The sequence below is a fragment of the Streptomyces sp. NRRL F-525 genome (assembly GCF_000716605.1).
In the GTDB taxonomy this organism is placed as follows: domain Bacteria; phylum Actinomycetota; class Actinomycetes; order Streptomycetales; family Streptomycetaceae; genus Streptomyces.
In genome coordinates this window covers 1-55,514 of sequence record NZ_JNXE01000022.1, presented here as the reverse complement: position 1 = coordinate 55,514, position 55,514 = coordinate 1, and the positions used below count along the sequence as shown (strand labels likewise).

Sequence of the window (55,514 nt, the reverse complement as noted above, 5' to 3'; positions counted from 1 at the left end):
GGGCCCCGGCAGTGCGGGGCCCCTCCGTTGCGCAGATCACATGTGTTCGGGAGCTACATCGAGGCCCGCGCCTTGCGGTACAGCACCGCGCCCGCGACCAGCGCGCCCGCGCCGACCGGCAGGGCGAGCCCGAGCGGCAGTTCGCTGCCGGTGTGCGCGAGCTGCGCGCCGCCCGGGGACCGGACGCCGGACTGCGCGCCGGGCTGGTTCACGTGCACGGAACCGATCGGCGTCTGACCGCCCTTGATCGGCGAGGTGCCCGGTGACGTGGGGTGGGTGGGCGTGCCGGGAGTGCCCGGGTGGCTCGGCGTCCCCGGCGGGGTGGTCCCGTGACCGCCGCCCGGGTGCGTGCCGTGGTGTCCGCCGTGACCGGGAGGCGTGCCGTGGTGATGACCGCCGCCAGGGTGGTGGCCGCCACCGCCCGGAGGGGTCCCGTGATCATGGCCACCCCCGTCGTGACCGCCCCCGTTGTGACCGCCCCCGTGATGTCCGCCCCCGCCCGGAGGTGTCCCGTGATGACCGCCCCCATGGTGGCCGCCACCCCCCGGAGGCGTCCCGTGGTCATGGCCGCCGCCGTGGTGCCCGCCCCCGCTCCAACTCCCGTTGTTCGCACAGTCGTTGCCGGTGACGGCGTTGCCGATGCCGATGACGTCGACGCTGTTGCCGCAGACGTTCACCGGTACGTCGACCGGTACCTGGACGTGGTTGCCGGAGCCGACGCCGGGCGAGTTCGAGGCGTGTCCGCCGGCGTGCGAGCCCCCTGAGCCGCCGTGCGCGCCGTGTCCGCCCGAGCCGCCGTAGCCCCCGGAGTCGCCGTAACCACCGGAGTCCCCGTACCCGCCCGACGAACCGTGGCCGCCACTCCCGTGACCGCTGCCCCCGCCCGGGTTGCCGCACTTGTTGCCGACCGCCGGGTTGAGGATCCCCACCACGTTCACGGTGTTGCCGCAGACGTTGACCGGCACGTGCACCGGTGCCTGCACGGTGTTGCCGGACAGTACGCCGGCCGAGTCCGAACTGGAGCCCGTGGCGCCCGAGTCGGCGTGGGCGACACCGCCCGCGGCGGCGATCACCCCGGTCGCGGCCGCCACGGTCATCAAGCTTTTTCGAGTGACCTGTCGCATTGCTGAATTCCCCCCTGCCTTTCATCCTGACTGAATTCCTCGCGCGATTTCCCGCACAAAGACCGTCGGCCCCGGAGCGCATGGCGCGCGCTCCGGGGCCGAGGACGTGGTCACCCCCTAGAGGGGCGACGTCACTTGTTGACGCAGGTGTTGCCGAAGGCGGGGTTCAGCAGACCGATCACCGAGATCGTGTTGCCGCACACGTTCACCGGGACGTGCACGGGAACCTGGATGACGTTGCCGGAAACGACACCCGGGGAGTGCACGGCGGCACCCTGAGCGCCCGAGTCGGCGACGGCCAGGCCCGCTCCCGCGAGAACCAGGCCACCGGTGGCAGCCGCAGCGGCGACGACCTTCTTGATCATTATTCCTCCTTGTTGGCAAAAGCGATCTCGTGTTGCCGATCGCATCACCTGTAACGAGGAGGGAGTAATGGAGCTACGAGCTTATGAGCACATTCACTCTTCCCGGTCACCTCCGTACGCGCGGTCGAATTCCGGCGTCAACCGACGTCGACCGGTGTTTCAGGACACGACTTCAGGGCGCGACTTCAGGACGCGTCGATGAACCGGTCCAGCACCCGCACCCCGAACTTCAGCCCGTCCACCGGCACCCGCTCGTCGACGCCGTGGAACATGCCCGCGAAGTCCAGCTCCGGCGGCAGCTTGAGCGGCGCGAAGCCGAAGCCACGGATGCCCAGGTCGTCGAAGGATTTGGCGTCCGTACCGCCGGAGAGCATGTACGGGACGGCCTTCGCGGTCGGGTCCTCGGCGAGCAGCGAGGCCTGCATGGCCTCGACGAGCGGGCCGTCGAAGGAGGTCTCCAGGGCCTTGTCCGAGTGGACGTCCTCGCGCTTGACCTTCGGGCCGAGGATCCGGTCGAGGTCGGCGAGGAACTCCTCCTCGTGGCCGGGCAGGAAGCGCCCGTCGACGTTGGCGGTGGCCTCGCCGGGGATGACGTTGACCTTGTAACCGGCGTTCAGCTGCGTCGGGTTGGCGGTGTTGCTGAGGGTCGCGCCGATGAGCTTGGCGATGCCGCCGAGCCGCTTGAGGGTCGCCTCCATGTCCTCCGGGTCGAGCGGGGTGCCGAGCGCGTCGCCGAGTTCGTCGAGGAAGGCCCGGGTCGTCTTGGTGACCCGCACCGGGAACTTGTGCCGACCCACCCGCGCGACGGCCTCGGACAGCTCGGTGATCGCGTTGTCCCGGTGGATCATCGACCCGTGCCCGGCGGTGCCGGCCACGGTCAGCTTCATCCAGTGCATGCCCTTCTCGGCCGTCTGGATCAGATAGAGCCGCCGCTCCTCGCTCACCGTGAACGAGAACCCGCCGACCTCGCTGATGCCCTCGGTGACGCCGTCGAAGAGCTCGCGGTGGTTGTCGACGAGGTGCCGCGCTCCGTACGTACCGCCCGCCTCCTCGTCCGCGAGGAAGGCGACCACGATGTCGCGCGGGGGCCTGCGCCCGCTGCGCAGCCGGTCGCGGACGACCGCCAGGGTCATCGCGTCCATGTCCTTCATGTCGACCGCGCCACGGCCCCACACGCACCCGTCGGCGACCTCGCCGGAGAAGGGGTGGTGGGTCCAGTCCGCCGCGTTCGCCGGTACGACGTCCAGGTGGCCGTGGATGAGGAGCGCGGGCCGGGAGGGGTCCGTGCCCTCGATCCGGGCCACCGTGGAGGCGCGTCCCGGGTGCGACTCGAAGATCTTGGGTTCGAGGCCCACCTCGGCGAGCTGCTCGGCGACGTACTCGGCCGCCTTGCGCTCACCCGGGCCCGAGTGGTCGCCGTAGTTGCTGGTGTCGATCCGGATCAGCTCGCGGCAGAGGTCCACGACCTCGTCCTCGCCGGTGACGCCCTTGGCCGTGTCCGTGTCGCTCACGCTGCTTCCTCCCACTGTCACTGCTGGCGGTCCTCCCCCATCCTCTCTCCCCATCCCGCCGCACCCCAAGGGCGGTCCCGGCCCGTCACACGCCGTTCACGCGGGACGCGGGCGGGAACAGGGGGTGATCGGCCACCCCTGGAAGCCTGGTAATGTTTCCTTCGTCGCCGCGGGGGAAACCACGCGCGACAGACACCTTGTCCGGGTGGCGGAATGGCAGACGCGCTAGCTTGAGGTGCTAGTGCCCTTTATCGGGCGTGGGGGTTCAAGTCCCCCCTCGGACACATACGACGGCGAGGGTCGTGACCAGTACAGGTCGCGGCCCTCGCCGCATTTGTGGGGGATGTCTCCTTCGGCCTGAAGATCACCAGGTCAGAGCGTTGTCGCGCGCTCACGGAGCGCCCCCGTTCGGCCGCCCCGAGTGGCCGTCGGCAGGCCCGGAGCCTAGCGTCGTACTAAAATTTCCGGCTTGTTACGGAACGGAGCTGGAGCTGGACAACCCCAGGCATACCTGCGGGCCCGCCAGCACCCCGGAGTTGTCCGGGTTCGAGACGCGAGGACCGATGGCAGCCATACACGAGAGCAGTGCTCTCGGGCTTGACGAAGAGATCCGCACACAGTTCGGCGATACGGCACGCTTCTCTGCGGCGCCGGCCGCCTCGGCCCGCACCCTTGTCGACATTCTCGACGCCTCGGTGCGGTCGTATCCCGACGAGCTCGCCCTGGACGACGGCACCGTCCGCCTCACCTACCGTGCGCTGGCCGTCGAGGTGGAGACCCTGCGCCGCACCCTGGCCGCGGCCGGTGTCGGCCTCGGTGACCGGGTCGGCGTGCGGGTCCCGTCCGGGACCAACGACCTCTACATCGCGATCCTCGCCGTACTCGCCGCCGGTGCCGCCTACGTCCCCGTCGACGCCGAGGACCCGGACGAGCGGGCCGAGCTGGTCTTCGGCGAGGCCGACGTCCGCGCCGTCATCGGCGCCGAGCACGCGCTGACCGTCCTCGGGCACAGTGACGCCCCGGCCGCCCGGCCCGGTGTCGAGCAGGACGCGTGGATCATCTTCACCTCCGGCTCCACCGGCAAGCCCAAGGGCGTCGCCGTCACCCACCGCAGCGCGGCGGCCTTCGTGGACGCCGAGGCGGCCCTGTTCCTCACCGAGGACCCCATCGGTCCGGGTGACAGGGTCATGGCGGGGCTGTCCGTCGCCTTCGACGCGTCCTGCGAGGAGATGTGGCTGGCCTGGCGCTACGGCGCCTGCCTGGTGCCGGTGCCGCGCTCGCAGGTCCGCAGCGGCGCCGACCTCGGCCCCTGGCTGGTCGAGCAGGACATCAGCGTCGTCTCGACCGTGCCGACCCTGGCCTCCCTCTGGGAGCCGGAGGCGCTGAACGACGTACGCCTGCTGATCTTCGGCGGTGAGGCCTGTCCGCCCGAGCTGGTGCAGCGCCTGGTCACCGAGGGCCGTGAGGTCTGGAACACGTACGGGCCCACCGAGGCGACCGTCGTGGCCTGTGCCTCCCTGATGACCGGCGACGAGCCGATCCGCATCGGACTCCCCCTGAACGGCTGGGAGTTGGCCGTCGTCGACGAGGCCGGGGTGCCCGTACCGATGGGCGGCAGTGGGCAGTTGGTGATCGGCGGTGTCGGTCTCGCCCGCTATCTCGACCCCGAGAAGGACGCGGAGAAGTACGCGCCTCTTGAGTCCCTCGGCTGGGAACGGGCGTACCGCAGCGGCGACTTGGTCAAGGCCGAGCCCGAAGGACTGATCTTCCTCGGCCGCGCCGACGAGCAGATCAAGCTCGGCGGACGCCGGATCGAGCTGGGCGAGGTCGACGCGGCGCTCCAGGCGCTGCCCGGTGTCGCCGGAGCGGCCGCCGCCGTGCGCACCGCGCGCAGCGGCAACCAGCTCCTCGTCGGCTATGTCGTCACCCAGGAGGGCTGGGACCAGGCCGCCGCCGTCGAGAAGCTCCGGGCCGAACTGCCCGCCGCCCTCGTGCCGTTGATCGCCCCGGTCGAGGACCTCCCCACCCGCACGTCGGGCAAGGTCGACCGCAACGCCCTCCCCTGGCCGCTCGAAGGCCTGGAGACCGCAGGCGCCAAGGAGCAGCTCTACGGCACGGAGGCCTGGCTCGCGGAGCAGTGGGCCGAGGTGCTCGGCATCCCCGTGAGCAGCGCGGCCGACGACTTCTTCGCGATCGGCGGAAGCAGCCTGGCCGCCGCCCAGTTGACGACGCGGCTGCGCACCCGGTACCCGAGCGCGGCCGTCCTCGACATCTACCAGCAGCCGACGCTGCGGAAGTTGGCCCGGCACCTGGAGGACTCGGCGCAGGGCGACGGCACCGCGCGCGTGATCGCGCCGGTCCCGACCCGCGCCAAGGTGATCCAACTCCTCGCGCTGGTCCCCCTGTTCACCCTGGTCGGCCTGCGCTGGACGGTGGCACTGGCCGCGCTCGGCAATGTGCTGGGCGGCTACGCATGGCTGCCGACCGCCTCCTGGTGGCTGGTCGCCGCGGGCGCACTCCTGCTCTTCAGTCCGCCCGGCCGGCTCGCGATCGCCGCGGGCGGCGCACGCCTGCTGCTGCGTGGCGTGAAACCGGGTCGCTACGACCGTGGTGGCAGCGTCCATCTGCGGCTGTGGGCGGCGGAGCGGCTGGCCGAGTTCAGCGGGGCGACCGGACTGACGGGCTCGTGGCTTGAGCGGTACGCACGCGCCCTCGGCGCCAAGATCGGCTCTGACGTCGATCTGCACTCCCTCCCGCCGGTCACCGGCATGCTCAAGATGGGCCGCGGTGCCGCGGTCGAGTCCGAGGTGGACCTGTCCGGCTACTGGCTGGACGGCGACCGTCTCGAGATCGGCCCGGTCAAGGTCGGCGCGCACGCCGTCGTCGGCACGCGCAGCATGCTGTTCCCCGGCGCCCGGGTGGGCAAGCGGGCCGAGGTGGCGCCGGGTTCGGCCGTCACCGGCACGGTCCCGACCGGCCAGCGCTGGGCGGGCGCCCCTGCGGTCAAGCTCGGCAAGGCCAAGCGCAACTGGCCCAAGGAGCGCCCGCAGCGGGGCACGTACTGGCGGGTGATGTACGGCGTGACGGGCTTCGCGCTCACCATGCTCCCGGTGGTCTCCGGCGCCGTAGCACTGCTGGTGGCGAGCGCGTTCATCGCGCCCGGTGACGGGCTCGGCGAGGCCCTGCGGGGCGCGTCGGTCGCGCTGGTCCCGGCGACGCTGGCCTTCGGGCTGACGTACGCGCTGCTGATCCTGATCGGTGTACGACTGCTCAGCCTCGGCCTGCGTGAGGGTACGCACCCGACGCACAGCCGGATCGGCTGGCAGGCGTGGACCGTGACGCAGTTGATGGACCTCTCCCGCGAGACCCTGTTCCCGCTGTACGCCGGGCTCGTCACGCCGGTGTGGCTGCGGCTGCTCGGGATGCGGATCGGGCGCGGCGCCGAGGTGTCGACCGTGCTCGCGCTGCCGAGCCTGACCACGGTCGGCGAGGGTGCCTTCCTGGCCGACGACACGCTGACCGCGCCGTACGAACTCGGTGGCGGCTGGGTGCACATCGGGCGGGCCGAGATCGGGCGGCGGGCGTTCCTCGGGAACTCCGGGATGACCGCGCCCGGGCGGAGCGTGCCGGACGGCGGGCTCGTCGGGGTGCTGTCGGCGACGCCGAAGAAGGCGAAGAAGGGCACGTCGTACCTGGGCCTGCCGCCGGTGAAGCTGCCGCGCAGCACGAGCGGCGGCGACCAGAGCCGGACGTACGACCCGCCGGCGAAGCTTCTGTGGGCGCGCGGGCTGGTGGAGCTGTGCCGGATCGTGCCGGTGTTCTGCTCGGCGGGGCTTGCCGTGCTGACGGTGGCCGCGCTGTGCGCGCTGGGGGTGTGGGCGCCGCTGCTGTCGGGGCTCGTGCTGATCGCCATGGGTGCGCTGGCCGGGCTGATCTCGATCGTGGCCAAGTGGACCCTGGTGGGTCGGCACCGCGGGAACGAGCACCCGCTGTGGAGCGGTTACGTGTGGCGCAACGAGCTGGCGGACACCTTCGTCGAGGTCGTGGCGGTGCCGTGGCTGGCCGGTTCGGTGCCGGGTACCCCGGTGCTGACGGCCTGGCTGCGCGGGCTCGGGGCGCACATCGGCAAGGGCGTCTGGGTGGAGAGCTACTGGCTGCCCGAGACCGATCTGGTGACCCTTGAGGACGCTTCCACAGTGAACCGTGGTTGTGTGCTCCAGACCCACCTCTTCCACGACCGGATCTTGCGGACGGATACTGTGGTCCTCCGTGAGGGCGCGACGCTGGGTCCTGGCGGAATCGTCCTGCCCGGCAGCGAGGTCGGGGCGCGCACCACTCTGGGGCCCGCGTCGCTCGTGATGGCGGGGGAGTCCGTCCCGGACGACACCCGCTGGCTGGGCAATCCGATCGAGTCATGGCGATCCTGAACACAGGTCACGCGGCGTCGGCTTCGGAGGGCGGTGCACGGGTACGAGATACGAGCACAGCGCAGGGAGCAGACGCAGCAGTGACCGTTCAGCAGGCGGCGGGTCCGGACCCGTATTTCCCGGCAAACGGCGATGCCCGCTACCGGGTGCACCGCTATGAGCTCGCGCTGGACTACCGTCCCGGCCCCAACCGTCTCTCCGGCACGGCGCGCATCAACGCCATAGCGGGCCGTGCGCCGCTGCCCGAATTCCAGCTGAACCTGGGCGACTTCAAGATCGGCCGGATCCGGGTGGACGGCCGTCAGCCGCACTACACGCACCGCGGCGGCCGACTCCGTGTCCGCCCTGCGAAGCCGCTGCGGGCCGGTGCCGCGTTCACTGTCGAGGTCCACTGGTCGGGCAACCCCAAGCCGGTCGCCAGCCCCTGGGGCGGCCTGGGCTGGGAGGAGTTGACGGACGGCGCGCTGGTGGCGAGCCAGCCGATCGGGGCGCCGTCCTGGTACCCGTGCAACGACCGCCCCGCGGACAAGGCGTCGTACCAGATCTCGATCACCACGCCGTCGGCGTACGCGGTGGTGGCGGGCGGCCGCCTCCTGACCCGAACTACCAAGGCTTCCACGACCACTTGGGTGTACGAGCAGTCGGCACCGACGTCGAGTTACCTCGTCGGCCTGTCGATCGGCAAGTACCAGACGGTGCTGCTGGGCGACCCGGGTCTGGGCGGGGTGCCGCAGCACGGGCACATCCCCTCCGACCTACTCCCGGAATTCTCAAGGGACTTCGCGCGGCAGCCCGCGATGATGGAGCTGTTCCAGGACATCTTCGGGCCGTACCCCTTCGACGAGTACGCGGTCGTCGTGACGGAGGAAGAGCTCGATGTCCCCGTCGAGGCACAGGGGTTGTCGCTGTTCGGCGCCAACCACGTTGACGGGGCCCGGGGTTCGGAACGGCTCGTCGCGCACGAGCTGGCCCACCAGTGGTTCGGCAACAGCGTCTCCATCGCGGACTGGCGCCACATCTGGCTGAACGAGGGCTTCGCCAAATACGCGGAGTGGCTGTGGTCCGAGCGCTCGGGCGGCCGTACGGCCCATCAACACGCCGCCGCCGCGCACCGGTTGCTCTCCACGCTCCCCCAGGATCTGCGGCTCGCCGACCCCGGCCGCAAGTCCATGTTCGACGACCGCCTCTACGAACGCGGCGGCGTCACCGTCCACGCGGTGCGCTGCGCGCTCGGCGACATCGCGTTCTTCCGCATGCTGCGCGGCTGGGCCAACCAGCACCGCAACGGCACGGTGACGACAGCGACGTTCACGGCGCATGCGTCCCGGTTCACCTCCGAGCCGTTGGACCAGCTCTTCGACGCGTGGGTGTACCGGGGGGCGTTGCCGCCGATGCCCTCGGCGGAGACGGGGATCGCGGTCTGAGGTGTCGGCTCCGTTGCGCGTGGGGAACTGACGGAGTATCAAGTGACTTCACGGGGGTGGGGTCATGGCAGCCGCATGGGGCCGGGGGTTCGCGGAGACGGGTGAGTGGCTGGAGGTCTACGGGGAGACCGAGCCGCAGTCCGTCCCGCTGGAGCAGATGTTCGCCACGGGAGCGGAGACCGCGCGCCCTTTCACCGGGTATCTCTACGTGTGGTCGCTCGGGTACTCCGGGGACGAAGCGCCGTCCGTGAAGGTCACGCTGCTGTTCCCGGCCATGAGCGGCTGGCGGGTGAAGGACGTCCAGGCCGTCGTGTACCACCTGCCGCCGGTGGCGGACGAGCGGGCGTGGCGGAACACCCTGGCCAGGGACCTGCGGGCGGCCGGACCCGTCCTGGAGGCGGCCGGGAAGATCACGGCCGACCTGGCCGGCTTCCCCGAGATCAACGCGATGACGTCCGCCGCGGCCCATCTGAGGGCGCGCAGCGCGCCGCAGATGCGGGACGAGGAGTGGTTCGTCAAGAGAGTGCACCGCAGTCCCGGCGGGATCCTGCACCAGGGAGTCGAGTGGACGCTCCCGGCGAACTTCGTACGGCAGATCGGCACCCGGGTCACCGGCGCGCTCCTCGTGGAGTTCATCGGCGCCGCACCCGCGTACGAGGACACCGACCCTCCCAGCGCCGAGCCGCTGCCGCTCCTGGCCTGCGCGACCCTCACCCGCGAGAAGGAGGTGAGGCTGCCCGAGGACGCCTACGTCCGGCTGCCCCTCCGCGTCACCCCCGAACGCCCGCGAACGTAGCCCCGGCACAATGTGCCCATGACCCCACGCACCAACTGCCCCTGCGGCCTCCCCGACCCCTACGAGAAGTGCTGCGGCCGGTACCACTCCGGCGCCGCCGCCCCCACCGCCGAGGCCTTGATGCGCTCGCGCTACACCGCCTTCGTGCGGCTGGACGCGCCCTACCTGCTGCGCACCTGGCACCCCCGGACGCGCCCCGCCGCTCCCCTGGACCTCGACCCGGGGATGCGCTGGACCGGGCTGGAGATCCTCGACACGGGTGGCGGTTCGGCGTTCCACTCCGCGGGGACCGTCACGTTCCGGGCCTCGTACCAGGGCGGCGCCATCCATGAGCGGAGCCGGTTCGAGCGGGTCGACGGCGCCTGGGTGTACCTCGACGGGGAGTTCCTCGACGACTGAGGCTCTACGGCGCCAGGATGTCCAGTTCCTGAAGCGCGCCCACCGTGATCTCGCGGGTCAGGGTCTCCGCCCGCACCGCGTCGCCCTCGCGCACCGCCTCCGCGACCTGCACGTGCAAGGTCACCGCCGCCGGGTCGGGGTCCTCGAACATGACCTCGTGGTGGGTGCGGCCGGCCAGGACCTCGGTGACCACGTCGCCGAGGCGGGCGAACATCTCGTTGCCGGAGGCGGCCAGGATCACCCGGTGGAAGGCCACGTCGTGGACGAGGTAGGCCTCCAGCTTGTGGCCGCGCGAGTTGGCGACCATGCCGATCGCGCACTCGGTGAGTTCCGCGCACTGCTCCGCCGTGGCGAACTTGGCGGCGAGGCCCGCCGCGATCGGCTCGACGGCGGAGCGCAGCACCGTGAGTGAGCGCAGCTGCTGGGGGCGGTCGGCGCCGGCCAGCCGCCAGCGGATGACCTGGGGGTCGTAGACGTTCCACTCGGCCTTGGGGCGGACCGTGACGCCGACCCGGCGGCGGGACTCGACCAGATGCATGGATTCGAGGACGCGGACCGCCTCGCGCATCACGGAGCGGGAGACCTCGAAGTCCTTGGCGAGCTCGTCCGTGCGCAGGACACTGCCCGGCGGGTACTCGCCCGCGGTGATGGCGGGGCCGAGGGAGTCGAGTACACGGCCGTGCAAGCCGCGGCCCGGAGTGGTCATGCACTCAGCGTACGGGGCGCGTCACGGAACCAAAAAGTCAGACTTATATGTCACAGACTCTTGAATTCGTCGTACCTAATCGGTTTCAGTGGGATCGACATCAGGTGTCGACGGAGACAGTGAGGCAGCGATGCGTACCCCCCATGTCGTCGTGGTCATGGGCGTAGCGGGCACCGGGAAGACCACCATCGGTCCCCTGCTCGCGGCCCGGCTCGGCGTTCCGTACGCCGAGGGCGACGACTTCCACCCGCAGGCCAACATCGCCAAGATGTCGGCCGGCGTCCCGCTGACCGACGAGGACCGGTGGCCGTGGCTGGACGCCATCGGCGACTGGGCACACGGGCGCGCGGGGCTCGGCGGGGTCGTCAGCAGCTCGGCGCTGAAGCGGTCGTACCGCGACCGGCTGCGGGCCGCGGCTCCCGGGGTCGTCTTCGTGCACCTCACCGGTGACCGCGCGCTCATCGAGGACCGGATGGCGCACCGGCACGGGCACTTCATGCCGACCGCGCTGCTCGACTCGCAGTTCGCCACGCTCCAGCCGCTGGAGGCGGACGAGGCGGGCGTCGCCGTGGACGTCACCGGCAGCCCGGAGCAGATCGCCGAGCGGGCCATGACCGCGCTCGAGCAGGTCCCCGAGCCGACCTCCTAGTACCGCCCCTCCCCCCCAACTCCCCGTATCCGCAAGGAAATCACCGTGACCAGACTCAGCGTCGAGATGCTGGCAGCGGACCCCGTCGAGCCCATCACCTCGGCCGGCCACGCTCAGCTGGGCATCGCCGTACTGGCGGGCATCGCCGTCATCGTCCTGCTCATCACCAAGTTCAAGATGCACGCCTTCCTGGCGCTGACCATCGGCTCGCTCGCGCTCGGCGCGTTCGCCGGGGCGCCGCTGGACAAGGTCATCACCAGCTTCAGCACCGGGCTCGGCTCCACCGTCGCCGGTGTGGGCGTGCTGATCGCGCTGGGCGCGATCCTCGGCAAGCTGCTCGCCGACTCCGGCGGCGCGGACCAGATCGTCGACACGATCCTCGCGAAGGCGAGCCCCCGGTCGATGCCGTGGGCGATGGTGCTCATCGCCTCCGTGATCGGGCTGCCGCTGTTCTTCGAGGTCGGCATCGTGCTGCTGATCCCCGTCGTGCTGATGGTCGCCAAGCGCGGCAGCTACTCGCTCATGCGCATCGGCGTCCCGGCGCTGGCCGGCCTGTCGGTCATGCACGCGCTGATCCCACCGCACCCCGGCCCGCTGGTCGCCGTGGACGCGGTCAAGGCCAACCTCGGTCTCACTCTCGCGCTCGGTGTGCTGGTGGCGATCCCGACGGTGATCATCGCGGGCCCGCTGTTCTCGAAGGTCGCCGCCCGCTGGGTGGACGTCCAGGCGCCCGAGCGGATGCTCCCGGCCCGCCCGTCCGAGGACGTGAAGAACCGTCCCGGCTTCGGCGCGACCCTCGCCACGATCCTGCTGCCGGTCGTGCTGATGCTCTCCAAGGCCCTGGTCGACATCATCATCGACGACCCCGAGCACACCGTGCAGCGCGTCTTCGACGTGATCGGCTCGCCGCTGATCGCGCTCCTCGCGGCCGTCATCGTCGGCATGTTCACGCTGGGCCGCCCGGCCGGGTTCACCAAGGACAGGCTCTCCACGACCGTCGAGAAGGGCCTGATGCCGATCGCGGGCATCCTGCTCATCGTCGGCGCGGGCGGCGGCTTCAAGCAGACGCTGATCGACTCCGGTGTCGGCCAGATGATCCTGGACATCTCCAAGGACTGGTCGATCCCGGCGCTGCTGCTGGCCTGGCTGATCGCGGTGGCGATCCGGCTCGCGACCGGTTCGGCGACGGTGGCCACGATCTCGGCGGCCGGTCTGGTCGCCCCGCTGGCCGCCGACATGTCGACGGCCCACACCGCCCTGCTCGTGCTGGCGATCGGCGCGGGCTCGGTCTTCTTCAGCCATGTCAACGACGCCGGTTTCTGGCTGGTGAAGGAGTACTTCGGCCTGAGCGTCGGCCAGACCCTCAAGACCTGGTCCGTCATGGAGACGATCATCTCGGTCGTCGCCGGCGGACTGGTCCTCCTCCTCTCGCTGATCATCTAGGGGTACGGGAATGAGTCATCCTCTCTTCGACATCAGTGGCCGTACGGCCCTGGTCACCGGTTCCAGCCGGGGCATCGGACTCGCCCTGGCCCAGGGCCTGTTGGAGGCCGGCTGCACGGTCGTCCTGAACGGCCGCGACGGCGAACGCCTCACCAAGGCCGCCGCCGAACTCTCCGGCGATGTCCACACCGCCGCCTTCGACGTGACCGACGGCCCGTCAGTTGCCGCCGGAATCGCGGACGTCGAGGACCGGGTCGGCCCACTCGACATCCTGGTCAACAACGCGGGCATGCAACTGCGCGCCCCGCTCCTGGAGTTCACCGACTCCGACTGGCACCGCATCATCGACACCAACCTCACCAGCGCGTTCCTGGTCGGCCGTGAGGCGGCCCGCCGGATGACGGAACGCGGCCACGGGAAGATCATCAACATCTGCTCGCTGCAGAGCGAGGTGGTCCGCCCCGGCATCGCGCCCTACGCGGCCACCAAGGGCGCCCTGAAGATGCTCACCAAGGGCATGTGCGCGGACTGGGGCCCGAGCGGCGTCCAGGTCAACGGCCTGGGCCCCGGCTACATCGAGACGGAACTCACCCAACCCCTCGTCCAGGACGAGGAGTTCAGCGCCTGGGTGCGCAAGCGGACCCCGGCCGGCCGCTGGGGCCGTACGGAGGACCTGGTGGGCGGGGTGCTGTTCCTGGCGTCGCCCGCCGCGGACTTCGTGAGCGGACAGATCTTGTACGTCGACGGCGGCATGACGAGCGTGCTCTAGAGAAAGCGGGTCCAGACATGCTGGGTTGTGTGATTCATGGTCAGGACGACCTGCGGGTCGACGAGTTGACGGTCCCGGAGCCCGGCCCCGGCCAGGCGCTGGTCGCCGTCCGCTACGGCGGCGTCTGCGGCTCCGACCTTCACTACTGGCGCCACGGCGGCGTCGGCGACTTCCGCCTCAAGGAACCGATGCTGCTCGGCCACGAGGTCGTCGGCACGGTCGTGTCCTACGGCCCCGGAGCCACAGGTCCCGTCCCCGGTACGGCGGTTGCCGTGCACCCGGCCACGCCGTGCGGGGTGTGCCCCGAGTGCGTGGACGGCCGCCGGAACGTCTGCCGGGACACCGCGTACCTGGGCAGCGCGGCCCGCTACCCGCACGTCCAGGGCGGTTTCGCGGCCCAAGTCACCGTCCCCGCCGAGCAGTTGAGGGCGATCCCGGCTGGCCTGGAGCTGCGCCGGGCCGCCCTCGCCGAACCGCTCTCCGTCGCCCTGCACGCCGTACGACGCGCCGGGGACGTGACCGGACGCCATGTGCTGGTCACCGGCGCGGGCCCGATCGGCTGCCTGGTCGTCGCGGCGGCGAAGGCGGCCGGTGCGGCCCACGTGACGGTAACGGACCTGCTCCCGGCGGCACTTGAGTACGCCACGGCGGCCGGTGCCGACACCGTCGTACGGGCGGACGATCCGGACGACTCCGGGTGGCCGTCCGAAGTGGACGTGGCCATCGAGGCGTCCGGGGTCGCGGCCGGGCTCGACACCTGTCTGCGGCTCGTGCGGCGGGGCGGGGTCGTGGTACAGCTCGGGATGCTGCCGCCGGGGCAGAGCCCGTTCGCCGGAAACCTGGTCGTCAGCAGGGAGATCGAGCTCCGGGGCGCGTTCCGCTTCGACGAGGAGTTCAACGACGCGCTTCAACTCCTCGCCGTGGAGCCCGCGTTCGACGCGCTGGTCAGTGCGGTGGTGCCGGTGCGGGAGGCGGAATCGGCGTTCGCGCTGGCGGCCGACCGGAGCCGGTCGTGCAAGGTGCTGCTGGACTTCGAGGGCTGAGCGGGGCGACCGGCACCTCACCCCAAGGGATTCAACTACGGCTTCCAGAGCGGGTGTTCGCGCTTGGCCCACTCCCGGCTCACCGACCCGGTGCGCAGGCCCGCCCTGGCCTCCGGGTCGCCGAGGGCCATGCCGATGTGTCCACCCAGCACGATGCCGATCGTCAGGGCGAGCCAGTCGTGGACGAAGGTCGCGCTGGTTCGCCACTGGATCGGGGTGAGGTGGGTGAACCACATCATCAGGCCGGTGCCGAGCATCACCAGGGTGGCGCCGGCGATCCAGTTGGCGTAGATCTTCTGGCCGGCGTTGAACTTGCCCGCCGGGCGCGCCGATCGGCGTTTGTCGCGCATCAGGGCGCCGCGCAGCCAGACGCGGTCGTGCGGGCCGAAGCGGTTGAGGAAGCCGAGGTTGACGCGGAAGCCGCGGGAGACCAGGCCGATCAGGACGGGCACGGGAAGCGCGAGTCCGACGCACTCGTGGATACGGACGACCAGGTCGCGGCGGCCGACCAGCTCGGCGAACGTTGGGATGTACAGGCAGGCTGCGGTGGCCACGCAGACGCCCATCAGTGCGGCCGTCGTCCGGTGCACCCAGCGCTCGGTGCGGCCGAAGCGGCGGACGCGGGCCGAGGGTTCCGTCTGCGGGGCGTGGGCTTCAGCTCGTAGGGTCATCGTCGCGTCCGTTCGACTTGCCGACCCAGGCGTCGACGTCGTAGCCCCGATCCTCCCAGTAGCCGGGCTTCACATGCTCGGTGACCGTGATGCCGGAGAGCCACTTCGCGGACTTGTAGAAGTACATGGGGGCGACGTACAGGCGGACCGGGCCGCCGTGGTCGTGGCCCAGGGGCTTGTCCTGCATGCGCAGCGCGACCAGGATGTCCGAGCGCCGGGCCTGGTCGAGGGTGAGGCTCTCCGTGTAGGCGCCGTCGAAGCAGGTGAAGCGCACCGCCCCGGCCTTTGCACGCACTCCCGCCGCGTCCAGGAGCCGGGACAGGCGCACCCCCTCGAAGGGGGTCCCGGGGACCCGCCAGCCGGTGACGCACTGGACGTCCTTGACCAGCCGGGTCTGCGGCAGCGCGCGCAGATCGGCAAGCGTGTAGGACGTCGGCTTGTCGACCAGGCCGTCGACGGTCAGCCGGTAGTTCTCGGCGTTCTTGTTCGGCACGGACGCGGTGACCGAGTAGTAGCGGAAGCCGCCGCCGTTCGGGAGCAGTCCGGTCAGCCCGGTCGGGTCCTTGCCGGAGACGGCACCGAGGAAGCCCTCCATGCCCTTCTGCAGCGCGGGCGCGGTGACGACTCCGAGGGCGCCCAGGCCCAGAGTGCCCAGGAGGACCCGGCGGCCGAGCGGCCGGCCCTCCGCCTTCTCCTCACCCTCGGACTCGGGTTGTTCAGGTTTCACGAAGTCATTCGAACACCCGCGACCCCAGCGCGGCCAGGGATAGCGGGTGCCCGTCAGACTTCCGTAACCACTTCTTACGTGCTTCTCAGAGATCCGCTCGAAGGACGTGGACGCGCTACGACGCCTCCCCGGCCGCCTTCTCCAGCTGGAACGCCTCGTTGCCGAGCCCGATGCGGGCGTGCGCCTCGGGGTTGCGGGCGCGCAGGAACAGGCCCTGGGCCAGGCCGACGAGCAGGGCCAGGACGACGATGCCGGGCAGGATCCAGCTCAGGGACGAGCCGGGGCCCGCGCCGACCAGGACGTCGAAGTCCTTGACCGTGTAGACGGCGATGACGATGAGCGAGATGCCGGCGAGCGCCGAGGTGACCAGCCGCCAGGCCTGGGCGCCGGCGGATCCGCGGCGGGCGAAGAAGACGATCACCGAGAGGGAGGCGGCGGCCATCAGCAGGATCACGCCGAGCGCGCCGATGTTGCCGAACCAGGTGAACAGGTGCAGCACCGGCTCGGTCGGGTCCCCGGTGGGCTTGTCGTCGGCGATCGCGAAGGCGACCACGATCACCGCGGACACGGCGGTCTGGAGCAGCGAGCCGGTGCCCGGGGCGCCGCTCGAACCCGTCGTACGACCGAACGCGGACGGGAGCAGACCCTCGCGGCCCATGGCGAAGGCGTAGCGGGCGACGACGTTGTGGAAGCTGAGCATGGCCGCGAACATGCCGGTGACGAACAGGACGTGCAGCACGTCGGTGAAGGTGCCGCCGAGCCGCGACTCGGTGAGGTAGAAGAGCAGTCCGGCGCTCTGCTTCTGGGAGACGCCGACGATCTGCGAGGGTCCGGCGGCGACGGTGAGCGCCCAGCAGCTGAGCGCGAAGAACACGGCGACACCGCCGACGGCCAGGAACATCACGCGCGGCACCAGGATGTGCGGGCGGCTGGTCTCCTCGGCGTAGACCGGGGCCTGTTCGAAGCCGAGGAACGCGGCGATGCAGAAGCACAGGGCGGTGCCGACGCCGGCGCCGCTGAGGGTGTCCGGGTTGAAGGCGTGCAGGGACAGGCCCTCCTTGGCCGGGTCGGCGACGGCGGCGATGTCGAAGATGACGACGAGCGCGACCTCGATGATCAGCAGAACGCCGAGCACGCGCGCGTTGACGTCGATCTTCAGCCAGCCGAGTCCGCCGACGACGGCCACGGCCACCAACGCCGGTATCCACCACGCCACTTGAAGATCGGCGTAGGTGGAGAACAGCCCGGAGACCTCGAAGCCGAAGATGCCGTAGATGCCGACCTGGAGGGCGTTGTACGCGACGAGCGCCACCAGGGCCGCGCTCGCGCCGGCGGTGCCGCCGAGGCCGCGGGAGATGTAGGCGTAGAAGGCGCCCGCGTTGTGGACGTGCCGGCTCATCTCGGCGTAGCCGACGCTGAAGAGGACGAGGACGGCACCGAGGAGGACGAACAGCAGCGGCTGCCCTTCGATCCCCATCACGGCAAATGTGGTGGGCATGACACCCGCAACCACCATGAGGGGTGCGGTCGCGGCGAGCACGGAGAGCAGCAGGCCCCCGGTGCCGAGGCGGTCGGCGCGCAGGGCGCGCTCCTCCCCCCTGAAGGTGCTGATACCGCTGCTGCTACCTCCGCCGTCCGAGGTGGCGCTGCTCGTACTGGAACTGCCCGTCGTCATGGCGGGAACGTCCTTTCGGGGTCGCTACGGGGGCGTTGCTACGGTTGCGTTACTTCGCTACGGCAGCGTTGCCACGGGTGCGTTTCATCGCTGCCGAATCGTTGGTACGGGGGCGTTACGACGTCCCGAGCGCGCTGTCGCGCGCGGCACGGAAGGCGGTGAGCGGGTCGCGGTCCGGGTAGGACCACGGGGCCGGGGTCGGATGCTCCCCGATGCGATGGAACAGAGCGGCGGCCTCAGCACTTCGCCCCTCGCAACACTTCGCGTGGGCAAGGAAGTTGAGGTCGACCAGGCGGCGCGGGTGGCCTTCGTGCTCCCACTCCAGCCACCAGTCGAAGGCGGCCTTCATGACCTGCCGGGCCCGGCGTCCGGTCCAGTGTCCGGAGGCGGCCGGGTCGGCGGGTTCGAGGCCGGCGGCGGCCAGCACGCGGTAGCGCTCGGCGTGCGCGATGACCGGCAGGATGGCGAGCGGGGAGTCTGCCGGGGCCTGTTCGGCGGCCCAGTAGGCGAAGTCGTAGACCTCGTGCAGCGGGTCGACACCCGCGTCGGCGCGGCGTTCGGCGAGCCGGGCCACCATCAGATGGTGGGCGTGGTGGTGGTCGGGATACCGGTGGCGGACCTCGTCGAAGAGCTGGAGCACGCCCTCGTCGGTGCCGAGGGTGTGCTCCAGAAGGAGCAGTCCGAGCCAGGGTGTCGGATCGTCGGGCAGCCGGGCGGAGGCCGTACGGCAGGCCTCGCGAGCACGGACCGGCTTCTCCTTGCCCGCCAGGGTGCGCTGGACCATGGCCAGGGCGAGCAGCACGGAGGCGTCGCCGGACTCGGGTTCGGCGAGCAGCCAGTCGCGGGCCCAGGCGGCGGTGTAGGACTCCCGGGCGAGCACGGTGACGCGGTGGGCGCGGGCGTCCCAGTCGTCGCCCGTCTGGGCGAGCAGACCACGCGCCGCCTGCCAGCGGCCCTGGGCCAACGCGGCCCGCGCGGCGACGAGTTCAGCGTCGTCGAGCGCGGCGTCGAAGGCCTGGGAGGCGCGCTTGTGGCGGCGTCCGAGGGGTGGCGGGGGTGGGGACACCCGGGTATTCCTCACGATCCTCACGCGACGCTGCGGGACATCGGCCTGCCATCGACCGATCACGCACAGCAAACCCTCCACCAATACTTCACGTCAAGTGCCGCACCACCGTTACACCTGTCAACTTCCGTTACAGAAGGGGCACTTGTGGCCCAAGCCCCTACCCGGGACGGTACGCTGCCAACCGTTCGCGGGTCACCGGTGTGGCGTAGGCCATGGCGCTCGGGCGCGCGGCGGCGGACGATGGAAGCACGGTCCCGCCGCAGCCTCCGATCGTGCCCACGGTCGTCAGAGCATCGTGACCGGAGCAACCGCCCGCTTCCGGGTACTCCCAGGGGCAAGCCGGGCCCTGGGGCGCTACAGTCGCCCAAACGCATCCCGTAGCCCGGCCTGACGATCGAGGTACGCGCGTGTCCCTTCTGGTTCTGATGCTCTCCGTGAGTGCGGCCTGTTGCCTCGGCTTCGGGTTCGTGCTCCAGCAGAACGTGGCCCAGCAGGCACCCCTGAGCGACTTCCTCTCCCCCAGACTGCTCCTCGACCTGATGCGGGTACCGCGCTGGCTCGGCGGCATCGGCCTCATGATCGCGGGCATGGTGCTCGGCGCGATAGCGCTCAGCAAGGGCGAGGTCTCCCTGGTGGAACCCCTCCTCGCGACGAACCTCCTCTTCGCCCTGGCCCTCTCCCGCAAGCAGACCAGACAACCCCTAGGCCGCCAGGGCTGGGCGGGCCTCGCACTCCTCGCGGGCGGCGTCACGACGTTCATCGTCGCGGGCGAACCACGCAGCGGCACGGCGGTCACCGACCCCTTCCGCCACTGGCTGATCATCGGCATCATGGTGGGCCTGGCCCTCCTCCTCACGACGTACGCCAAACGCTCCCGCCTCAGCTCGGCCCCGGTCCTCCTGGCCCTGGCGGCCGGTCTCCTCTACGGCGTCCAGGACGCGCTCACCCGGGTCAGCGGCCAGCGCTTCACCGAGGGCGGCCTCACCGAACTCCTCACGGGCTGGCAGCCGTACGGCGTACTCGCCCTCGGCGTGACGGGCCTGGTCCTGGTCCAGAGCGCCTTCGAAACAGCCCCCCTCCGCATGTCCCTGCCGGCCCTCACCGCGGCCCAGCCACTGGCCGGGATCATCTGCGGAGTGGGCTTCCTGGGCGACCGCCTCCGCGCAGACACCGGCGCACTGGCCTGGGAAGCGGTAGGCCTGGCCGGAATCGTCGTAGGCATCCTGCTCCTGGGCATGCACCCCGCGATGCCCCGCGGCACGACAAAGCCGAAGCAGACCCCGGCCCTCCAGCCGCACTGAGACAGCCCGCCCCCTGTTTTGATGAGGGCATGAACCCAGCTGCCGAGATCCTCGACATCGTCGACGAGCAGGACCAGGTCATAGGCCAGTCCCCCCGAGGCGAGGCATACGCACAGGGCCTACGCCACCGAGCGGTCTTCATCCAGACCCGCGACGCACACGACCGCGTCTTCATCCACCGCCGCACCCCCACCAAACTCGTCTTCCCGTCCCTGTACGACATGTTCGTCGGCGGAGTGGTGGGAGCGGGCGAGTCCTACGACGACGCGGCACTGCGCGAGGCAGAGGAGGAACTCGGAGTCGACGGCCTGCCCCACCCCACCTTCCTCTTCAAGTTCCTCTACGACGACGGCGCCGGCCGGACCTGGTGGTCGGCGGTGTACGAGGTGCGCTGCAACGTGCCGGTCAGCCCACAAATCGAGGAGGTCGCGTGGCACGACTTCCTCGACGAGGGCGAGATCGAGCGACGGCTGAACGACTGGGAATGGGTACCGGACGGATTGGCGGCCTACGCCCGCCTCAAGGCGCACCGGGAACAGACGGCCGGATAGGGTCCAGCCCGTGATCGATTTCGCACGGAACGTCCGGCTGTGGTTCGCACCCCAGGAGATCAGCGAGGAGGGCGCCACCCCCGACTACCGCTTCTCACTCGCCAACGAGCGCACCTTCCTGGCCTGGCTGCGCACCGCCCTCGCACTGATCGGCGGGGGCTTCGCGGTGGACCAGTTCCTGCCCCACCTGCGCTGGGCCTGGCGCGTCGGCCTGGCCCTCGCACTCCTCGCGGCCGGCGTCCTGTGCTCCCTCCGCGCGGTCAACCACTGGGTCCGCTGCGAACGGGCGATGCGCCGGGGCGAGGACCTGCCGGTCTCCCGCTTCCCCGCCCTCCTGGGCATCGCCGTGGCGATCGTGGCCGTGGCGATGGTCGTCGTGGTCCTGGCGGGCTGGGCCGGATGACCCGCCCCCCGACCCCGGACCGCGACCCGGGCCTCCAGCCCGAACGCACCCGCCTCGCCTGGCGCCGCACCACCCTCTCCAGCACGGTGGCCGCCGTCCTGGCCGTGAAGGCCACACTGCACGGCGGCGTCCACACCGAGGACATCATCATCTGCGCCCTCTGCTGCACCCTCTGGCTCGGCTTCCTCACGGTGGCCCACCACCGCATCCGCACCCTCGCCTCCGGCGGCATCCCACCAACCCTGGCCCCACGCCACGCCAGCGCGGCGGTGCTGTGCACGGTGGCCGTGGCGGTATGCGCGGCCGTGCTCGTGTATTGAGACGCGGGAGACGCCCCGGCACCGGGATGGGCAACACCCGCACAGCGAGACGCCTAAGCGAGCCGGGATGCCCCACGCACCCGCAGCCGCCGACGAGACGGGAGCGGGTCGTGGCGGTACGGCGCAGCCCGCCGCGTACCCGGCACCAACCCCGCCCCACCACGGTGACAAACCGAAGGGCCCCGAGGCGGCGGGCCGGCCGTACCGCCACGACCCCGACCCCACAACACACCTGCGGTCGAACACACCCCGGATCACCCGATATGCGCGTTTCCCATGGCACCCTGTCCGACGTCACAGCCCGCACTTCCGAAGGTGAGCACCATGACCACCCTCCACCTGGAGCACGCCTCCCACACCCACACGCACGGCCCGGACTGCGGCCACCCCGCGGTTCCGCACGAGGACCACGTCGACTACGCCCACGACGGCCACCTGCACCGCGAGCACGGCGGCCACTGGGACGAGTGCGAGCCCGGCGGCCACGTAGCCCACCAGGAGCACGCGCACCAGCACGGCCAGGACTGCGGCCACGAGAGCGTCCTGCACGGCGACCACGTCGACTACGTCCACGACGGCCACCGGCACGCCCTGCACGACGGCCACTGGGACGACCACTGAGCAGACATCCGCAACGGGAAACACCCCGGAACCACCGACGCACAGCTCCCCGCCGCCCGGCGCGGGGAGCTGTCGGCTTATCGTGGCCCCGATCACGTTTCGCATCCCGCTCACCCACTGGACGACATACCGACCGGTCGGCATGATGGGTGGAGACCAGTTCCTCCCGTTCGTAGGAGTGATGTATGAGCCCCGACCACCCGCCCGGACTCGATCTCGACCGGCTGCGCGGCCTGCTCGACCGCGAGCAGCCCGGCCTGGTGACCGGCGCCCTGTCCGGCCGGCTGATCGAGGGCGGACGGTCGAACCTCACCTACGCGGTCACCGACGGCACCGCGAAGTGGGTCGTACGACGCCCCCCGCTCGGCCACGTCCTGGCCACCGCGCACGACATGAAGCGCGAGCACCGGGTGATCAGCGCCCTGCACCCGACGAACGTGCCGGTACCGAGACCCATCCTCCTCTGCGAGGACGACGAGGTGCTCGGAGCCCCGTTCTACGTCATGGAGTTCGTGGAGGGCACCCCGTACCGCACGGCGGACGACCTCGCCCCGCTGGGCCCCGACCGCACCCGGGGCGCGGTGCTCGAACTGGTCGACACCCTGGTCGAGTTGCACGCGGTGGACCCCGCCGAGGTCGGCCTCGCGGACTTCGGCCGCCCCGAGGGCTTCCTGGACCGCCAACTCCGCCGCTGGGGCAAGCAGTTGGACGCCTCCCGCAACCGTGACCTCGCTGGCGTAGAGGAGTTGCACGCGGCCCTCGGCCACCGCCTCCCCACCTCCCCCGCACCCGCGGTCGTACACGGCGACTACCGCCTCGACAACGTCCTGATCGGCGAGGACGACAAGATCAAGGCGATCCTCGACTGGGAGATGTCCACCCTCGGCGACCCGCTCACCGACCTGGGCCTCCTGGTGATGTACAGCATCCCGCTGGACCTCCCCAACTCCCCCATTTCCACCACGGCTTCGGCCCCCGGCCACCCCACACCGGCCGAGCTGATCGAGCGCTACGCCACCCGCTCGGGCCGCGACGTCTCATCGGTCGCCTGGTACACGGCGTTCGCGTGGTTCAAGCTCGCCGTGATCCTGGAGGGCATCCACTACCGCTACACCCTGGGCCAGACGGTCGGCCGCGGCTTCGACCGCATCGGCGAGCTGGTTCCCGTCTTCATCGAGCACGGCCTGACCACCCTTCAGGAGGGCTGATCCACCATGGACTTCGCGTACGACGCACACACCGAGGACCTGCGCGCCAAGCTCCTGGCCTTCATGGACGAGTACGTCTACCCGGCCGAGCCCGTGGCCGAGGAACAGCGCGCCCAGCTCGCCTCACCCTGGGACACCCCTGCAGTCGTAGGGGAGTTGAAGGCAGAAGCCCGCAGGCAGGGCCTGTGGAACCTCTTCCTCCCCGACTCCGAGTACGGCGCCGGCCTCACGAACCTCCAGTACGCCCCGCTGGCCGAAATCACCGGCCGCTCCCCGCACTTGGCGCCCACCGCGCTGAACTGCGCGGCCCCGGACACCGGCAACATGGAGGTGCTCCACCAGTTCGGCGACGAGCAGCAGAAGAAACAATGGCTGGAGCCACTGCTCGCAGGTGAGATCCGCTCGGCATTCGCGATGACGGAACCGGAAGTGGCCTCGTCCGACGCCACGAACATCACGACACTCATCGAGCGGGACGGCGACGACTACGTCATCACGGGCCGCAAGTGGTACATCTCCGGCGCGATGAACCCGGACTGCAAGATCTTCATCGTGATGGGCAAGACGGACCCGGACGGCGCGGACATCCGCCGCCAGCAGTCCATGATCCTGGTCCCCCGGGACACCCCCGGCGTCACGGTCAAGCGCGCGATGCAGGTCTTCGGCTACGAGGACCACTCGCACGGCGGCCACGCCGAGGTCGTCTTCGACCACGCGCGCGTGCCGGCGACGAACCTGATCGGCGAGGAGGGCGGCGGCTTCGCCATCGCCCAGGCACGGCTCGGCCCCGGCCGTATTCACCACTGCATGCGGCTGATCGGCATGGCCGAGCGCGCGATCGAGCTGATGTGCCAACGCGCCGTCTCCCGCGTGGCGTTCGGCAAGGCGCTGGCCCAACAGGGCGTGGTCCACAACTGGATCGCGGACGCGCGAGTGGCGGTCGAGCAACTACGGCTGCTGGTCCTCAAGACGGCATGGATGATGGACACGGTAGGCAACAAGGGCGCCCACGCGGAGATCCAGGCCATCAAGATCGCCACCCCGCGCACGGTCGTCGGCATCCTCGACAAGGCGATCCAGCTGCACGGCGCGGGCGGTGTGAGCCAGGACTTCCCGCTGGCCGAGCTGTACGCGAGCGCCCGCACCCTGATGCTGGCCGACGGCCCGGACGAGGTGCACCAACGGTCGCTGGCGCGCCGGGAGTTGAAGAAGTACCTGTAGGCACACGGCGAAGGGGCTGGAAGGGGTGCGGGCACCCCCTCCAGCCCATCTCCCCCGAGGTGACGGTCAGTTGGGCGTGCTCGCCTTCAGCGTCCAGCCCTGCCGGCAGGTGTGGCCGAAGGTGCCGATGTCGCAGCCCTCGACGGTGAAGACGTACGCGCCGGTGTTCCGCTCCAGCACCCGGATCCGCCCGGCCGTCCCGCCGCCGAACTCCCGCTGGGTGCCCCCGGGGTCGGAGGCGCTCGTCCAGCGGACCAGGAACGAGTCGTAGTGGTGCTCCGGGGCGGTAGTGCCCCAGTTGAAGTAGGCGTAGCCGCGGTCCTCCCACGCGGCGACGACCATGTTCGAGCCCTGGCGCGGCGACCAGGTGGCGGTGCCGTAGGTGAAGTACTGACGCTTCCCGGCGTAGGCGCCGTTCAGGTACACGTCCCTGGTGCCGCTGGTCGGACAGCCGAGCCAACCGCTCGCCCCACCGAGCGCGCTCCAACGCTGGTAGATGTGGGCCTCGTTCACAGAGATGCCGCACGCGGCCCGCGCCGGTGTCTGCGCGGCGGCCGGCACCGCGGCCGTGCCGCCGAGGGCGAGCAGGGAGCCCAGGACAACGCCGGTCAGGCGCCGCTTAGTTGACAGCATGGTGTTTCCCCCGTTGGTTCCTGTCGATCGGTCCGGCGATGTAACCGCCGTTCCGCTGCTACGAGCATCACGGCGACCGGGGCCGGGAGTTGAGAGGAAGCCCCCGGGCACCACCGGGGACCTCTCCCGGGTGGACCGGGAAGCGTTCCCGGGACACCCGGGCGCCGCGCCCCCACGATGGGACGCATGGACGACCGCGACGGGCGCACCCGGCCACGCACGGCGACGGCATACGCGCTCCTGGGGCTGGCGGCACTCCAAGTGGCCGCAGGGGCGGTCGCGTTGGCGGCGGCCGGGGTCTCCACCGCGGACGTGATCCGCTACGACATGGTCGTCGACCTCGCGGTCGGCCTCGCCTACCCGGTCTGCGGCACGGTGATCGCGCTGCACCGGCCGCGCAATCCCATCGGCTGGCTGCTCATCGCGTACGGGCTGGGCCACGCGTTCACGGGGATGTCGATCGGACTGGCCGTCGAGGGCCTACGGCTGGGCTGGTCACCGGAGTTGCTGCACGCACTCACGACCGCCGGCCGTCACACCTGGATCCTCGGCAGCTCCACGGCGTTCGTGCTCGTCTTCTTCCTGTTCCCCGACGGCCGCCTGCCCGACCGCCGCTGGCGCTGGGCCCTGGTGGCCCAACTCCTCTCCTCCCCACTGGACTTCGCGATCTGGGCACGCGACGACTGGGGCCTGTTCCGCGGCACACCGGCCCAGCCCTCCTACCTCCCGGTACCGGACGGCTGGATGCCCGCCCTGCGCGACATCGAGACCGCGAAGGCCTGCCTGGTACTGGCCGCGGTGTTCACGGTCATGGTCGTCCGCTACCGGCGCGGCGGCGAACAGGACCGCCGCCGACTCCTGTGGCTCATCGCGGGAATGCTGCCGCTTGCGGTGAGCGTGGCCCTGCAGATCATGGGCTTCCCGGCGGTCTACACGTCCTGCTGCACCCTGTTCCTCCCGACCGCCATCATGATCGCCGTGGTCCGCGAGGAGCTCCTCGACATCCGACTCGTCGTCTCCCGGAGCCTGCTCTACGGCGCCCTCACGGTCGGCGTGGCCATCACCTACGTCGGCCTCGTCACCTCCGTCCAGGCCCTCCTCAACCCCGACCCCGCCCTGCTCGGACCGGCGTTGATCGCCGTCACGCTCGCCGCCGCCTTCGAACCCGCCCGCCGCCTCCTCCAGCACATGGTCGACCGCGCCCTGTACGGCGACCGGCACGACCCGGTGCGCGCGGTCTCCCGCATCGGCGAACGGCTGGCCGGCACCGGCGTCGGCGCGGTCCCGGAGGCGGTCGGCGAGGCACTGCGGCTGCCGTACGTCTGCGTGGAGTCCAAGTCCGGGGTGACGGACGGCAGTTGGGGCGAGCCGGGCGAACGTATCCACGCCATACCCCTCGACTACGACGGCCGCACGGTCGGCGCGCTGGTGATCGGCCTGCGCCCCGGCGAACAGCAGCCCGCCACCCCCGACTTGGCCGTCCTGGAGCTGCTCGCCGTCCCCCTGGCCGCCGCACTACACGCCACCGACCTCACCCGCCAACTCCAGCACTCCCGCGAACGGATCGTCGCCGCCCGCGAGGAGGAACGCCGCCGGATCCGCCGCGACCTGCACGACGGGCTCGGCCCCACCCTCGCCGGAGCCGCCTTCCAGGCGGACGCCGTACGCAATCTGCTGACCTTCGATCCGGACCGGGCGGCGGCGCTGCTCACCGAGCTGCGGTCCGAGGTCGGCGGCGCGGTCGCGGAGGTGCGGCGGCTCGTGGACGGTCTACGGCCGCCGGATCTGGACCAGTTGGGGCTGCTGGGCGCGTTGCGCGAGCGTGCGGTGCGGCTGTCCTGGCGGGCGGACGGCACCCCGATCGAGGTGCGGGTCCGGGCGCCGGAGCGGCTGCCCGCGCTGCCCGCCGCCGTAGAGGTGGCCGCGTACCGCATCGCGATCGAGGCGCTGACCAACGCGGCGCGGCACGCGCGGGCCTCCCATGTGGACCTGCGCATCGAGATCGGCGAGGGGCTGCGCCTGGAAGTGTGCGACGACGGTTCGCCGGTGGACGAGGAGACCGCGTGGACCCCGGGCGTGGGCATCACGTCGATGCAGGAGCGCGCGGCGGAGCTGGGCGGCCGGTGCGTGGCGGGGCAGGGGCGGGTGGTGGCGACGCTGCCGTTGGGAGAGGCGATGTGATGGGGCTGGAGCCTGAGGGCGAGGACGGCGGGGACACGCTGCGGGTCGTCCTCGCCGACGACCATCCCGTGGTCCGTACCGGGCTGGCCGCGCTCCTGGAGTCGGTGCGGGACGGCACCCCGCGCGTGCGGGTGGTCGGGGTCGCCGCGAGCGGGCGGGAGGCGGTGCGGGCGGCGGTGACCCTGCGCCCGCACGTGGTGGTGATGGACATCCGGATGCCCGATCTCAACGGCATCGAGGCGACCCGGGAGATCGGCCGGGTGGCGCCCCGGGTGGCCGTGCTGATGCTCACGATGGTCGAGGAGGACGACTCGGTGTTCGCCGCGATGCGGGCGGGCGCCCTGGGTTATGTCCTCAAGGGCGCGGGCCAGGACGAGATCGTCCGGGCGATCCGGGCGGTGGCCGCCGGCGAGGCCATCTTCGGCCCCGGGGTCGCGCGGCGGGTGCTCGGACACCTGAGCAGACCCCCGGACCGCCCCGACCCGTGCCCGACGCTCACCCCGCGCGAACGGGACGTCCTCGCGCTGATCGCCGACGGCCAGCCCAACTCGACGGTGGCCACCCGCCTGGGCCTGTCCCCGAAGACGGTCAGCAACCACATGTCGGCGGTCCTGGCCAAGCTGGGAGTCACCGACCGCGCGCAGGCGGCGGCCTGGGCCCGGGAGGCGGGGCTCACCCGCCCACCGGACGCGTGAGGGCGTACTACGGCCGCAGTGCCCGCATCAGCAGGTCCGCCAGGTGGTCGGCGACCTCCTGGGGCGTGAGCGGGCCACCAGGGCGGTACCAGGTCGACAGGTGGTGGACCGAACCGAAGTGGTAGTCCACGACGAGGTCGGCCGGGGTCGCCGTGGAGAAGACGCCCGCGCGCTGGCCCTCCTCGACGAGCCCGCGGAAACGCTCGTGGTAGCGCCGGCGCTCGGCGCGCACCTGCTTGTTCTTCTCCGGGCTGAGGTGGTGCATGGACCGGAAGAAGATCGACGCGTCGTCGAGGTTGTCGATCGTCGTCACGACGACGTCCGCGGCCGCGGCGCGCAGCCGCTTCTCGATCGGCTCGTCGGCGGTCGCGAACACCTCGAGGCGCTCCTGCTGGACGCGCAGCACGCGCGCGTACACCTCGTGCAGGAGATCGTCCTTGGAGCCGAAGTAGTGGTAGAGCGCCCCCTTGGTGACGCCCGCGGCCTCGACGATCTCCTGCACCGAGGTGCGGTCGTAGCCCTGCTCGGCGAAAAGTCGGGTGGCGGCGGCAAGGAGCCGCTGCGGGACAGGGGCCCCGTCTCCGTCGGTCGTCCTGGGCACTGCCGCCACCTGCCTTTTCTGACTGTTCACTCGCTGTCGTGCGACCGGGAACGCAGTTCCCGCCGGAGGATCTTCCCACTTGCCGTCTTCGGCAGGTCGGGCAGGATCTCCACCTGGCGGGGGTATTTGTAGGCGGCCAGTCTCTCCTTGCAGTACACGGCGAATTCATCGGGGTCGGTTTCGGCGCCCGGACGGAGACTGATGTACGCCTTCACCGTCTCGCCGCGATACCCGTCGGGCACGCCGACGACGGCCGCCTCGCGCACCGCCGGGTGGGTGTACAGCACGTCCTCGACCTCGCGCGGCCACACCTTGAAGCCGGACGCGTTGATCATGTCCTTCTTGCGGTCGACGACGTACAGCCAGCCCTGCGGATCCATGAACCCGATGTCCCCGGTACGCAGTTCACCGTCCGGGAAGGTCTCGGCGGTGGCCTCGGGCCGCCGCCAGTACCCGGGCACGACCTGCGGCCCGCGCACGACGATCTCGCCGTGCTCCCCGAAGGGCACCTCCTCGCCCTGGTCGTCGACGATCCGTACGACCGTGTTCGGCCCCGGCGCGCCGACGGCCAGCGTCCCGGAGACCGGGTCGACGGGCGCCTCCAGGTCCTGCGGCACGGACGCGCAGGGCGCGGTGCACTCGGTGAGGCCGTAGCCGTTGCGGATGTACGGCCCGAAGCCCGCGCGGAACTTCTCCACCAGGGCGGGCGGCAGGGGCGCACCGCCGGAGGAGATGTTCACGAAGGACGAGAAGTGGTCGGGTGTGACCGACGGGTGCGCGGCCAGCGCCATGAAGGCCGTCGAGGGGCCGACGGTGTAGGCGGGCCGGTGTTCGGCGAACGCGTCCAGGACGACACCCGACTCGAAGCGGTACGCGAGGACGAGCAGACCCGCGCTGTTGAGGCACGCGGCGAGTTCGCAGACCATCCCGGTGATGTGGAACAGCGGAGCCATCGCGAAGTACACGGGAGCCTCGGGCAGCCGCAGCCCCGTCCGCTGCCGTTCCGCGTTGGCCATGATGTTGCCGTGGGTGTTGGTGGCCCCCTTGGGGGCGCCGCTGGTACCCGAGGTGTAGCTGATGAGCGCGATGTCCGACGGACCGAAGTCACGGCCTTCGGGCGCCGGGTTCCCTTGCCGGGCGACGGCCACCAGGTCCTCGGCGTCCTCCGCCTGCGGGAGCCGCTCGAAGGTGAGCACGCGCGCGTCGTTGCGGGTTTGGAAATCCAACTCGCACCCGGTGAGCACGATCGGCACCGGCGAGCCGCTCTCCGCGACCGCGGCGACCGTCTCGCGCAGATACGACTCCCAGGCACGGTCGGAGCAGATCAGCGCGGTCACCTCGCCGTCCCGCAGGACATGGGTGACCTCCCCCGACTTGTACATCGGGTTGACCGGGACGACGATCGCGCCGGCCTTCCACGCGCCGAGCAGCGCGAGCACGAAGTGCGGCGAGTTCTGCAGCAGGACCGCCACCCGGTCGCCGCGCTCCAGGCCGCGGTCGGCGAGATACCCGGCGACGGAGTCGCTCAGCTCGTCGACCTCGCGGTAGCTGAGCCGCCCGTCGAAGTAGGCGAGCGCGGCGCGGTCCGGGTGCTCCGCGGCGACCGCGCGGAAGGCGTGCACGAGAGAGTCGGGAGGGCTGATCGGGGCCTTCTGCGCCTCGTTCAGCAGCCCGAGCCAGGGCTTGGCGGCATACAGGGATTCAGTCACTCCCCGGCCTCCCACTTCTGCTGGATGTGGTTCATGGTGGTCAGCCAGCGATCCGGCTCGGCGGCCCGGGCCTGGTAGTACCCGGCGACCTCAGGATGCGGCAGGATCAGGAACCGGTCCTCCTCGATCCCCGCCATCAGAGCGTCAGCGACGACATCGGGCTCAATGGCAGTCGGCTGAAGCACCAGGTCACCCGCGCTGCCGGTGGCGGCCAGCATGTCGGTGCGCACACCCTGCGGGCAGATCGCGTGGACCTTGATCCCCCGGTGCCGGTACGTCAATGACAGCCACTCGGCGAAGGCGTACGCGCCGTGCTTGGTGACGCTGTAGGGCGCGGCCCCGATCATGGTGAGCAGCCCGGCCGCCGACACGGTCGACACGAACCGCCCGCCGCCCCGCTCCAGCCACCCCGGGATCAACGCCTCGGCGGCCCGCACATGAGCCATGACGTTCACGTCCCAGGCCAGCGCCCAGACGTCCTCCCCGGCCGCTTCGGACCCACCGGAGCCGACCCCGGCGTTGGCGCAGTAGATGTCGACGGTCCCACCGAGGGCGTCCCGAGCAGCACCGACGACGGCGGAGGCATCCCCCGGTACGGCAATGGCCCCGATCTCATCGGCGACGGCCCTGGCCCGGTCGGCATCAAGGTCGTTCACCACGACCCGGGCCCCCTCGGCAGCGAACCGCCGCGCGAGCGCAGCCCCGATGCCACCCCCAGCCCCCGTGACAACTACCCCGGCACCCTGAACGGCTTCCACCATCGGTCTCCTTCGACTGCGGCTCCACTGCCCAGCCAGACTAACCGGTCGGTATGTAACACCGGAAGAGCGTTTGCCCTTAGGGGCGCGGGGAACTGCGCGACCAGCCACAGACGGCGCGCACCCTACGAACCACACGCGGCAGCTCATACCGTGCCCACATGCCCCTCACAAGACGAACCCTCCTGGCAGCAACCCCGGCGGCAACCCTCACCCCACCAACCGCCAAACCCCACAACCTCCGCACCGGCTTCGAACAACTGGCCGCCCACGATTACGCCCAGCTCAGCAACCAACGAATCGGCATCGTCACCAACCCAACCGGCATCACCAGAGACGCCCACCACATCGTCGACGTCATGCACGCCAGCCCCCACGTGAACCTCACCGCGGTCTTCGGCCCAGAACACGGCTTCCGAGGCACCGCCCAAGCCGGCGGCTCCGAGGGCCACTACACCGACCCGGCCACCAAACTCCCGGTCTACGACACGTACTTGAAGAGCGGCCAACCACTCGCCGACATCTTCAGGACCGCCGCCGTGGACACCATCGTCTTCGACATCCAGGACGTGGGCGCCCGCTTCTACACCTACATCTGGACCCTCTACGACTGCATGGAGGCGGCGCAGCTGGCCGGCAAACGCTTCGTAGTCCTCGACCGCCCCAACCCGGTGACCGGAAGATCGGCCCAAGGCCCGGTCCTGCACCGGGAGTTCGCGACCTTCGTAGGCCGCCAGCCGATCGCCCAGGCACACGGCATGACGGTCGCCGAGCTGGCCCGGCTGTTCAACGGGGAGTTCCTGACCAAGCCCGTCCCCCTGGAGACCGTACTGATGACGGGCTGGAAGCGTTCGGAGTTCTACGACGCCTGGTCGCTCCCCTGGGTACCGCCGAGCCCCAACATGCCGACACCGGACACCGCCCTCGTCTACTCGGGCACATGCCTCTTCGAGGGCACGAACCTCTCCGAGGGCCGCGGCACCACCCGCCCCTTCGAACTGCTGGGAGCAGAGGGCATCGACGGACGCTGGGCCGCCGAGGTGAATCAACTCGCCCTGCCCGGCGTGCACTTCAGGGAGGCGTACTTCGCGCCCACCTTCTCCAAGTTCGAGGGCAAGACCGTCGGCGGAGTCCAGATCCACCTCCACGACCGGGCCGCCTACGACCCCGTCCGCACCGGCATCGCGCTGCTGGTGACCGCCAAGAAGGTCTGGAGCGGCTTCGGTTGGCGCTCGGACAACTGGATCGACAAGCTCACCGGGTCCGCCCGGGTGCGGACGGTGATCGACGCGGGCGCGGGCACCGACGAGGTGGTGGCGGGCTGGCAGGAGGAGTTGAGGGCGTTCCGACGGGTTCGAACTGAATACCTCCTCTACAAGTGAGTCGTGACGTATGGCCAATCTTCACCGGTAGCGGGACGATGCGCCCACATCGCACCACTTCGGGGAACGAGGAGGCCGGTCATGGCGGATCCGGCGATGAGCGTGAGCCCCTACTGGGAGTTGACCTTCGATGCCGACGGGGACGTCGACCAGGGAGAACGGGACCGGCTGCTGAGCGAGGTGCGGCAGCGCGGGATCGGCGACCTGATCGTCTTCTCGCACGGGTGGAACAACCAACGCGCCGGCGCGACCCGGCTCTACAGCCGCTTCTTCGCCCCGATTCCGCGCCTCGCGCCGAAGGCCGCGATCGGGTACGTAGGCGTGATCTGGCCATCCATGGAGTTCCCGGACCAGCCGATTCCGGATTTCCCGCAATCACCGGCGGCCGCACCCGAGTTGACGCGGCCAGCGCTCGACGCCGACACCCGGCACGCGCTCCTCGACGCCTTCCCCGGCAAGGCGCCGGTGATCGACCAGATCGCCCGGATGCTGGACCAACAGCCGCCTCAGGAAGCCGAGTTGGAGGAGTACGGGCGGCTGGTGCGGACGCTGGTGGAGGTGGTGCCGCCGGGGCCGCAGGCGATGTTCGGCGCGGACACGCTCGCGGAGGGGGTGCCCCAGTGCGAGCCGCGGATGTTCGCCGCCGGGTGTACGGCCGAGGTGTGCGAGCAGTTCGCGCAGGCGCTGGCCCATCTCGCGGTGCCTCAATGCCCGGGCCCCGTAACGGAGTTCACGCTGCCGAACCCCTGGAAGGGCGCGCGGGAGCTGCTGCGGCAGGCGGCGTACTACGCGATGAAGAGACGCGCGGGCACGGTCGGTGAGCGCGGTCTCGGCCCGGCGATCGGGCGGCTCGCGGCGGTGGCGCCGGAGGTGCGGGTGCATCTCGTGGGGCACAGTTTCGGCGGGCGCCTGGTGTCGTTCGCGCTACGGGGTCTGCCCGAGGGAGTGCACTCGGTCAAGTCGGTGACACTGCTCCAAGGGGCCTTCTCCCACTACGCGTTCGCGGCCCGGCTGCCGGACGACCCGCGTACCGGCGGTGTCCTTCAGGGCCAGCAGAACCGCGTCGACGGACCCCTCGTGTGCTGCTACTCGCACTGCGACTCGGCGCTCGGCACGATCTATCCGCTGGCCTCGCGGATGGCGGACGACGACTGCTCCTTCGCCGCCGTCGACATCGTCCGGGTGCTGGGTGACAAGTGGGGCGCGATGGGCCACGACGGGGTGCGGGCGGTGCCGGGCACCCGTTCGCTGAGCCTGGCCGAGGCCCTCAACTCGCCGCTTCCGGAGTCGGGTTGTGTGAACGTCGACGTCTGCTCGGTGGTGTGCCACGGCGAGCCGCCGACCGGGGCGCACAGCGACATCGTGCACCCCGAACTCGCGCGGGTGGTGCTGGCGGCGGGCCGGATCGGCCGGCCCGCCGCCGCTCAGGCGTCACCGGTGTGACGTGTACTCCACCACTTGCTGGAAGGTGGGCCGGTTCTGCCAACTGATGTTGTAGTGCTTGATGCCGCCGAGCGTCCGCTGGACGATCGAGTCGGCACACCACTGGTCGCCCGCCGAGCACAGCGAGTCCCCGGGGTAGACCGTGGACGCGCTGGTGCCGGCCGCCGTCTTCAGCGTGCTGATCAGGATGTCCCGGCAGGCGCTGAGGCTGCCGCCCCCGCAGTACTGCTGGGCCAGCGGTCCGGACACGGTCTGCCCGAGCACCGACCGGAGGTCCTTGTCGACATAGCTCCACCAGCCGTACTGGAAGGAGCTTCCGGCGTGCGAGCCGGTCGGGCCGTGGGCGGCCGACGGGGTCTCGTCGATGTACAGGTTGTTGGTGAGCGCGGTGTAGAGGGTGTCACCGAGGCCGGGCTGGAACTCGGCCTTCACCAGTGCGGGCCACCAGGCGTCCAGGATCCGGATGGCGTCGGCGTTGGCGTAGGTCTTGGAGCCTGCCGAGGTCTCGGTGCGTTTGCCGCCTGCGGTGAGCCAGGTCTGCAGCTTGGTGACGGCCGCGGCGGCGGTGGTGTCGGTGACCGTACTGCTGTTGATCACCTTCAGCATGTCGGGCAGCACGTCCTCGGCGCGCAGGTCGGTGAGCGAGGCGTCGGACATCGCCTTCACCAGCGAGGATCTGGTGACCCCGCCGGCCGCGACGAGTTTCTTCACCCGGTCGTCGAGGAGATTGCCTCGATGGACGGACCCGTCGCCCCAGCTCGCGGTCGTGTAGTTGAGGGCCTGTTTGTTGTTCCAGGAGATGTAGTAGTCCTGGTCGATCGAGTTGGGGTGCGCGGAGGCCGGGGTGTAGTCGGAGGTGTTGGTGGTGGGGTCCCAGTTCTGCCACTCGTAGGCGGCCTGGCCCCAGACCGGGAACTCCGGGTCGACGCCGCTGGCCCGCACCGGGTTGTTGCCGCTGTTGTAGTACGCGGTGTGCTGGGAGTCGGCGTAGAACCAGTTGAACGTGAAGTTGATGTGCTGGGCTGCGGTCTGGAAGGTCTGCGGACTCTTCACGTAGTCCGGGTCGTTGAGCATCTGGAAACCGATGATCGAGTCGGCCTCGTGCATGTAGGAGGAGCGCAGGGTGGTGTAGGCGACCTTCTTCCCGCCCACGGTCGCTCTGTATTCGACGGGTCCGTACTCGGTCTTCCAGACCCGCATGGTGTACGACCCGGCGGCGGTGGAGTCGGCCGTGGTGGGCGCCCAGGAGTTCTTCTGCTCGATCTCCTCCATCGGCGTGCAGGTGCCGTGGAAGAGGTAGTGGTAGTCGTCCTGGCAGAGCTCGACGGCGTAGGTGTCGATGATGTCCTGGCCGGAGGTCGTGGCGGACCACGAGTAGTCCTGGCCGCGGCCGAGTTCGACGTACATGCTCAGGCCCGCGAAGGAGGCGCCGCGGGCGCTGATCCCCGGGCCCTGGATCTCCTGGAGCATGAGCAACTGCGGTGCGAAGTAACCGGTTTGGGGCCCGAACACGGCTATCGGGTGGCCGCTCGCGGTGTATTTGCCGCTCACCACAAGGGCGTTGGACATCCCGCGCTTGGCGGAGCTGAGGGCGGTCGCGGTCGCTGCGGCGGAGGCTGCGTCGGCGCTCTGGTTGGCGCCGGTGCCCGTGGCGTCGTAGACGAGTGGTTCGGTCGTCACCGAACCGGCGTCCGGGAGTGCCTCGCCCTGGGCGGTGGTGGGCTTGGTGCCGTACGGGAAGCTCTCGCCGTTGTGGACGGTGAGGACGGCCTCGGGGTCGTTGCGTTCGCGGAAGGACTCCCAGACCTTGGTGCCCTGCTCCACGCCGTACTTCTCCTGGGCGGCGAGCAGGGAGAGGGCGTTGTTGACCTCGCCGCCGCCGCCGGAGCCGAAGAGCGTGCCGATGACGGAGGCCAGCGCGACCAGGTCGGTGATCTTGAAGTGGTCGATCGTGCCGGCGTTGGTGATCGAGTCCTTGTGTCCGGTGAGGACGTACTCGCCGGGGAAGTAACGGCCGCTGTCCGAGGCGTCGATGTAGGCGTTGATGCCGGCCAGGTAGGCGTTGGCGTCGGCGAGGGCCTGCTGACCGCGGGTGCCGTTGTTGTTGACGGCGTTGTCGATCTGGGACTGCAACTCGGCCTCGGTGTACGGGGCGTTGCGGTAGAACTCCTGCTCAAGTCCCTGGTTGGAGGCCGCGCCGCCGGCGAAGGTGGTCAGTTGGCCGCGTCCCACGTGCCGGAAGACGTCCATCAGCCACAGCCGGTCCTCGGCCGCCGCGTAGCCGGCGCCGTACTCGGTGCCGTAGCGCGTGGTGCCTGTGATGTGCGGCACACCGGTCGCCTTGTCGCGGACGATCGTCACGTCGGTGCGGCCGCTGGGGTTCTCGGTCGAGGCGACGTTGGCGGCGGGGACCCCGAACGACGCGTCGTTGAAGAAGGTGTTGATCTTCGCGTCGGTCAGCGTGGAGGCGCCCGTGGCCAGGTTGGCATAGGGGCCGAGCTGGTCTTCCGCATGGCTGGGCTGGGTGCCGAAGACCTGGTTGAGAAGGATCTGGGCGAGGGTGGCGTTGCCGTTCTCGCCGGCCGGGAGGATGTCCGAGCACTGGCCGCCGCAGTAGTCGTTCGAGGCGGTCGCCGCCGCGGCCGTCCCCTGGGCAAGGGGAGACAAAAGGGCGGCAATGAGGGCGCATACGGATGCGGCCTTCAGGAACCCGGGGAATCCGCCGGGAGTTCTCAGTCTGTCGAGCAAGTTACGCGGGGTGCGCCGTGGCATCGCAGCTCCTACCGACGGGGGTGGTGCGGGACGTTACCGCCGGTATCCCCGAGATTGAAGATGAACATGCGTCAAGTTTTGGATCCGGGCAAGTGGCTTATGGAGGCCATCGGAAATCGGATGGAGCCAAATCGCTTGTCGATACGTCTATTCGGCGACGTCCGTTCGACGACGCCGAGGTGACCGAAGTACAGGTGCAGGTGTGACGGAGGTGCAGGGCGATGGCCGGTTTCCGGAGTCTGGCGAGACAGGTGCGAGACCCTCGGTGCGATCTGGCGCTGCGGCGCTACTCGCTGCGCAAGTGCCTTGAGCGGTTCGCCCCTTACGGGCACAGGGCGACCTGGGACCACTTGTGCTCCCGGGCCGGGTTCGGACCCGAGGACCGCTCCCCCGACCCGGCGCGGCTCGTGGCCGCACTGGACGAGTTGGAGGAAGCGCGCAAGGTCTGGCTCGCCTACGAGGTCGGGTTCGCCGAACGCCGCAAGAAGGAGAAGCACGACGGGCTCCGCCGCCCGGGCACCGTGGACGACTGGCACCGGCTGACCTGGGGCGGCTTCGGTGTCGCCTGGTGCGACGACCCACGACTCCACCCCCATGAACCACTGGCCGAGGTGCTGCGACGGCTGATCGCCGCCCTGGAGCGCGAACCGGGTTCCGTGTGCCCGGTGTGCGCCGGGGAGCGCCTCCTGTGGAAGTACGACCTGGCCCACGAACCCTCCTCGGGCCCGGTCTGCACGGACTGCGGCATCGTCGTACCGCGTCCGGTGCTCACGCCCGAGGCCCTGGCGTACGCCAGGCGGGGACGGCTGCTGATGTCGGCCTGAACCGGGGCGATCGAGGAAGGGCGCCAGGGGTGCGCCGGGGATGCCGCACCCCTCTTTTGACCCAGCCTGTTTGCGCTTGCCGGCGCAACGGCGAAGGCTGCCGACGGCGTTCGTCGACAGCCCCCAAGTGGCGCGCCGCAGGCGTCAGCTGGCCTTCCAGACGTCGGCGAAGCTGCCGCCGGAGATCGAGCCCGGCTGGGCCCGTACGGCGGAGCTGCTGCTCTTCGTCATGACGATCTCGTTCGGCGAGTAGGTGTCCAGGTTGCTGCTGTTGGCCTTGGCGCCGGTGAAGTTCACGGTGCCGAAGTTCGCGAGGCTCGCGACCGAGCCGCCGACCTCGGGGGCCTCGGCGATGACCTCGGCGGAGGCGTTCTTGAAGCCGGACGAACCGGCGTGCGTCGTCGTCTTCGTCCAGCCCTCGGTGGAGTCGGCGAGGGTCATGGTGAAGGTGGAGCCGGAGTAGGTCACCGTCGCGGTGAACTTGTCGCCGCCCTTGACCGTGACACCGGAGTACGCGCTCTCGGAGGCGGGCAGCACCTCCCACCAGGCGCCGTAGGTCGCCTTGCCGCCGATGCAGTCGGCCTCCGTACCGGTCTGCTCCAGCGCGGAGTTGCTGTACCCGTCGAGGCCGACCCAGAAGGAGGAGTACGTGGTGGCCGAGGAGCAGGTGACGCTCGGCTGGGTCCAGGACGAGGTGACCGAGGTGTACGCGCCGGTCGAGCCGGTGGCGGCGTAGCCGGACCAGTTGGTGGACGAGACGGTGGCGTTGACCTTGCCGGGCTTCGCGAGCCCGTGCAGCGTGTGACTCTCGTGGCTCGCTATGGCCTGGGTGAGCTGGGCCGGGGTGTGCGCGGCGGCACTCGGGGCGGCCGCGAGCGCGGGCGTCGCGAGGGCGGCGGTGAGGGCGGCGGCGGTGACGAGAACGAACCCGGCGGAAGATCTCGGGGACATGACTCTCCGTCATTCGAGGGGTGGGGGGGCTGCCGTGACGGCAGTGCACAGCAGCTTCCGCGAGGCCTCATGTGCATGGCAAGACAGACAAGTTCCTTCAGTCTTGCGGGAATTGGCGCCGCAACACCCGGGAAATCCCACAGGTTCGTTCAAGGTTGATCAATCGCCGGGCAAGACTGACCAAACTTCAGGGCAACGCCCTTCCGCCTCGCGAGTGCCCTGACTTGAGCTGGAGTACGTGACTTCCAGACCGGGGTACGTGCCGTCCAGACCCGAGAGCGCACCGAGACCAGAGTCCAGGCCGGAGGACCCGGTGTCCGGCACCGGGGCGATGCCGTTCCACGAGGCGTTGCGCGCGGCCATCGCGGCCAGCGGTCTCAGCCTGGACCGGATCGAGGACCGGCTGCTGCGCCGCGGTACCCCGGTGGCGTCGGCGACGCTCAGCTCCTGGCAGTCCGGCCGCTACCAGCCCGAACGGCAACGGTCGTTGGCGGCACTCGCCGTACTGGAGGACGTCCTACGGCTGCCGCCCGGAGCGCTGACCGGCCTGCTGGGCCCGCCCCGGCCGCGGGGGCGTTGGCTCCCGCCGGACGGCGGCCACCCCGATCTCGCCCGGGCCTGGTCGGACCACCACGACCTCACCGCCGCCCTCGCCGCGCTGGACACCCGCTGGGACGACAGCCTGACCCGGCTCAGCTGCCACAACCGGGTGGACGTGGACGCCGACCGCCGCGTCCGCTCGATGACCAGTCGGCGCCTGCTGCGCGCCGAGGCGGACGGCGCGGACCGCTGGATCGCCCTGTACCGCCTGGACGCGCCCGGCCCGCTGCCGTACTTCAGCGTGGCGGTACCGGGGCGGCTCGGCACGGTTCTCGAACTCCCCCAAGAGGGCCTGGTCGCGGCGGAGTTGCTCTTCGACCGCCCGCTGGCCCGCGGCGAGACCGTGATCGTCGACTACACGGTCGAGCACCGCGATCCGCGCCCGTACTCCCAGCGCGCCGAGACCACGATCCACGTCCCGATGCGCGAACACCTCCTGGAGGTCCGCTTCGCGAAGGAGTGTCTGCCGCGCACGTGTTACTCCTTCCGCACGAACGGCCTCGGCCCCCGTCCCCGCGCCGGGCGACCGCGCGAACAACGGCTCCGGGTGGACGCGTCGGGGTCGGTGCACGCGGTGGCGTTGGGGGCGGGGCCCTGCCGGGTGGGGATCCGGTGGGTGTGGGGATGAGGAGGCCTGGGCGAGGGGGACGGTTGTCAGTGGCGGGTGGCACCATCGAGGCATGGTGCAGGTCTGTCTCAACGGGGCCCGTGGGGCCGCCGACGGCTGGATGGTGCCGGTCTCGCCCGGAGCGTTGGCCGATGCCGCGGTGGAGGCTGTCGCTGCGGGGGCCACGGACGTCCATCTTCATCCCAAGTCCCCTTGCGGACAGGACACGTTGTCACCGCGCGTCCTCGCGGTGACGCTGGAGGCGATACGGGCGCGGGTGTCCGTGCCGGTCGGCGTGACCACGGGCGCCTGGGCCGAACCGGACCCAGCGGCACGGGTGGAGCGGGTGCGCGGGTGGACGGTCCTGCCCGACCACGCCTCGGTGAACTGGCACGAGCCGGGCGCCGAGGAAGTCGCAACGGCGTTGCTGGACCTGGGCGTTGGCGTAGAGGCGGGCATCTGGTCGGGCACGGACGGGGCGGCCCGGTTCGCCGTCTCACCGCTCCGGTCGAAGGTGCTGCGGGTGCTGGCGGAGGTGACGGACCCGGATGCGGAGACGGCGGAGGCGTCCGCCCGCGCGCTGCTCGCCGACCTCGACTCCGGCCACGGCCGCCCGGTACTCCTGCACGGCGAGGACGGCGGCGCCTGGCCGGTGCTCCGGCTCGCGGGGCGGCTGGGGCTCGCGACCCGCATCGGCCTCGAGGACACGCTGCTCCTGCCGGACGGTGAACGGGCTTTGTCCAACGCTCAGTTGGTCGCCGAGGGGCTGGTCCAGTACGGATGGGCCCAGCGCTCGTCGTAGGGCAGGGCTAGGAGTTCGGCGCGGGCGGCGAGGTCGGACTCGCCCTGAGCACGGAGGCGGGCGGCACCGGGGCCGGCCAGCCAGGTACGCAGGTCCGCCAGGCCGGCGTCCTTGCTGTCGTCGTACCACCAGGTGAACGGGGAGGCGTCGGACAGCAGGTCGTCGAGCCAGGCGTCGGCGCAGGCGGCGAGGTGCGTGTCGGCGACCGGACCCTGTACCCATCCGTCCAGGAACGGGGTCACGGTTCTGGCGACGGTGGCGCAGGTCTCGAAGGTGTCGTGGATGCCGTAGGGCGGCTCGGGCGTCGTCAGGGCATCCTGCCACCAGGCGTACAGGAAGGCCTCGATCGCGGTGGCCTGCTCGGCCGGCCAGGAACGCCAGTCCACCCGGCTCAACCCATGGGCTCCATAGCCGACCCTGCCCACGGTGCCCTCCGCCATCGCCCGTGCGCCCTGCGGCAGCAGGCGTCGCATCGCGGCCGGGTGGTCGTCGAAGTGGCCGGGCACCTCGAAGAGGTAGTACCACACCACGTCCAGCGGCACGTGCGTGTACGGCGTGCGCAGATACCCGATCTCCTCGGGCGCGTGACAGAACCCGCAACCGGTCTCGTGCGGGCTCGCGAATCCGTTGAAGACCGTCTCGATGTCCGCGAGGGCGGCGGTGAGCGCTGGCGACAGGGGCATGGATCCCGAAGCTAGCAGCCGCATATTCGGTCGCTCCACCCCTTTCCGATCAGGACAGTTGAGGGCGATGAAACACACGTGAGGAACCTGGGGAGTCCCGATGTCGACGCTGCGCGTCACCGCCGAAGTGCTGACCGTCCATGAACACCCGAACGCCGACGCCCTCGAACTGGCCCAGGTCGGCCTGTATCGAGCCGTCGTCGTCAAGGGAGCGTTCCGCACCGGTGAGTCCGCCGTCTACATCCCCGAGCAGTCCGTGCTCCCGGCCGGTCTGATCGAGGAGTTGGGGCTCACCGGGCGCCTCGCGGGGAGCAACGCCGACCGGGTCAGGGCGGTACGGCTGCGCGGTGAGCTGTCGCAGGGCATCGTGTGCCGGCCGAAGGCCCTCGCGGACGTCGACCTGGCCCAAGCAGCCCTGGACGGCACCGACTTCGCGGAGCGGCTCGGCATCGTCAAGTGGGTACCGCCGATCCCGCCCACGATGAACGGTGACGTCGAGTCCGCGCCCGATCTGCTGCCCTGGGTGGACATCGAGAACATCCAGCGGTTTCCCGGGATATTCGAACCGGGCGAGGCTGTGGTCCTGACCGAGAAACTCCACGGCTCCGCCTGCCTGTTGACCTACTTCGCGGAAGAGGAGGGCAGCCGCGTACAGGTCTCCTCGAAGGGCTTCGGCGCCAAGTCCCTTGCCCTGAAGGAGGATCCGCGCAACCTGTACTGGCGAGCCGTCCGCGCCCACGGCGTCCCCGAGGCCGCCGCCCGCCTCGCCGAACGGCTCGGCGCCCGCCGGGTCGGGATCTTCGGCGAGGTCTACGGCGCGGGCGTCCAGGACCTGACGTACGGCGCCGACGGGCGGCGCGAGACCCTCGGGTACGCCGTGTTCGACGTGTCCGCCGAGATCGACGGCACCGTGCGGTGGCTGGACGCGGCCGAACTCCTCGACGGCGAGCTGCCGTTGGTGCCCCGGCTGTACGAGGGGCCGTACGACGTCGAGCGGGTGCTGGAGGTCGCGAGCGGGCGGGAGACCGTGTCGGGGCGGGGGCTGCATCTGCGGGAGGGGGTCGTGATCCGTCCGGCGGTGGAGCGGTACAGCGCGGTGACCGGTGGACGGGCGATCGCCAAGGCCGTCAGCCCGGCGTATCTGACGCGGAAGGGCGGCACCGAGTACGAGTGAGCGCCGTCCTCAGTCGCGCCCCTCGGGATCCCGGTCCCGGGGGGTGCGGGCTTTCCGGCGCTCCCCCGGTTCCGTCATCAGGCGTGAACCGGCACCCCGTTCGCCGACCACGTCGTCCGGGTTGGACAGGACGCAGGACGACAGGGACAGGCAGCCGCAGCCGATGCAGTCGGTGAGGTGGTCGCGGAGGCGGTTGAGCTGCTTGATGCGCTCGTCGAGTTCGGAGCGCCAGGCCTCGGAGAGGCGGGCCCAGTCCTCGCGGGTCGGGGTGCGCTCCTCGGGGAGTTCGGCGAGCGCCTCGCGGATGGTGGCCAGAGGGATGCCGACGCGCTGGGCGGCCCGCACGAAGGCGACCCGGCGCAGGGTGTCACGGGTGTACCGGCGCTGGTTGCCCGTGGTGCGGCTGCTGCTGATCAGGCCCTTGGCCTCGTAGAAGTGCAGGGCGGAGACGGCTGCTCCGCTGCGTGCGGCGAGTTGGCCGACCGTCAGCTCGTGGATCTTCTCGGGGATCTGAGGCACCTGTCAGAGCCTACCCATCGCGTCACACCCGTGGTCCGTTGACAGGGGCCTCGCATCCGACCATGCTAAGCAGTTGCTTAGGTATGTGATGGCGTGCTGGATGACGTGAGAGGCCGGGACAGGACATGGCAGAGCCGAGGATCTTCACCTCCGTCGACGACCTGCGGGCGGCGGTCGGTGAGCAGTTGGGGCACACCGACTGGCTGGAGGTCGACCAGAAGCGGATCGATCTGTTCGCGGACGCGACGGGCGACCACCAGTGGATCCACGTGGACCCGGAGAAGGCGGCTGCTGGCCCCTTCAAGACGACTATCGCGCACGGCTACCTCACCCTGTCGCTGCTCCCGCTCTTCGGGCCGCAGCTGATCAAGGTCGAGGGCGTGAAGATGGGCGTCAACTACGGGACGAACAAGGTCCGTTTCCCCGCCCCGGTCCCGGTCGACTCCCGGCTGCGCGCCACCGCGAAGATCACCGGCGTCGACGACGTACCGGGCGGTGTCCAGGTGACCGTCGCGTTCACCGTGGAGCGCGAGGGCGGCGACAAGCCGGTGTGCGTGGCCGAGTCGGTGTCGCGCTACTACCTCTGACCAACACCCTTGGCAGGGCGGCTACTTGGACCCCACCATCCGCAGCACGAGGTCGGCGTAGAGCGCGCCGACCTCGTCGGGCGTCCGGGGGCCGTCGAGGCTGAACCAGCGGGCCACGTCGATGCAGAGCGACAGGATCGCGAGGGTCGTGCCCTTCACGTCCGGTACGTCGAAGGAGCCGTCGGCGACCCCGTCCTCGACGATCCCGCGCACCTCGGCGTCGACCTGGCGGCGCAGCGCGAGGATCTCGGCGCGGGCGTCCGGGCCGAGCGAGTCGAGTTCGTACTGCACGACCCGCGCGGTGGTGCGCCCGCCCGCGTGCCAGCGCACGAAGGAGCTCACCGCGTCCGCGAGGCGCTCGGCGGCGCTGCCCTCGCGCCCCGCCGCGGTCCGCAGGATCTCCAGGGCCTTCTCGTGGCCGATCCTGCTGATGCGGTGGAGCAGTTCTTCCTTGGTCTTGTAGTGGATGTAGAGCGCGGCCGGGCTCATCCCGGCGCGGCCCGCGATGTCCCGGGTGGTCGTCGCGTGGTAGCCGCGCTCGGCGAAGGCCTCCACGGCGGCGATCAGCAGTCGCCGGGCCGCGTCGGGCGTGACCTCCGCCCAGGCCTGCGGGTCGCCCGCGGTGGTCTCCTCCGCCGTACTCATCGCTCGTGAACCCCTCTCGGTGACAAGGGGTCCACCATACCGCCGAACCTGAGCGAGCGCTTAGTCTGGCCGCTCAGAGCTTTTCGAAGGGGTCGTGCTCGGCGAGGAGCTTCTCCAGCCTGGCCTGGTCGACCCGGCTGACGATCTGGCCGACCTCCTGGCGGTCGCGGACCACCTTGGCGAGCGTGAACGCGGACGTGACCAAGTAGAGGACGGCGATGCCGAGGAAGGCCCGTACCCAGGTGTCGGCGTGCAACTGGAAGATGCCGATGGCGGTCGCCGCGAGGGCGATCGCGAAAGACGCGACGGCCTGGCCGTGATAGGCGGCCGTGGTCTGCTGTTTGACCGGTGTGTCACTCATGGGTCGAGCATCGGCGGCCACGGCCCGTAGGACATCCGCTCAGATACTCAACTCACGTACTCAGAACGGGTCTTCAGAACGCGGAAACGCCCGTCAGCGCGCGCCCGATGAGCAGTTTCTGGATCTGGCTGGTGCCTTCATAGAGGGTCATCACGCGGGCGTCGCGCAGCAGCTTGCCCGCCGGGTACTCGTCGATGTAGCCGTAGCCGCCGAAGACCTGGAGCGCGTTGTTGGCGGCGCGGACGGCCGCCTCCGAGGCGAAGAGCTTGGCCTTGGAGGACTCGGTGGCGAAGGGCAGGCCGCGGTCTATGAGGTCGGCGACCCGCCAGGTCAGCAGCCGGGCCGCGTCCACGTCGACGGCGATGTCGCTGATCAGTTCCTGGACGAGCTGGTGCTGCGCGATGGACTTGCCGAACTGCTCGCGCTCCCCGGCGTAGCGGAGCGCCACGTCGAGCGCGGCCTGGGCGATGCCGACGCAGCCCGCGGCGACCGACATGCGGCCCTTGGCCAGCGCCGACATGGCGACCGAGAAGCCCTTGCCCTCGGGGCCGAGCATCGTGGCGGCGGGCACGCGGACGTCTTCGAGGACGAGTTCGGCGGTGGCCTGGCCGCGCAGGCCGAGCTTGCCGTGGATGGTGCGGCGGGTCAGGCCGGGGGTGTCGGTCGGGACGAGGAAGGCGGAGACGCCCTTGTGTCCCGGGGCGTCGGTCGAGCGCGCGAAGAGGAGCACGACGTCGGCCCAAGTCCCGTTCGTGATGAACATCTTGGTGCCGTTGATGACGTAGTCGTCGCCGTCACGGACCGCGCGGGTGGTGAGGTTGCCGGCATCCGATCCGGTGCCGGGTTCGGTGAGCCCGAAGCAGCCGACGTGCTCGCCGGAGGTGAGCCCCGGCAGCCAGCGCCGCTTCTGCTCCTCGTCGCCCCAGGCCGCGATCGACTTGGCGACCAGCCCCAGCGACACGGAGACGATCCCGCGCACGGAGGAGTCGCCGCGGCCGAGTTCCTCGGTGACCAGGCAGTACGCGAGGTGGTCGCCGCCCGAGCCGCCGTACTCCTCGTCGATGGTCAGCCCCAGGAAACCGACGCCGCCGAGCTTCTTGACGATCGAGCGGTCGACCTCCTCGGCGCGGTCCCAGGCGATGACGTGCGGGGCGATCTCGCGGTCCACGAAGTCCTTGGCGAGCCGCCGTACGGCCTCCTGCTCCTCGCTGAGCTCCAGGTTCATTGCGCGTCACCCCAAGTGGAAGGCCATACACCGACTGCTGCACATTTAAATTAGCACTGCTAGTTTGACTCTCGCAGCCCTACTATGTGCGGCATGGCCCGACCGCGCAAGCCCCTGCTCAGTACCGACCGGATCGTCGAGGCGGCGCGGGTGCTGGTGGACGCGGAGGGCCTCGCGGCCGTGTCCACGCGTCGGCTCGCCGCCGAGTTGGGGGTGAGTGGGCCCTCGCTCTACAACCACTTCCGCACGAAGGACCAGATTCTGGAGGCGGTCGCCGACTCGGTGAGCGCGCAGGTCGATCTGTCGATGTTCGAGGACGGGCGGGACTGGCGTACGGCGCTGCATGACTGGGCCGTGTCGTACCGGTCCGCGTTGCGTGACCATCCCAACATCGTGCCCGTGCTCGCCACGGGGCCCGGGCGGCGGCCGGCTGGGTTGCGGCTCGCGGACGCGGTGTATGGGGCGATGGTCGACGCGGGGTGGCCTCCGGCGCAGGCCACGTCGATCGGGGCGTTGATGCGGTACTTCATCATGGGGTCCGCGCTGGGGTCGTTCGCCGGGGGGTTCGTGGACGACGAGAGTGCGTACGATCCCGCTGACTATCCGCATCTTGGGCAGGCGCATCTTCTTGCGGAGCAGCAGGAGAAGGTGGATGAGCGGGCGTTCGAGGTGGGGTTGGCCGCGCTGCTGGAGGGGTTGGCGGGGCAGTTCTCGGAGGTGGCTGGGCGGTAGGGGCGGCTGGTACCAGCTGTAGAGCGCGCATATCGCCCTGGACTGCATCGGCGGCCGTACCCGTTCCCCGCCAGCAGGACCACGACCCATAGCTACGGCACTACGCGGTGTGGAGGAATCGCTTCCGCAGCAGGGCGGCGCCGGATTCGGTGAGCCAGTCCGCGAGCGTACGCAGCCCGGGATGAATGACGCGCAGCGCCTCGATATCGGCGTGCCAGCGCGATCCGGCGGCCCAGCGATCCCGGACCTGGGCGATCTCGGGGTTGAGCGCGGCAGCCTCGGCGTGGGTGATCTGCTCGTAGCGCACCTCGGCGCCAATCGCCTCGCTGATCGCGGCAACCGCCTCGGCCGGAGTGGGAGCGTCCCCGGCCAGCTCCAGACTCCGCCCCGCGAACCGGTCCGGCTGGTCGAAGGCCAGCGCGGCGAACTCCGCGATGTCCTCCACCGCGACGATCTGGGCAGGTTCGTCCGGCGGGAAGATGTGCCGGTGCACACCGCCGGAGATGCCGTCGAGACCGATGGGTGCCGAACCGAGATAGTTCGACATGAACCGCACCGGGCGCAGCACGGTCACCGACCGGATCCGCTCACGCAGGTAGTCCTCGACGCGCTTCTTCCCCTCGGAGCCACCGGGACGACCCGGCGTGGACGCCACGCCCGTGAACACGACGTGTTCGACGCCCACGGCGGCCGCGGCATCGGTCAGTGCCCGGCCCCGGGCGAACTCCCGCTCCACGTCGGAGCCGGCCGGCCCGAATGCCACGGGCGGTACGGCGAACAGTGCCGCCGCTCCCTCCAGCGCCGCAGGCAGACTCGACGGGTCGTCGAAGTCGCCGCGGGCGAGCTCGGCTCCGGCGGTTTCGAGTGCCTTGGCGGCGGGAGCGGCCGTGTCCCGCACGAGTACGCGCACCGGTCTGCCGGCCGCCAGGAGTCGGCGTGCGGTGGCGCCGCCCTGCCGGCCGGTCGCACCGGTCACGACGGTCAAGCGGTCAGTGGTCATGTCGTCCTCCGCCCCGGGCTTGTCGGTGGGCACGGTTGGGCTCGGCCCGGGGTCGATGTGGAATGCTGCACCCGGTTGAGTCCGGCGGACAAGGGATTACGTGACATGACCGCACCTCCCCATGACGTCGGTCGGGCCGATGCCCGCCGTAACCGCGCGAAGGTGCTCGCCGCCGCTTCGCGGGCTTTCGACGAGCACGGTCTGGACGTCTCGCTCGGCACGATCGCACGGCACGCGGGGGTCGGCGCCGGCACCGTCTACCGGCACTTCCCCAGCAAGGAGATCCTGCTGGAGGCCGTACTCGTCCAGCAGATCGACAACCGGGTGGACGCCGCTCGGCGATGGGCGGCCCGCGCGGACCCTGTCGCGGCCTTCTTCGGCTTCCTGCTGGAAGTCGTCGACACGTCCCACGGGCGCAAGCACGCCTGCGACGCCTTGACCACGGAAACGAGCTGGCCGCGCCCCCGGCTGACCGCGTCGGCGCGACGGTTCCGCCAGGCACTCGATGAACTGCTCCGCGCGGCCCAGCGGGCCGGCGGGGTCCGCACGGACGTCAGCGCGGACGATGTCGCCGCGCTCCTCGTCGGATGCGTGACGATCTGGGCCGCACACCGCGACCGGAACGGCGGCACCCGCATGGTGCGGCTGGCGCTGGAGAGCCTGCGGAGTCCCGCGTCCGTCACGGAAGGAGGGGTATTTCGTGACGCGCCCGGCACCCTTCACGCGGCGCCGCGGTGCGAGGAGTGCGGGGTCCGGCTTGAGGCCCGGTCCACCGGCCGCCCGGCCCGCTACTGCGGAGCGACCTGCCGACAGCGAGCGCGTCGCCGCCGCGTCGGACGGGCGACGGATTCCTAGGGGATGGGTGGCTTGTGTGGTGTGCCGAGTGCGCGTGCGCTGGGGCTGGTCGCGCCCACGCGGCGGAGCCGCAAGTAGATACAGCCCCGCGCCCCTGCGAAACCCACCCCATGCCTCAAAGGGACCGGAGTATCGCCTTTGGCAGGTGGGCCGTGACTATCCAGTTGGGGGCGTCCACGACCTCGGTGATCCGTAGGTCTACGGCGACGCTGCACAGGACGTAGGCGTCGATCGGGGCGAGGCCGTAGCGGGTGCCCAGGTGGTCGATCATGGCTCGGGTCGCGTCCTGGGCCGCGCGCATGAGGTCGGGGGCTACGCCCATCGTGGCGTAGTGGCCGGCTCGGGCGGGGTCCGGGTGGAGGGGGCCCGGCGTCTCGAACTGGGGGGCCGGGATGCGGCGGCCCTTGTGCAGACGGATACGGGCCGCGCCCGACAAGGACGCCTCGATCGCGCTGACGCACAACTCCCCGTCGCCCTGGGCCGCGTGGGGATCGCCGAGGCTGAGGCGGGCGCCGGAGACCTGGATCGGGAGGTAGAGCCTGGTGCCGACGACGAGGTCCTTGCAGTCGACGTTGCCGCCGAAGTGGCCCGGGGGCAGGACGCTTTGGGGTTCGGTGACGTCCGGGCAGACCCCAACCACCCCGCAGAAAGGGCGGATTGGGATGTCGGCCACGTCGAGGAAGTTGGCCGTGTCTCCGCCGGTCAGATCCCACAGGTGGAGGTGCGCGTCCGGGAAGTCCTCGGTGAGCAGGCCGAGTCCGGGGAGTACGGCTGTCCAGCCCCAGTCGACGGACCGCAGTTCCAGGAACTCCACTTCCAGGACGTCGCCGGGCTCGGCGTGCTTGACGACGATCGGTCCGGCGAGTGGATAGACGCGGTCCCAGTCGAAACCGGCCACCGCCTCCACGGTCGACGTCGGGTCGAACTGTCCGTCCGTCGCCTCGGTGAGGTCGAACGACACGGTGTCGCCGTCCTCGACCTCCAGCACGGGCTCGTGCTCGGTCGACCACAGGCGATGCACTTGCTGCGGTACGGAGTGGTGGCTCATCGGACCCGTCCTCACCTGTCGGTACGTGTCGTCGCGTGTCGTCGCGTCTTCCGGACTCTGCCCTTCGACCGGCTTCACCGTCAAGCCTGATAGGCAATAAAAATGACCCCGAAGGCATCACCAACCGCCCCCGACGATCGCGTCCGATTTCCGCCAGCGGTACGGTCCCGCCGCCGCCTAACCTCGAACGCATGACGAAATCCCTCCCCCGTGCCGAACGGGCAGCCGCCGCAGCCGCGGTCGTCACCGTCGTCCTGTGGGCCTCGGCGTTCGTGTCCATCCGGAGCGCGGGGTCCGCCTACTCGCCGGGCGCGCTGGCGCTGGGGCGGCTGGCGAGCGCGGCGCTGGCGCTGGGGGTGCTCTCTCTCGTACGGCGGGAAGGGGTGCCGCCGCGGTCCGCCTGGCGGGGGATCGCGATCTCGGGCGTGCTGTGGTTCGGGTTCTACATGGTCGTCCTGAACTGGGGCGAGCAGCAGGTCGACGCCGGTACCGCCGCCCTCGTCGTGAACATCGGGCCGATCCTCATCGCCCTGCTCGGCTCGCGGCTGCTCGGTGACGCGATGCCGCCGCGGCTGCTCGCGGGGATGGCGGTGTCGTTCGCGGGCGCGGTGACCGTGGGGCTGTCCATGTCCGGGGACGGCGGTTCGTCCGTACTCGGTGTGGTGCTGTGCCTGCTCGCGGCGGTCGCGTACGCCGGTGGGGTCGTCGCCCAGAAACCGGCCCTCGCCCGGGCCAGCGCGCTCCAGGTGACGACGTTCGGGTGTCTCGTCGGGGCGGTGATGTGCCTGCCGTTCGCCGGGCAGCTTGTCGATCAGGCCGGCGACGCGCCCGTCTCCGCCACCCTCAACATGGTCTACCTGGGCGTCTTCCCGACCGCCCTCGCCTTCACCACCTGGGCCTACGCCCTCGCCCGTACGACCGCCAGCAAGATGGGCGCGACCACGTACGCGGTACCCGCGCTGGTCGTCCTGATGTCGTGGCTGGCGCTGGGTGAGGTACCGGGGTTGCTCACGCTGGGGGGCGGGGTGCTGTGTCTGGCGGGCGTGGCTGTGTCGCGGTCCCGGCCGGGCGCGAAGGCGCGGGCGCGGGCGAAGCAGGCTGCGGCGACGGATGAGCCGCAGCCCGAACAGGTGCCGTAGGCAAGGGCGTTGAGCCTGAACCGCCGGTGCGGGCGGACAGGGCCGTTCAGAACACGACCAGCGCCCGTCCCCCCTTCCCCGCCACCATGTTCTCGAACGCCCCCGGAATCCCGTCCAGTCCGATCCGTTCCGTCACCAGCGCCCCCAAGTCCAGCCGTCCGGCCCGGACATGCTCGGCGAGCACCGGTACGTCCTTCGCCGGGTCGGAGTTGCCGTAGACACAGCCGCTCAACGTCCGGCCCCAGTGGAAGAGTTCGAGGGCGTTGAAGGTGACCTGCTGGTCCTTGCCGCCGATGCCTACGACCGTCGTACGTCCACCTCTGCGGGTGGACTCCCAGGCCGTGCGGATGGTGACCGCGCGGCCCACGCACTCCACGGCGACATCCACACCTTGTTTTCCGGTGAGGGCGCGGATCTCCCGGGCCGTGTTCTCGGAGGCGACCACGTAGTCCGTCGCCCCGGCCGCGCGGGCCAACTCCTCCTTCTCCGGGGAGACGTCGACGGCGACGATCGTCGTGGCGCCCGCGATCCGGGCCGACTGGAGGGTGGCCAGGCCTACCCCGCCGACGCCGAAGACCGCGACCGTCTCGCCCTCCCGCACCCGCGCCGAGTGGTGGATCGCGCCGTAGCCGGTGAGGACCGCGCAGCCGAGGAGGGCCGCGTCCGTCAGCGGGATGCCCTCCGGGAGCGGCAGGACACAGGACGCCGCTACGACCGTCTCCTCCGCGAACGCCGCCACGTTCAGGCCGGGGTGGAGGTCGCTGCCGTCGGAGGCGCGGTGGGCGTAGACGTCCGCCGCGCCGTTGAGCGCGTTGGCGCAGAGCCAGACCTCACCCAGGGTGCAGGCGTGGCAAGTGCCGCAGGACGGGGCCCAGTTGAGGATGACCGGGGCGCCGGGTGAGACATGCGTGACGCCCTCCCCCACGGCTACTACCGTGCCCGCGCCCTCGTGGCCCAGGACCGCCGGTACCGGCACGCGCATCGTGCCGTTGGTCAGGGACAGGTCGGAGTGGCAGACCCCGGCGGCGGCGAGGCGGATGCGGACCTGGCCGGGGCCGGGGTCCGGGAGGTCGATCTCGGCGATCTCCAACGGAGCGCCCACGGCGGGCAGTACGGCGGCGCGGACCATGTGAGGCCTCCTGACAGGGCTGACAGGGCTGACAGGGCTAGAACTGAAGGGACTTGGTCTGGAGGTACTCGGACAGCCCGTGCGCGCCGAGTTCCCGGCCGACACCCGACTGCTTGTAACCCCCGAACGGCGCACGGGGGTTGAACCGCCCGCCGTTGATGTCCACCTGCCCGGTCTCCAACCTCCGCGCGAACGCCACCGCTTCGGCCTCCTCACCGGCCCACACCGCACCCGCGAGGCCGTACACGGTGCCGTTGGCGATACGCACGGCGTCGTCCTCGTCGTCGTAGCGGAGGATCGTCAGGACCGGGCCGAAGATCTCCTCCTGGGCGATCGTCATGTCGGGGGTCACGTCGGCGAATACGGTCGGGCTGATGAAGTAGCCCTGCGGGGACGGGGATTCGGGGCCGCCCGCCACCAGGCGCGCGCCCTCCGCGACGCCCTTCTCGATGTAACTCCGCACCCTGGCCCGCTGCTTGGCGTTCACCACCGGGCCGATGCGGGCGCCGTACTTGGCGGCGGCCGTCGCGGCCAGCTCCACCGCCTCGTCGTACTGGTCGCGATGGACCAGCATCCGGGTCCAAGCACTGCACGTCTGGCCGGAGTTGGACATCACGTTGGCGACACCGACGTTGACGGCCTTGGCGAGGTCGGCGCTCGGGAGGATGACGTTGGCGGACTTGCCGCCCAGTTCGAGGGCGACCTTCTTCACCGCGGCACCGGCCGTCGCGCCGATCTGGCGGCCCACGGCCGTGGAGCCGGTGAAGGAGACGAGGTCGACGCCGGGGTGTTCGGCCAACGCCTGGCCGGCCACCGGACCCAGGCCCGTCACCAGGTTGAAGACGCCCGCCGGGATGCCCGCCTCGTCGACCGCCTCGGCGAACAACTGGGCGGTGAGCGGGGTGTCTTCGGCGGGCTTGAGCACCACCGTGCAGCCTGCCGCGAGGGCGGGGGCGACCTTGGCGACGATCTGGTGGAGGGGGTAGTTCCAGGGGGTGATCGCGCCGACCACGCCGATGGGTTCCTGGTAGACCGTCGAATTGCCGACCTTCTCCTCGAAGGCGTGGGTCGCGGCGAGTTCGGCGTACGAACCCGCGACCGCGATCGGCACGCTCGCGTGGACGGCCTGCGAGAAGGCGAGCGGTGAGCCCAGTTCGGCGGTGACCGTCTCGGCGATCTCGTCCTTGCGGGCCGCCAACACGTCCCGCAGGGAGGCGAGTTGGGCAGCGCGTTCGGCGGGCGGGGTCGCGGCCCAGCCCGGGAGAGCGGCACGGGCGGCGCGTACGGCGGTGTCGATGTCCGCGGCGGTACCGGCCGGGACACGGTCGATCACCTGCTCGTCGACCGGGTTCACCACGTCGATGGTGTCCCCGCTCGCGGCGGGGCGCCAGGCGCCGTCGATGTACATGCCGTCGTGTGCCTTCATCGTGCTGCCTCCCGGGCGTGACGTCGTCGTCCGCCTCACAAACTAGCGGTGTTAGTTTTCCGGCGCCAGAGACCCCGGGTCACGGACGCGCGGAGACCACAGAAGTCGAGGTGCGGGCACCTCAGAAATCAACCCGGGTCCGGTCGTCCACCCGGGCCACCGCCTCCTGCCCGAAGGCCTTCTCGTACGCCCGCCGGACCTCCTCGATCTTCCGGTCGTTCGCGGCCGCCGCCTTCACCGGATACAGCAGGATCAGCTCGTACGACCGCTCCTTCTCGATCTTCCCGTTCGCGTCCCGCCACTGCCCGCGCCCGTTCTGCACGGTGAGCCCGTCCGGGAAGTCGGGCGTGACCTCCTTGTCGACGAAGCCCATGAACTGCCCGTCCGTGACGGCCGGTCCACCGTCCGGCCGCTCGGTGCCGAAGAAGAGCTGCGTCTCGACGTACGGCGTTCCGCGCGTCGGCGCGGGGGCGATCGCGGGCGCGGTTTCGGTGTCGAGGCTCGCGTAGGCGGTGGGGGCCGCTGCGGCGAGGAGGAGGCCGGCGGTCGCGAGGGCTGCCCGGTTTCGGGTGAAGTGCAGGGTCATGCACCTATCCGTACCGGGCGTCACTCCTCCAGGTCGGGCAGCCGCGCCGGGGCCGGTGAGATCCGTTCGCCGTGCTGGTCGAAGACGAACAGGTGGGCGATGTCGACGAGGAGCGGGACGTGCATGCCGTGGCGGAGTTCGATGTCGGGGGTGGTGCGGACGACGAGGTCGCCGGGGAGGCGGCCCTCGGGCGGCACGGGGTCGGATTCCGGGACCGTCGACGGGTCCAGGACCACCACCGGTCCGGCGCGCAGTGCGCCCGCGCGTCCCCGCAGCCGGTCCAGGACACCGCCCTCGCGTCGGCGGCGGCGGACCGGGCGGGCCGTGCGCGGGGCCTCCAACTCCGGTACGACGGCGGGCCGGGAGCCGGTGTTGAAGTGGACGAGGACCTCGTGGCCCTGGAACTCCACGTGCTCGACCAGGCCGCTGATCGCCACCTCACCGGGGCGGGCCGCGGCGGGCTTGGCGATACGGATGGCCTCGGAACGCAGGCCGACGATGACCTCGCGGCCCTGCTGGACGCGGAGCAACTGGTGGTCCAGGCACAGGGGTTCGGGCAGCCGGAGGTACTGCTTGCCGAGACTGATGGTCATCGCGCCGTCCAACGGGGCCCGGACCAGGCCGCGCAGGAGGTTGATGCGCGGGGTGCCGATGAACGCGGCGACGAAGACGTTGCGGGGCAGCGCGTACACCGAGCGCGGGGTGCCGACCTGCTGGAGGACCCCGCCGCGCAGGACGGCGACCCGGTCGCCGAGCGACATGGCCTCGGCCTGGTCGTGGGTGACGTAGACCGTGGTGACGCCCAACTTGCGGGTGAGGGAGGATATTTCGGCGCGGAGGTGGTTGCGGAGTTTCGCGTCGAGGTTGGAGAGCGGCTCGTCCATCAGGAACGCGGAGGGGTGGCGGGCGATGGCCCGGCCCATGGCGACGCGCTGGCGTTCGCCGCCGGAGAGCTGGCTCGGGAAGCGTTCCAGGAGGTCCTCGATGCCGAGCATGCGGGCGGTCGCGTCGACGCGGGCGCGCGGGTCCTCGCCGGGGGTCTCGATGCGCAGCGGGAAGCCGATGTTGTCGCGGCTGGTCATGCTCGGGTAGAGGGCGAAGTTCTGGAACACCATCGCCATGTCCCGTTCCGAGGGGGCGAGTTCGTTGGCGTACTCGCCGTCGAGTCTTAAGTCGCCCTCGTCGATCTGCTCCAGGCCGGCGATCATCCTCAGCACGGTCGACTTGCCGCACCCGGACGGCCCGAGCAGGACGAGGAACTCCCCCGGCGCGATGTCCAGCGACAGCCGGTCCACCACGCGGACGCCTCGCGCGTAGGCCTTGCTCACGTCGTGCAGGGAGATGGCGCGTGTCATGACGAGTGCCCCCGGGGGCTCACTTGGGCGACGGTGCTCCGCGATCCGGACACCTCGCACGGGTCGTACGAGGCTTGTGAGTCACGGAAGCTAACGGAATGTGCGCACCCGGGGGAAGAGACCGGACGGGATCGGGCGTGTCGGTCCGGGTGGTGAGAAAACGGACGGTCATCTTCAGCCAGTTCGGGCGCGCTCACGCATCGCGACGAGATGGGCGAAGACGACGGTGTTGCCCGTGTAGCCGGTCCTGCGGTCGTAACCGCCGCCGCAGGTGATCAGACGCAACTCCGGTCGCCCGCGGGCGCCGTAGACCTCCCGGTCGGGGAAGTGCGCCTTCTCGTACGTCCGTACCGCGTCGACCGTGTAGACGGCGGTCCGTCCGTCGGCGCGCCGCACCTCGACCACGTGGTCTGGCTTGAGTTCGCCCAGGCCGGCGAAGACGGCCGGGCCGGTCATGGTGTCGAGGTGGCCGACGGCGACGGCGGTGCCCTGCTCGCCCGGGGAGGGCCCGTCGGCGTACCAGCCCACCCGCTTCGGGTCGTCGCCCGGCGGTGCGGACATCCGGTGGCCGCGGTCGAGCCGGAGGGGCATGACCGGGGCGTCGACGTCGAGGTAGGGGATGGCGAGGGCGATCGCGCGGGAGTGCGGGAGGGGGCGGGGCGGGGGGGG

53 protein-coding genes and 1 tRNA gene are annotated in these 55,514 nt (G+C 70.7%); 28 read left to right on the top strand and 26 right to left on the bottom strand.

Annotated features, from left to right (window positions below; translation table 11 throughout):
• Window positions 1-53: 53 nt before the first annotated feature.
• From OO69_RS53755 to OO69_RS28540, 3 genes are all read right to left on the bottom strand, one after another.
• Window positions 54-1,124, bottom strand: coding sequence for a chaplin (locus tag OO69_RS53755; protein WP_033283692.1), 1,071 nt, complete (start codon window positions 1,122-1,124; stop codon window positions 54-56).
• Between the two features lie 131 nt (window positions 1,125-1,255).
• A complete protein-coding gene (gene chpH, locus OO69_RS28545; protein WP_019059153.1) occupies window positions 1,256-1,489 on the bottom strand; it encodes a chaplin ChpH in 234 nt (77 codons plus the stop codon).
• A 185-nt stretch (window positions 1,490-1,674) separates the two neighbouring features.
• Complete coding sequence (locus tag OO69_RS28540; RefSeq protein ID WP_033283691.1) at window positions 1,675-3,000, bottom strand: M20/M25/M40 family metallo-hydrolase; 1,326 nt, start codon at window positions 2,998-3,000, stop codon at window positions 1,675-1,677.
• 199 nt (window positions 3,001-3,199) lie between these two features.
• Between OO69_RS28540 and OO69_RS28535 the strand changes: the two genes are divergently transcribed.
• The 5 genes from OO69_RS28535 to OO69_RS28515 all read left to right on the top strand — a co-directional run bounded on the left by OO69_RS28535 (window position 3,200) and on the right by OO69_RS28515 (window position 10,046).
• Window positions 3,200-3,284, top strand: a tRNA-Leu gene (locus tag OO69_RS28535).
• 279 nt (window positions 3,285-3,563) lie between these two features.
• Window positions 3,564-7,427, top strand: coding sequence for a Pls/PosA family non-ribosomal peptide synthetase (locus OO69_RS28530; RefSeq protein WP_033283690.1), 3,864 nt, complete (start codon window positions 3,564-3,566; stop codon window positions 7,425-7,427).
• Between the two features lie 80 nt (window positions 7,428-7,507).
• Window positions 7,508-8,851: a M1 family metallopeptidase gene (locus OO69_RS28525; protein ID WP_033283689.1), complete on the top strand. Its 1,344-nt coding sequence runs from the start codon at window positions 7,508-7,510 to the stop codon at window positions 8,849-8,851.
• Window positions 8,852-8,915: 64 nt separating this feature from the next.
• Window positions 8,916-9,647, top strand: coding sequence for a hypothetical protein (locus OO69_RS28520; RefSeq protein ID WP_033283688.1), 732 nt, complete (start codon window positions 8,916-8,918; stop codon window positions 9,645-9,647).
• A gap of 18 nt (window positions 9,648-9,665) precedes the next feature.
• On the top strand, window positions 9,666-10,046 hold the full coding sequence (locus OO69_RS28515) for a YchJ family protein (protein ID WP_033283687.1): 381 nt from the start codon (window positions 9,666-9,668) through the stop codon (window positions 10,044-10,046).
• A gap of 4 nt (window positions 10,047-10,050) precedes the next feature.
• Here the strand turns inward: OO69_RS28515 and OO69_RS28510 are convergent, their stop codons facing one another.
• Window positions 10,051-10,752, bottom strand: coding sequence for a FadR/GntR family transcriptional regulator (locus OO69_RS28510; protein ID WP_033283686.1), 702 nt, complete (start codon window positions 10,750-10,752; stop codon window positions 10,051-10,053).
• 130 nt (window positions 10,753-10,882) lie between these two features.
• Here OO69_RS28510 and OO69_RS28505 point away from each other — a divergent pair, with 130 nt between their 5' ends.
• The 4 genes from OO69_RS28505 to OO69_RS28490 are packed head-to-tail and all read left to right on the top strand — an operon-like array spanning window position 10,883 to window position 14,656.
• The gene (locus tag OO69_RS28505) at window positions 10,883-11,401 is read left to right on the top strand and encodes a gluconokinase (RefSeq protein ID WP_033283685.1); all 519 of its coding nucleotides are present in this window, start codon (window positions 10,883-10,885) and stop codon (window positions 11,399-11,401) included.
• A 45-nt stretch (window positions 11,402-11,446) separates the two neighbouring features.
• Window positions 11,447-12,844 (top strand): gluconate:H+ symporter, encoded by a 1,398-nt coding sequence (locus tag OO69_RS28500; RefSeq protein ID WP_033283684.1) that lies wholly within the window; start codon window positions 11,447-11,449, stop codon window positions 12,842-12,844.
• A gap of 10 nt (window positions 12,845-12,854) precedes the next feature.
• Window positions 12,855-13,613 carry an SDR family oxidoreductase gene (locus OO69_RS28495; RefSeq protein ID WP_033283683.1) on the top strand — a complete coding sequence of 253 codons (759 nt, stop codon included), beginning with the start codon at window positions 12,855-12,857 and terminating at the stop codon, window positions 13,611-13,613.
• Between the two features lie 17 nt (window positions 13,614-13,630).
• Window positions 13,631-14,656, top strand: a complete 1,026-nt coding sequence (locus tag OO69_RS28490; protein WP_033283682.1) for an L-idonate 5-dehydrogenase — start codon at window positions 13,631-13,633, stop codon at window positions 14,654-14,656.
• 35 nt (window positions 14,657-14,691) lie between these two features.
• On the opposite strand, the gene OO69_RS28485 is transcribed toward OO69_RS28490, so the two are convergent.
• From OO69_RS28485 to OO69_RS28470, 4 genes are all read right to left on the bottom strand, one after another.
• Window positions 14,692-15,327, bottom strand: coding sequence for a cytochrome b/b6 domain-containing protein (locus tag OO69_RS28485; RefSeq protein ID WP_033283681.1), 636 nt, complete (start codon window positions 15,325-15,327; stop codon window positions 14,692-14,694).
• On the bottom strand, window positions 15,311-16,054 hold the full coding sequence (locus OO69_RS28480) for a molybdopterin-dependent oxidoreductase (protein ID WP_033283680.1): 744 nt from the start codon (window positions 16,052-16,054) through the stop codon (window positions 15,311-15,313). Before OO69_RS28480 ends, OO69_RS28485 begins: the two co-directional genes overlap by 17 nt.
• 115 nt (window positions 16,055-16,169) lie before the next feature.
• Window positions 16,170-17,729, bottom strand: coding sequence for an APC family permease (locus OO69_RS28475; RefSeq protein ID WP_033283679.1), 1,560 nt, complete (start codon window positions 17,727-17,729; stop codon window positions 16,170-16,172).
• Window positions 17,730-17,844: 115 nt separating this feature from the next.
• Window positions 17,845-18,795 (bottom strand): hypothetical protein, encoded by a 951-nt coding sequence (locus OO69_RS28470; RefSeq protein WP_033283678.1) that lies wholly within the window; start codon window positions 18,793-18,795, stop codon window positions 17,845-17,847.
• A gap of 410 nt (window positions 18,796-19,205) precedes the next feature.
• Between OO69_RS28470 and OO69_RS28465 the strand changes: the two genes are divergently transcribed.
• The 7 genes from OO69_RS28465 (at window position 19,206) to OO69_RS28435 (ending at window position 24,423) form a co-directional block, all read left to right on the top strand.
• Window positions 19,206-20,099: a DMT family transporter gene (locus OO69_RS28465; protein ID WP_033283677.1), complete on the top strand. Its 894-nt coding sequence runs from the start codon at window positions 19,206-19,208 to the stop codon at window positions 20,097-20,099.
• Window positions 20,100-20,128: 29 nt separating this feature from the next.
• On the top strand, window positions 20,129-20,650 hold the full coding sequence (locus tag OO69_RS28460) for an NUDIX hydrolase (RefSeq protein ID WP_033283676.1): 522 nt from the start codon (window positions 20,129-20,131) through the stop codon (window positions 20,648-20,650).
• Between the two features lie 10 nt (window positions 20,651-20,660).
• The gene (locus tag OO69_RS28455; protein ID WP_033283675.1) at window positions 20,661-21,053 is read left to right on the top strand and encodes a YidH family protein; all 393 of its coding nucleotides are present in this window, start codon (window positions 20,661-20,663) and stop codon (window positions 21,051-21,053) included.
• Window positions 21,050-21,373 (top strand): DUF202 domain-containing protein, encoded by a 324-nt coding sequence (locus OO69_RS28450; RefSeq protein WP_033283674.1) that lies wholly within the window; start codon window positions 21,050-21,052, stop codon window positions 21,371-21,373. The genes OO69_RS28455 and OO69_RS28450 overlap by 4 nt, the downstream gene beginning before the upstream one ends.
• 324 nt (window positions 21,374-21,697) lie before the next feature.
• Window positions 21,698-21,994, top strand: a complete 297-nt coding sequence (locus tag OO69_RS28445; RefSeq protein WP_033283673.1) for a hypothetical protein — start codon at window positions 21,698-21,700, stop codon at window positions 21,992-21,994.
• A gap of 185 nt (window positions 21,995-22,179) precedes the next feature.
• The gene (locus tag OO69_RS28440) at window positions 22,180-23,202 is read left to right on the top strand and encodes a phosphotransferase family protein (RefSeq protein WP_033283672.1); all 1,023 of its coding nucleotides are present in this window, start codon (window positions 22,180-22,182) and stop codon (window positions 23,200-23,202) included.
• Window positions 23,203-23,208: 6 nt separating this feature from the next.
• The gene (locus OO69_RS28435) at window positions 23,209-24,423 is read left to right on the top strand and encodes an acyl-CoA dehydrogenase (RefSeq protein WP_033283671.1); all 1,215 of its coding nucleotides are present in this window, start codon (window positions 23,209-23,211) and stop codon (window positions 24,421-24,423) included.
• 66 nt (window positions 24,424-24,489) lie between these two features.
• Here the strand turns inward: OO69_RS28435 and OO69_RS28430 are convergent, their stop codons facing one another.
• Entirely contained in the window at window positions 24,490-25,056 is a 567-nt protein-coding gene (locus OO69_RS28430) for a hypothetical protein (protein WP_033283670.1), read from the bottom strand.
• A 186-nt stretch (window positions 25,057-25,242) separates the two neighbouring features.
• Between OO69_RS28430 and OO69_RS28425 the strand changes: the two genes are divergently transcribed.
• Both OO69_RS28425 and OO69_RS28420 read left to right on the top strand, forming a co-directional pair.
• The gene (locus OO69_RS28425) at window positions 25,243-27,237 is read left to right on the top strand and encodes a sensor histidine kinase (protein WP_033283669.1); all 1,995 of its coding nucleotides are present in this window, start codon (window positions 25,243-25,245) and stop codon (window positions 27,235-27,237) included.
• Entirely contained in the window at window positions 27,237-27,932 is a 696-nt protein-coding gene (locus OO69_RS28420; RefSeq protein ID WP_033283668.1) for a response regulator transcription factor, read from the top strand. Before OO69_RS28425 ends, OO69_RS28420 begins: the two co-directional genes overlap by 1 nt.
• 7 nt (window positions 27,933-27,939) lie before the next feature.
• On the opposite strand, the gene OO69_RS28415 is transcribed toward OO69_RS28420, so the two are convergent.
• The 3 genes from OO69_RS28415 to OO69_RS28405 are packed head-to-tail and all read right to left on the bottom strand — an operon-like array spanning window position 27,940 to window position 31,003.
• A complete protein-coding gene (locus OO69_RS28415; RefSeq protein ID WP_033283667.1) occupies window positions 27,940-28,533 on the bottom strand; it encodes a TetR/AcrR family transcriptional regulator in 594 nt (197 codons plus the stop codon).
• A gap of 26 nt (window positions 28,534-28,559) precedes the next feature.
• On the bottom strand, window positions 28,560-30,242 hold the full coding sequence (locus OO69_RS28410) for a class I adenylate-forming enzyme family protein (RefSeq protein ID WP_033283666.1): 1,683 nt from the start codon (window positions 30,240-30,242) through the stop codon (window positions 28,560-28,562).
• Window positions 30,239-31,003 (bottom strand): SDR family oxidoreductase, encoded by a 765-nt coding sequence (locus tag OO69_RS28405; RefSeq protein WP_033283665.1) that lies wholly within the window; start codon window positions 31,001-31,003, stop codon window positions 30,239-30,241. The genes OO69_RS28410 and OO69_RS28405 overlap by 4 nt, the downstream gene beginning before the upstream one ends.
• A 158-nt stretch (window positions 31,004-31,161) precedes the next feature.
• Between OO69_RS28405 and OO69_RS28400 the strand changes: the two genes are divergently transcribed.
• On the top strand, window positions 31,162-32,382 hold the full coding sequence (locus OO69_RS28400) for an exo-beta-N-acetylmuramidase NamZ domain-containing protein (RefSeq protein ID WP_033283664.1): 1,221 nt from the start codon (window positions 31,162-31,164) through the stop codon (window positions 32,380-32,382).
• 81 nt (window positions 32,383-32,463) lie between these two features.
• Complete coding sequence (locus OO69_RS28395; RefSeq protein ID WP_033283663.1) at window positions 32,464-33,825, top strand: hypothetical protein; 1,362 nt, start codon at window positions 32,464-32,466, stop codon at window positions 33,823-33,825.
• Here the strand turns inward: OO69_RS28395 and OO69_RS28390 are convergent.
• Window positions 33,814-36,597: a penicillin acylase family protein gene (locus OO69_RS28390; RefSeq protein WP_033283662.1), complete on the bottom strand. Its 2,784-nt coding sequence runs from the start codon at window positions 36,595-36,597 to the stop codon at window positions 33,814-33,816. The genes OO69_RS28395 and OO69_RS28390 overlap by 12 nt on opposite strands.
• Before the next feature lie 221 nt (window positions 36,598-36,818).
• Here OO69_RS28390 and OO69_RS28385 point away from each other — a divergent pair, with 221 nt between their 5' ends.
• Window positions 36,819-37,421 (top strand): hypothetical protein, encoded by a 603-nt coding sequence (locus OO69_RS28385; RefSeq protein WP_033283661.1) that lies wholly within the window; start codon window positions 36,819-36,821, stop codon window positions 37,419-37,421.
• 144 nt (window positions 37,422-37,565) lie between these two features.
• Here the strand turns inward: OO69_RS28385 and OO69_RS28380 are convergent, their stop codons facing one another.
• Window positions 37,566-38,372 carry a G1 family glutamic endopeptidase gene (locus OO69_RS28380; RefSeq protein ID WP_033283660.1) on the bottom strand — a complete coding sequence of 269 codons (807 nt, stop codon included), beginning with the start codon at window positions 38,370-38,372 and terminating at the stop codon, window positions 37,566-37,568.
• 313 nt (window positions 38,373-38,685) lie between these two features.
• On the opposite strand from OO69_RS28380, the gene OO69_RS28375 reads away from it, so the two are divergent.
• Together OO69_RS28375 and OO69_RS28370 are read left to right on the top strand one after the other, a co-directional pair.
• Window positions 38,686-39,600 carry a hypothetical protein gene (locus OO69_RS28375; RefSeq protein ID WP_234444554.1) on the top strand — a complete coding sequence of 305 codons (915 nt, stop codon included), beginning with the start codon at window positions 38,686-38,688 and terminating at the stop codon, window positions 39,598-39,600.
• A gap of 52 nt (window positions 39,601-39,652) precedes the next feature.
• Window positions 39,653-40,381, top strand: a complete 729-nt coding sequence (locus OO69_RS28370) for a 3-keto-5-aminohexanoate cleavage protein (RefSeq protein WP_033283659.1) — start codon at window positions 39,653-39,655, stop codon at window positions 40,379-40,381.
• Here the strand turns inward: OO69_RS28370 and OO69_RS28365 are convergent.
• The gene (locus OO69_RS28365) at window positions 40,327-41,064 is read right to left on the bottom strand and encodes a hypothetical protein (protein ID WP_033283658.1); all 738 of its coding nucleotides are present in this window, start codon (window positions 41,062-41,064) and stop codon (window positions 40,327-40,329) included. The two genes, OO69_RS28370 and OO69_RS28365, sit on opposite strands and share 55 nt — an antisense overlap.
• 100 nt (window positions 41,065-41,164) lie before the next feature.
• Between OO69_RS28365 and OO69_RS28360 the strand changes: the two genes are divergently transcribed.
• Window positions 41,165-42,238: an RNA ligase (ATP) gene (locus OO69_RS28360; protein WP_033283657.1), complete on the top strand. Its 1,074-nt coding sequence runs from the start codon at window positions 41,165-41,167 to the stop codon at window positions 42,236-42,238.
• 9 nt (window positions 42,239-42,247) lie between these two features.
• Here the strand turns inward: OO69_RS28360 and soxR are convergent, their stop codons facing one another.
• Window positions 42,248-42,757 carry a redox-sensitive transcriptional activator SoxR gene (gene soxR, locus OO69_RS28355; protein WP_033283656.1) on the bottom strand — a complete coding sequence of 170 codons (510 nt, stop codon included), beginning with the start codon at window positions 42,755-42,757 and terminating at the stop codon, window positions 42,248-42,250.
• Between the two features lie 125 nt (window positions 42,758-42,882).
• Between soxR and OO69_RS28350 the strand changes: the two genes are divergently transcribed.
• Window positions 42,883-43,344, top strand: a complete 462-nt coding sequence (locus OO69_RS28350) for a MaoC family dehydratase (protein ID WP_033283655.1) — start codon at window positions 42,883-42,885, stop codon at window positions 43,342-43,344.
• A 21-nt stretch (window positions 43,345-43,365) separates the two neighbouring features.
• Here the strand turns inward: OO69_RS28350 and OO69_RS28345 are convergent, their stop codons facing one another.
• From OO69_RS28345 to OO69_RS28335, 3 genes are all read right to left on the bottom strand, one after another.
• A complete protein-coding gene (locus tag OO69_RS28345; RefSeq protein WP_019059192.1) occupies window positions 43,366-43,989 on the bottom strand; it encodes a TetR/AcrR family transcriptional regulator in 624 nt (207 codons plus the stop codon).
• 73 nt (window positions 43,990-44,062) lie between these two features.
• Complete coding sequence (locus OO69_RS28340) at window positions 44,063-44,350, bottom strand: YiaA/YiaB family inner membrane protein (protein ID WP_033283654.1); 288 nt, start codon at window positions 44,348-44,350, stop codon at window positions 44,063-44,065.
• Between the two features lie 73 nt (window positions 44,351-44,423).
• Window positions 44,424-45,575, bottom strand: coding sequence for an acyl-CoA dehydrogenase family protein (locus OO69_RS28335; RefSeq protein ID WP_033283653.1), 1,152 nt, complete (start codon window positions 45,573-45,575; stop codon window positions 44,424-44,426).
• 93 nt (window positions 45,576-45,668) lie between these two features.
• On the opposite strand from OO69_RS28335, the gene OO69_RS28330 reads away from it, so the two are divergent.
• Entirely contained in the window at window positions 45,669-46,307 is a 639-nt protein-coding gene (locus OO69_RS28330; protein WP_033283652.1) for a TetR/AcrR family transcriptional regulator, read from the top strand.
• A 100-nt stretch (window positions 46,308-46,407) separates the two neighbouring features.
• Here the strand turns inward: OO69_RS28330 and OO69_RS28325 are convergent, their stop codons facing one another.
• A complete protein-coding gene (locus tag OO69_RS28325) occupies window positions 46,408-47,307 on the bottom strand; it encodes an NmrA/HSCARG family protein (RefSeq protein ID WP_078652603.1) in 900 nt (299 codons plus the stop codon).
• A 105-nt stretch (window positions 47,308-47,412) separates the two neighbouring features.
• Here OO69_RS28325 and OO69_RS28320 point away from each other — a divergent pair, with 105 nt between their 5' ends.
• Window positions 47,413-48,162 (top strand): TetR/AcrR family transcriptional regulator, encoded by a 750-nt coding sequence (locus tag OO69_RS28320; RefSeq protein ID WP_033283651.1) that lies wholly within the window; start codon window positions 47,413-47,415, stop codon window positions 48,160-48,162.
• A gap of 115 nt (window positions 48,163-48,277) precedes the next feature.
• On the opposite strand, the gene OO69_RS28315 is transcribed toward OO69_RS28320, so the two are convergent.
• Window positions 48,278-49,210 carry an acetamidase/formamidase family protein gene (locus OO69_RS28315; RefSeq protein ID WP_033283650.1) on the bottom strand — a complete coding sequence of 311 codons (933 nt, stop codon included), beginning with the start codon at window positions 49,208-49,210 and terminating at the stop codon, window positions 48,278-48,280.
• A 191-nt stretch (window positions 49,211-49,401) separates the two neighbouring features.
• Here OO69_RS28315 and OO69_RS28310 point away from each other — a divergent pair, with 191 nt between their 5' ends.
• Window positions 49,402-50,349 carry a DMT family transporter gene (locus OO69_RS28310; protein ID WP_033283649.1) on the top strand — a complete coding sequence of 316 codons (948 nt, stop codon included), beginning with the start codon at window positions 49,402-49,404 and terminating at the stop codon, window positions 50,347-50,349.
• Between the two features lie 46 nt (window positions 50,350-50,395).
• Here OO69_RS28310 and OO69_RS28305 read toward each other — a convergent pair whose 3' ends face one another.
• From OO69_RS28305 to OO69_RS28285, 5 genes are all read right to left on the bottom strand, one after another.
• On the bottom strand, window positions 50,396-51,478 hold the full coding sequence (locus tag OO69_RS28305) for a Zn-dependent alcohol dehydrogenase (RefSeq protein WP_033283648.1): 1,083 nt from the start codon (window positions 51,476-51,478) through the stop codon (window positions 50,396-50,398).
• 37 nt (window positions 51,479-51,515) lie between these two features.
• Window positions 51,516-52,904 carry an aldehyde dehydrogenase family protein gene (locus OO69_RS28300; protein ID WP_033283647.1) on the bottom strand — a complete coding sequence of 463 codons (1,389 nt, stop codon included), beginning with the start codon at window positions 52,902-52,904 and terminating at the stop codon, window positions 51,516-51,518.
• Window positions 52,905-53,025: 121 nt separating this feature from the next.
• Entirely contained in the window at window positions 53,026-53,490 is a 465-nt protein-coding gene (locus tag OO69_RS28295; protein WP_033283646.1) for a DUF3574 domain-containing protein, read from the bottom strand.
• A gap of 20 nt (window positions 53,491-53,510) precedes the next feature.
• Entirely contained in the window at window positions 53,511-54,845 is a 1,335-nt protein-coding gene (locus tag OO69_RS28290) for an ABC transporter ATP-binding protein (protein ID WP_033283645.1), read from the bottom strand.
• Between the two features lie 174 nt (window positions 54,846-55,019).
• Window positions 55,020-55,514: class F sortase (locus tag OO69_RS28285; protein WP_033283644.1), on the bottom strand; the 495-nt coding region annotated here is incomplete at its 5' end.

What these genes read in the sequence shown, in the direction of transcription:
- OO69_RS28440 (WP_033283672.1), top strand. Translation starts at nt 22,180, where the DNA reads ATGAGCCCCGACCACCCGCCCGGACTCGATCTCGACCGGCTGCGCGGC.
- OO69_RS28435 (WP_033283671.1), top strand. Translation starts at nt 23,209, where the DNA reads ATGGACTTCGCGTACGACGCACACACCGAGGACCTGCGCGCCAAGCTC.
- OO69_RS28335 (WP_033283653.1), bottom strand. Translation starts at nt 45,575, where the DNA reads ATGAACCTGGAGCTCAGCGAGGAGCAGGAGGCCGTACGGCGGCTCGCC.
- OO69_RS28505 (WP_033283685.1), top strand. Translation starts at nt 10,883, where the DNA reads ATGCGTACCCCCCATGTCGTCGTGGTCATGGGCGTAGCGGGCACCGGG.
- OO69_RS28430 (WP_033283670.1), bottom strand. Translation starts at nt 25,056, where the DNA reads ATGCTGTCAACTAAGCGGCGCCTGACCGGCGTTGTCCTGGGCTCCCTG.
- OO69_RS28345 (WP_019059192.1), bottom strand. Translation starts at nt 43,989, where the DNA reads ATGAGTACGGCGGAGGAGACCACCGCGGGCGACCCGCAGGCCTGGGCG.
- OO69_RS28320 (WP_033283651.1), top strand. Translation starts at nt 47,413, where the DNA reads ATGACCGCACCTCCCCATGACGTCGGTCGGGCCGATGCCCGCCGTAAC.
- OO69_RS28380 (WP_033283660.1), bottom strand. Translation starts at nt 38,372, where the DNA reads ATGTCCCCGAGATCTTCCGCCGGGTTCGTTCTCGTCACCGCCGCCGCC.
- OO69_RS28305 (WP_033283648.1), bottom strand. Translation starts at nt 51,478, where the DNA reads ATGGTCCGCGCCGCCGTACTGCCCGCCGTGGGCGCTCCGTTGGAGATC.
- OO69_RS28390 (WP_033283662.1), bottom strand. Translation starts at nt 36,597, where the DNA reads ATGCCACGGCGCACCCCGCGTAACTTGCTCGACAGACTGAGAACTCCC.
- OO69_RS28495 (WP_033283683.1), top strand. Translation starts at nt 12,855, where the DNA reads ATGAGTCATCCTCTCTTCGACATCAGTGGCCGTACGGCCCTGGTCACC.
- OO69_RS28400 (WP_033283664.1), top strand. Translation starts at nt 31,162, where the DNA reads ATGCCCCTCACAAGACGAACCCTCCTGGCAGCAACCCCGGCGGCAACC.
- OO69_RS28385 (WP_033283661.1), top strand. Translation starts at nt 36,819, where the DNA reads ATGGCCGGTTTCCGGAGTCTGGCGAGACAGGTGCGAGACCCTCGGTGC.
- OO69_RS28405 (WP_033283665.1), bottom strand. Translation starts at nt 31,003, where the DNA reads ATGGTGGAAGCCGTTCAGGGTGCCGGGGTAGTTGTCACGGGGGCTGGG.
- OO69_RS28395 (WP_033283663.1), top strand. Translation starts at nt 32,464, where the DNA reads ATGGCGGATCCGGCGATGAGCGTGAGCCCCTACTGGGAGTTGACCTTC.
- chpH (WP_019059153.1), bottom strand. Translation starts at nt 1,489, where the DNA reads ATGATCAAGAAGGTCGTCGCCGCTGCGGCTGCCACCGGTGGCCTGGTT.
- OO69_RS28520 (WP_033283688.1), top strand. Translation starts at nt 8,916, where the DNA reads ATGGCAGCCGCATGGGGCCGGGGGTTCGCGGAGACGGGTGAGTGGCTG.
- OO69_RS28445 (WP_033283673.1), top strand. Translation starts at nt 21,698, where the DNA reads ATGACCACCCTCCACCTGGAGCACGCCTCCCACACCCACACGCACGGC.
- OO69_RS28450 (WP_033283674.1), top strand. Translation starts at nt 21,050, where the DNA reads ATGACCCGCCCCCCGACCCCGGACCGCGACCCGGGCCTCCAGCCCGAA.
- OO69_RS28330 (WP_033283652.1), top strand. Translation starts at nt 45,669, where the DNA reads ATGGCCCGACCGCGCAAGCCCCTGCTCAGTACCGACCGGATCGTCGAG.
- OO69_RS28460 (WP_033283676.1), top strand. Translation starts at nt 20,129, where the DNA reads ATGAACCCAGCTGCCGAGATCCTCGACATCGTCGACGAGCAGGACCAG.
- OO69_RS28425 (WP_033283669.1), top strand. Translation starts at nt 25,243, where the DNA reads ATGGACGACCGCGACGGGCGCACCCGGCCACGCACGGCGACGGCATAC.
- OO69_RS28340 (WP_033283654.1), bottom strand. Translation starts at nt 44,350, where the DNA reads ATGAGTGACACACCGGTCAAACAGCAGACCACGGCCGCCTATCACGGC.
- OO69_RS28315 (WP_033283650.1), bottom strand. Translation starts at nt 49,210, where the DNA reads ATGAGCCACCACTCCGTACCGCAGCAAGTGCATCGCCTGTGGTCGACC.
- OO69_RS28310 (WP_033283649.1), top strand. Translation starts at nt 49,402, where the DNA reads ATGACGAAATCCCTCCCCCGTGCCGAACGGGCAGCCGCCGCAGCCGCG.
- OO69_RS28370 (WP_033283659.1), top strand. Translation starts at nt 39,653, where the DNA reads ATGGTGCAGGTCTGTCTCAACGGGGCCCGTGGGGCCGCCGACGGCTGG.
- OO69_RS28295 (WP_033283646.1), bottom strand. Translation starts at nt 53,490, where the DNA reads ATGACCCTGCACTTCACCCGAAACCGGGCAGCCCTCGCGACCGCCGGC.
- OO69_RS28350 (WP_033283655.1), top strand. Translation starts at nt 42,883, where the DNA reads ATGGCAGAGCCGAGGATCTTCACCTCCGTCGACGACCTGCGGGCGGCG.
- OO69_RS28475 (WP_033283679.1), bottom strand. Translation starts at nt 17,729, where the DNA reads ATGACGACGGGCAGTTCCAGTACGAGCAGCGCCACCTCGGACGGCGGA.
- OO69_RS28420 (WP_033283668.1), top strand. Translation starts at nt 27,237, where the DNA reads ATGGGGCTGGAGCCTGAGGGCGAGGACGGCGGGGACACGCTGCGGGTC.
- OO69_RS28325 (WP_078652603.1), bottom strand. Translation starts at nt 47,307, where the DNA reads ATGACCACTGACCGCTTGACCGTCGTGACCGGTGCGACCGGCCGGCAG.
- OO69_RS28290 (WP_033283645.1), bottom strand. Translation starts at nt 54,845, where the DNA reads ATGACACGCGCCATCTCCCTGCACGACGTGAGCAAGGCCTACGCGCGA.
- OO69_RS28515 (WP_033283687.1), top strand. Translation starts at nt 9,666, where the DNA reads ATGACCCCACGCACCAACTGCCCCTGCGGCCTCCCCGACCCCTACGAG.
- OO69_RS28530 (WP_033283690.1), top strand. Translation starts at nt 3,564, where the DNA reads ATGGCAGCCATACACGAGAGCAGTGCTCTCGGGCTTGACGAAGAGATC.
- OO69_RS53755 (WP_033283692.1), bottom strand. Translation starts at nt 1,124, where the DNA reads ATGCGACAGGTCACTCGAAAAAGCTTGATGACCGTGGCGGCCGCGACC.
- OO69_RS28510 (WP_033283686.1), bottom strand. Translation starts at nt 10,752, where the DNA reads ATGACCACTCCGGGCCGCGGCTTGCACGGCCGTGTACTCGACTCCCTC.
- OO69_RS28485 (WP_033283681.1), bottom strand. Translation starts at nt 15,327, where the DNA reads ATGACCCTACGAGCTGAAGCCCACGCCCCGCAGACGGAACCCTCGGCC.
- OO69_RS28365 (WP_033283658.1), bottom strand. Translation starts at nt 41,064, where the DNA reads ATGCCCCTGTCGCCAGCGCTCACCGCCGCCCTCGCGGACATCGAGACG.
- OO69_RS28360 (WP_033283657.1), top strand. Translation starts at nt 41,165, where the DNA reads ATGTCGACGCTGCGCGTCACCGCCGAAGTGCTGACCGTCCATGAACAC.
- OO69_RS28300 (WP_033283647.1), bottom strand. Translation starts at nt 52,904, where the DNA reads ATGAAGGCACACGACGGCATGTACATCGACGGCGCCTGGCGCCCCGCC.
- OO69_RS28490 (WP_033283682.1), top strand. Translation starts at nt 13,631, where the DNA reads ATGCTGGGTTGTGTGATTCATGGTCAGGACGACCTGCGGGTCGACGAG.